The sequence below is a fragment of the Leifsonia sp. EB41 genome (assembly GCF_041262565.1).
GTDB lineage: Bacteria > Actinomycetota > Actinomycetes > Actinomycetales > Microbacteriaceae > Leifsonia.
Map to the genome: position 1 here is coordinate 1 of NZ_JBGCCJ010000001.1, position 57671 is coordinate 57671.

Consider the following 57671-nt stretch of genomic DNA (forward strand, 5'->3'; position numbering starts at 1 on the left):
GCATCGATGCGATCGCGGTGCTCGATGCGTGGAACGCGACCCCGTCGGTGGAGCACCGGGCGGGGGTGGCGTGATGGCGCTCGCACGCACGTTCGCCGTGGCGCTGAGCGGGATGCGGGGCGACATCGTGGAGGTGGAGGCCGATATCTCCGCCGGGCTGCCCGCCTTCGTGCTCATCGGCCTGCCCGATGCCGCGCTCGGCGAGTCCCGCAAGCGCGTCTCCGCGGCGGCCGCCAACGCCGGGTGCACGCTCACGCAGCGCAAGCTGACCGTGAACCTGTCGCCGGCCTCTTTGCGCAAGCAGGGCTCCGGTTTCGATCTCGCGATCGCGGTTGCCGCGCTGGCGGCCTCCGGCGAGGTCCCCGTCGAGTCGGCGGCCGGGGCCGTCCACATCGGCGAGCTCGGCCTCGACGGCCGCCTGCGTCCGGTCCCCGGCGTGCTGCCCGCGGTTCTCGCAGCGCGCGATGCCGGGTTCGCGAGGGTCCTGGTGCCGACGGCGAACGCCGAGGAGGCCCTTCTGGTCGACGGGATCGACGTGGTGCCGGTCGTCGGGTTGCGCAGCGCCGCTATCGCGCACGGCGCGGAGCTGGACCCGGTGGAGGAGGAGCCGGTCGCCCTCGCCGCTGAGCCCGGCCCTGCGGCGGAGGAACCGGACATGGCCGACGTGGCCGGCAACGACGACGCGGTCGACGCGTTCGTCGCCGCGGCAGCCGGCGGTCACAACGTGTCGATGATCGGCCCGCCCGGAGCGGGCAAGACCATGCTGGCGCGCCGCCTGCCGTCCCTGCTGCCCGACCTCACCACCGAGCAGGCCCTGGAGACGACCTCCATCCGCTCCCTGTCCGGCCGCGGCGTGGGCGGCGGCCTGATCCTGCGCCCGCCGTTCGAGGCCCCGCACCACACCGCGTCGTCCGCGGCCCTCGTCGGCGGCGGCAGCGGACGGCTGGTGCCAGGGGCGATCGCGCGGGCGTCGAACGGCGTGCTGTTCCTGGACGAGGCGGCGGAGTTCCAGCCCAACGTTCTCGACGCCCTCCGTCAACCGCTGGAGTCCGGCTCGATCGCCGTCGACCGCGCGGCCGCGAGCGCCACGTTCCCCGCACGCTTCCAGCTCGTCCTCGCCTCGAACCCGTGTCCGTGCGGCCGCTACGGCTCGGCCGACGAGGAGTGCTCGTGCACCCCCGCCGCGCGCCGCCGCTACCTCACGCGACTCTCTGGCCCACTCCTCGACCGCGTCGACATCCGCCTCGCCGTGCGGCGGTTGGGGTTGGGCGCCCTGCGAACCGCGTCGGACGGCAGCGCCCCGTCGCGCACGAGCCGAGAGCTGCGCGTGACGGTGGAGCACGCCCGCGCCGCCGCCCGCGAACGCCTGCACGGCACGGGCTGGACGACGAACTCCCAAGCCGCAGGAACGTGGCTCAGAGCCCCCGAACACCAGCTCGCGGCGTCATCCCGCGCCACCCTCGACCGCTCCCTGGAACGCGGCGCCCTCACGATGCGCGGCTACGACCGTACCCTCCGCGTCGCCTGGACGCTCGCAGACCTCGACGGCGCGGCCAGTCCGACCGCCGAGCACGTGGCACGAGCGCTGTACCTGAGGCGAGGTGCGTTCGCATGAGCAGGATCTGGGTCGACCTCATCCGCGCGGAGTGCGAGAACCCGGAGCGCGGGCGCGAGAGGTGGTGCCGCGAGTGTGCAGTGTGGCGGCTGGCGGCCGGGGTAGCGGAAGCGGGAGGAGAAGGAGACTTGGGGGCGGATGCGGAGGAGGTGCGTCGCCGGGTCGCTGAGCAGGCTGCCGAGGCGGCGGAGGACGTTCGAGACTCGGTGGCGGGCCCGGACGCCGCCGAGACAGTGGAGGACGCCCGATGAGCGTCGGAACATTCCCCGGGCTGACGTCCCGGGAGATCGCGTCCCTCATCGGCAGAGTCTCCGCGGGCATGGAGTATCCGGACGAGCCGTCGATGCTCGCGGCCGCGGCGCGGGCCGCCCTGTCCTCGGCGATCGAGCCGGGCGACACCGACGCCGCGCTCCTGGTGGGCTCGTTCGGCCCACTGCCGACCCTCAACGCCGTGACCGGCGACACCTCGCCGCAGACCGTCCGCGCCGCGCTCCGCGACGTCGGCGCGCCGGCCCTCCCGCCGATCGACCGGCTTCGTGACGCCCTCGACCGGTGGCGCGGACGCCTCCCGCGGGCACCGCTCCACGCTCCGCTGGAACGTGCCGCCCACCTCGGCGCGCGGCTCGTGACGCCGGAGCACCCGGCTTGGCCCACCGCTCTCGACAGTCTGGAACTCGGCGCGCCTCTCACCCTCTGGGTGCGCGGCGACCCCGCTCGGCTGGCCAGCCTCTCGCGCTCCATCGCGCTCGTCGGAGCCCGCGCAGCCAGTGGGTACGGCGAGCACGTCGCACTGGAGAGCGCGGCCGGCCTGAGCGACCGCGGCTTCGCGATCGTCTCCGGAGGCGCGTACGGCGTCGACGCCGCCGCCCACCGCGCGGCACTGTCGAGCGGCCAGGTCACCGTCGCATTCCTCGCCGGAGGCGTGGACCGCCTCTACCCGGCAGGGAACGACGACCTCCTCCAACGCATCGCCGGCACCGGCCTGCTGATGGCCGAGCTCCCACCAGGCTCCACACCGACACGCTGGCGTTTCCTGATGCGCAACCGGCTGATCGCCGCCGCGAGCAATGCGACCGTGGTCGTGGAGGCCGGCGCCCGCTCCGGCTCCCTGAACACGGCCGGCCACGCCGCCCAGCTCGGGCGCCCCCTGGGAGCCGTCCCCGGTCCGATCACCTCGCCGGCGTCCGCGGGCTGCCATCGCCTCATCCGCGAGTACGGCGCTATCTGCGTCACCAGCCCCGACGAGATGGCGGAACTGGCCGAGCCGCTGGGCGCGCTCCTCGGCGCGGGGGAGTCAGACGTAGGGTGACCGATGACCACTCGTACTGTTGCCCGGAATCGGCCGCGTCCGGTGCGTCCGCGGCCGGGTGGCGGCGCCGATGACGGATGCTGGGGGAGTGAACCTCCGTCTCGCCGTCGACGGCTACCTGCGCCACCTGGAGGTGGAGCGCGGGTACTCGGCGCAGACGGTGCGGGCCTACCGCTCCGATCTCGCCCAGTTCAAGCGGTTCGCCGAATCGCGCGGGGTGACCGGCACGGAGGCGCTCACCCTCGATCTGTTCCGGGACTGGCTGTGGGAGGGGGCGCAGCAGCAGCTCGCCCGCGCCACGCTCGCGCGGCGATCGGCTGCGGTGCGCGGCTTCAGCGGTTGGAACGCGCGGATCGGCGGTTCGAGTGCGCAACCGAGCGGCCCTGTGCTCGCGGGCGGGGGTGTGTCCGCGGATGACGCTGAGGCGCTGACCAGGGCCGACGTCCCCGACCCGGCTGCCCGCCTGCGCGCGCCCAAGCCCGACAAGCACCTCCCGCGCGTGATCACCCGGGCGCAGATCGACGGGCTGCTCGACGCGCTCGCGGCCCGGGCGGAGGGCGGGGAGCCCGGCGCGATCCGGGATGTCGCGGTCATCGAGGTGCTGTATGCGGCCGGGATCCGGGTCAGCGAGCTCACCGGGCTCGATGTCGACGACGTCGACCTCGAGCGGCTGACGCTGCGGGTCGTCGGCAAGGGGAACAAGGAGCGGGTCGTCCCGTTCGGTGTGCCTGCGCTGCGCGCGATCCGGCGTTACCTCCAGGTCGCACGGCCGGCGCTCGCCGCCGAGGGGTCAGGCCCGGCGCTGCTGCTCGGGGCACGCGGCGGGCGGCTCGGCACGCGTGCGGTCTACCAGCTCGTGGCGTCGCTGCTCGTCGACCTGCCCGGCGGCGGGCCGGCCGGTCCGCACACCCTGCGCCACACCGCCGCCACGCACCTGCTCGACGGGGGAGCGGACCTGCGGGCGGTCCAGGAGATCCTCGGGCACGCCAGCCTCGGGACCACCCAGATCTACACCCACGTCTCCAGCGAACGGCTCAAGGAGAGCTACCGCCTCGCCCATCCCCGCGCCTGACGCAACGGCCGCGCGGCGCCGCGGGGGAGGCTCCGTCCCTGGCGGAGCGGCAGCAGCACCGACCGCGGCGGCCGGTCGAAGAACAGCAGCGGCGACACGTACTCCCCGTCGACGCGCACGCCGACGTGGAGGCAGGCGCCGGAGCAGTGCGCGCCCGCGCCGACGACGCCGAGCACCATCCCGCGCGTCACCGGGTCGCCCACGGCCAGACCTTCCGCCACGACGGGCTCATAGGACGAGAGCACGCCCGACCCGTGGTCCAGGGTGAGCACCGGCCGGTCCACGACCACCCCGACGAAGTGCACCGTCGCATCCGAGGGGGCGGTCACGATAGCGCCGGGCGGCGCCGCGAGGTCGATCCCGCGGTGCCCGGCGGCGTACGGCGAAGGCGGGGCCTCGTAGGGCCGGACCATCCGGAGCGGTGCGAGCGGCCACGACCAGGGCGGCGAGACGCGCGAGGTCCCCGGGGAGGCCGCAGCGGTCCTGGGCGAGACAACCGCGCTGGCGGCCGGCTCAGCGACCCCACCTACCGGCTCAGCGACACCTGCGCGCCCGACGAAGACCGCGATCGTCACCACCACCGCGACAGCGACCCCCGCCGCTCTCGACACACCCCACATCCTCCAGCACCTCCGCATCCAGCCTCCGCCACCGACCGCCTCCCCACCCGCGGCCCGGCCCGATCCGTGCGCAACTCCCGCCCGCCCCCTCCCTGTGGAGGACTCTTCTGCACACGAACGAGTCGGCGTACCGTGACCAGCGCACGTTCCGCCGTCCTCCTCAGAGGGCGACGACCCGATGGAGGAGGGGGTCTCATGTCCGATCAGCGCAGCACCGGATCCGAGCGGGAGGAGGAGAACGTTCCGCAGCCCACCGCAGCGATGCGGCGGAAGGTCGTCGGGCTCGCCGTCGCCGCCGCGATGGGCGGGTTCCTGTTCGGTTTCGACTCCTCGGTCATCAACGGGGCGGTCGACTCGATCCAGCACAATTTCAAGCTCAACGCGTTCGTCACCGGGTTCATCGTCGCCATCGCCCTGCTCGGCTGTGCGCTCGGCGCCTACCTCGCCGGGCGGCTCGCCGACCGGTGGGGCCGCATCCGGGTGATGCTCATCGGCGCGGTCCTGTTCCTGGCCAGCTCGATCGGCGCCGGCCTCTCGTTCTCCGTCTGGGACCTCGGCTTCTGGCGCATCATCGGCGGTCTCGGCATCGGCATCGCGTCCGTGGTCGCGCCGGCCTACATCGCGGAGATCGCGCCCAAGCAGCGCCGCGGCGGCCTCGCCTCGCTCCAGCAGCTCGCCATCACGATCGGTATCTTCGTGGCGCTGCTGTCCGACGCGCTGCTGGCGGGAGCCGCGGGTGCGGCCGCCAACCAGCTCTGGTTCGGGCTGGAGGCCTGGCGGTGGATGTTCCTCGTCGGCGTCATCCCCTCGGTCATCTACGGCATCCTGGCGCTGCGCCTGCCGGAGTCCCCGCGCTACCTGCTGTCCACCGGACGGCACGACGAGGCGCGGGAGATCTTCGCCACGCTGGTGCCGGAGGAGGACGTCGACCGGCAGGTGCGCGACATCGAGCACGCCATCGAGGAGGACAAGGACGCCGCCAAGGGCACCCTCCGCGGCAACCGCTTCGGCCTGAAGCCCATCGTCTGGATCGGCATCATCCTGTCCGTGTTCCAGCAGTTCGTCGGCATCAACGTGATCTTCTACTACTCGACGACGCTCTGGAAGGCGGTGGGCTTCACCGAGAGCAACTCGCTGCTCATCACCGTCATCACCTCCGTCACGAACGTGGTGGTGACGATCGTGGCGATCCTGCTGGTGGACCGGGTCGGCCGGCGGCCGATCCTGCTCACCGGCTCCGTGGGTATGGCCCTGTCGCTCGCGGTCATGGCGCTCGCGTTCAGCTTCTCCGACAAAGTCAACGGCGCCGTCAGCCTCCCCAACCCGTGGGGGCCGATCGCGCTGGTGGCGGCGAACCTCTTCGTGATCTGCTTCGGCGCCTCCTGGGGCCCGCTGGTCTGGGTGCTGCTGGGCGAGATCTTCCCGCCGCGCATCCGCGGCGCTGCGCTCGGCGTTGCGGCCTCCGCGCAGTGGATCGCGAACTTCCTCGTCACGGTCTCCTTCCCGCCGATGTCGGACTTCTCGCTGCCGTTCACGTACGGGATGTACGCGATCTTCGCCGCCCTGTCGTTCTTCTTCGTCTTCTTCAAGGTGCCGGAGACGAACGGGATGGCGCTGGAGCACGCCGAGACGCTGTTCGCCAACGCGGGACGCAGCCGCGGCCCGCAGGTGCGGTCGTCAGGGGACACCGTCCCGCGCCGGTGACGCGGCCCGGCCGGGGCCGGGATCCTGATAGGATGTCCACTGCACTCCGCATGTCGGAGTGACTACGCGTGTCCGGACGCCCTCGACGAGAACATCTTCGATGGGGGTGTGCGCCTCTCCACCGGTCTCCCGCTCATCCACCACGGTCCTCCGTGCGGAAGCGCGGGTGCGGGGAGGTGCGGGGCACCAGGAGCGGCGGCCGATCGGCTTCCGCTGGACAACCGAGAGTCGTGACCCCGCCGTGAGGCCGGGCGCGCAAGAACAGGAGAACGGCAAATGGCCGTCGTCACCATGCGCCAGCTGCTCGACAGCGGCGTCCACTTCGGACACCAGACCCGCCGCTGGAACCCGAAGATGAAGCGCTTCATCCTCACCGAGCGCTCGGGCAGCTACATCATCGACCTGCAGCAGTCGCTCGCGTACATCGACAAGACGTACGAGTTCGTCCGCGAGACCGTCGCCCACGGCGGCACCATCCTCTTCGTCGGCACCAAGAAGCAGGCGCAGCAGGCCATCGCCGAGCAGGCGACCCGCGTGGGCCAGCCCTACGTCAACCAGCGCTGGCTGGGCGGTCTGCTGACCAACTTCCAGACCGTGTCCAAGCGCCTCGCCCGCATGAAGGAGCTCGAGGAGCTCGACTTCGAGGGCACCACCAGCGGCTTCACCAAGAAGGAGCTGCTGATCAAGAAGCGCGAGCTGGACAAGCTCCACAAGTCGCTCGGCGGCATCCGCAACCTGGCCAAGACCCCGAGCGCCATCTGGGTCGTGGACACCAAGAAGGAGCACCTCGCGATCGACGAGGCGAAGAAGCTGGGCATCCCGGTCATCGCCATCCTCGACACGAACTGCGACCCGGACGAGGTCCAGTACCCGATCCCGGGCAACGACGACGCCATCCGCTCCGTCACGCTCCTCACCCGCATCGTCGCCGACGCCGCGGCCGAGGGCCTCATCCAGCGTCACCAGAAGCCGGAAGAGGGCGCAGAGCCGGCCGAGCCGCTCGCCGAGTGGGAGCAGGAGCTCCTGGCCCAGCCGAGCGACGAGGTCCAGGCCTCCGCCGAGAACGAGAAGGCCGCTGACGCCGACCTCGCCGAGGCCAAGGCGGACTCCGCCGAGGTCGTCGCCGAGGGCGAGGCCGACGCCGAGGCCACGGCGGACTCCGCCGAGGGCGAAGCCGACGCCGAGGCCAAGTAACCCACTCACACCACTTCGAGTCAGAAGGTTCCACTCAGAACATGGCAAACATCAGCATCGCTGACATCAAGGCCCTGCGCGAGCAGCTCGGCACCGGAATGGTCGACACCAAGAAGGCCCTCGAGGAGGCCGGTGGCGACATCGAGAAGGCGACCGAGATCCTCCGCCTCAAGGGCGCCAAGGGCAACGCGAAGCGCGCCGACCGCTCCACCTCCGAGGGCCTCGTGGCCGCGAAGGAGAACGGCCACGGCGCCGCGACGATGATCGAGCTCGCCTGCGAGACCGACTTCGTCGCGAAGGGCGAGAAGTTCATCGCCCTCGCCGACAAGGTGCTCGACGCGGCAGCCGCCGCGGGCGCCACCACCGTCGAGGAGGCGCTTGCCGCCCCCGCCGGGTCGCAGACCGTCGCCGAGCTCATCGGTGACGAGGCCGCGATCCTCGGCGAGAAGGTGGAGCTCCGCCGCATCGCCGTCGTCTCGGGCGAGAACTTCGCGATCTACCTGCACAAGACCTCCAAGGACCTGCCCCCGCAGGTCGGCGTGGTCGTCGGTTACGCCGGCGCCGACGCGGAGACCGCCCGCAGCATCGCGCAGCACATCTCCTTCGCGAACCCGACCTACCTCACGCGTGAGGACGTCCCGGCCGAAGAGGTCGAGAACGAGCGTCGCATCGTCGAGGAGATCTCGCGCAACGAGGGCAAGCCGGAGGCCGCCCTGCCGAAGATCATCGAGGGTCGCCTCGGCGCCTACTTCAAGCAGGTCGCCCTGCTCGAGCAGGACTACGCCCGCGACAACAAGCAGAACATCGCCCAGGTCCTCAAGGACTCGGGTCTGACCGTCTCGGGCTTCGCCCGCTTCAAGGTCGGCGCCTGACCCAGGCATGAAGGAGTCCGGATCGTGAATCACGATCCGGACTCCTTTTCTGTGCCCGGCTCTCCCTGTTCAGGCACAGCGGGCACGCACTAGCGTTAACGAAACACACGGAAGGACTCCCACACACATGACGGCAGCCACTCACAGACGCAGGGTCCTTCTGAAACTCTCCGGCGAGGCCTTCGGAGGCGGTCAGCTCGGGGTGAACCCCGACATCGTCAGCGGCATCGCCCGCGAGATCGCCCAGGCGGCGGAGGACGTGGAGATCGCGATCGTCGTGGGCGGAGGCAACTTCTTCCGCGGTGCCGAGCTGTCGCAGCGCGGCATGGACCGCGGTCGCGCCGACTACATGGGCATGCTCGGCACCGTGATGAACTCGCTGGCCCTGCAGGACTTCCTGGAGCAGGCCGGCGCGGAGACGCGGGTGCAGTCCGCGATCGCCATGACCCAGGTCGCCGAGCCGTACATTCCGCGCCGCGCCGAGCGCCACCTGGAGAAGGGCCGCGTCGTCATCTTCGGCGCCGGCGCCGGCCTGCCGTACTTCTCGACCGACACCGTCGCCGCCCAGCGCGCCCTGGAGATCAGCGCCGACGTCGTGCTGGTCGCCAAGAACGGCGTGGACGGCATGTACGACTCCGACCCTCGCACCAACCCGGACGCGCGCAAGATCGACCAGATCAGCCACCAGGACGCGCTGACCCAGGGCCTCAAGGCCGTGGACTCCACCGCGCTGAGCCTCTGCATGGACAACGGGATGCCGATGCGCATCTTCGGCATCGAGCCGGCCGGCAACGTCACCGCCGCGCTGCTCGGCGCCGAGATCGGCACCCTGCTCGGCTGACCCGGTCCGGCGGGGCGCCCTGCTCTGCACGGGGCGCTCCGCGGGCTGGCCCTAGACTAGACAACGACTCATCGATCTGAAGGAGAAACCGTGATCGCGGATGTGATTACCGACGCCCGCCAGCGCATGGCCAAGACCGTGGACGCGGCGAGGGACGACTTCGGCACGGTGAGCGCGGGGCGCGCGAACCCCGCCCTCTTCCAGAAGGTGCTCGTCGACTACTACGGCTCGCCGACGCCGCTGGCCCAGCTGGCCGGCCTCCAGAACCCGGAGGCCCGGGTCCTGCTGGTGACGCCGTACGACAAGTCCGCCCTCAAGGAGATCGAGAAGGCGATCGTCAACATGCCGAACCTGTCGGCGAACGTCGGCAACGACGGCGAGATCGTGCGCGTCTCGCTCCCCGAGCTGACCGAGGACCGCCGCAAGGAGTTCGTCAAGCTCGTTCGCAGCAAGGGCGAGGACGCCAAGGTCGCCATCCGCAACATCCGCCGCAAGGCGAAGGACGACCTGGACGCGCTCAAGGGCGAGGTCGGCGACGACGAGGTGGCGCGCGGCGAGAAGGAGCTCGAGGCCATCACGCGCACCAACGTCGACGCCGTCGACGACGCCCTCAAGCGCAAGGAAGCCGAGCTCCTCGAGGTCTAGATGAGCGAGGGGAGCAGCCCCGGCGAGCCTCGCACGCCGGCGTCGGGCAGAAGGGGGAAGTCCGCGGCGCGCGCCGAGCTGCGCGCGCAGGTGCAGGCGACCCGGGCCGACTTCGAGCGCCAGGTGCTGGCGCGCAAGGCGCAGCTCGACGCCACGAACGAGCGGATCGCCGCCCGGACGGGGCGCAACCTGATCCTGGCGACCCTGATCGGGCTGGTCGCGGGCGCTCTGCTGGTGGTCAGCCTGATCTTCATCAAGGAGCTCTTCCTCGTCTTCGGGGCCGCGATGATCGGATTCGCCGCATTCGAGCTCACTCAGGCGTTCCGCGGAGCCGGGAGGCGAGTGCCGCGGACCCCGTCGCTGATCGCGTCGCTCGCGATCGTCCCTGCGACCTTCTGGTTCCACGCGGGCGGCCAGCTCGTCGCGCTGGCGTCGGGGATCGTCCTGGTCGTCGTCTGGCGGCTGGTCGAGGAGGCCGTGCTGCCCGCCAAGCGCGCCGGGGGAGTGGCGCTCTCCCGCGACCTCGCCTGGAGCGTGCTCGTCCAGATGTACGTGACCCTGCTCGGCTCCTTCGCCATCCTGCTGCTGGCGGAGAACGGCGGCGAGTGGTGGGTGCTCGGCTTCCTGATCGTGGTCGTCGCCGTCGACACGGGCGCGTACGCGAGCGGGCTGTCCTTCGGCCGGCACCCGATGGCTCCGACCATCAGCCCCAAGAAGACCTGGGAGGGCTTCGCCGGGGCCGCCGTCGCGGCGATCGTCGCCGGCGTGCTGGTCTCGCTGTTCATGATCCATCAGCCGTGGTGGTTCGGGGTGATCTTCGGCGTCGTCGCGCTGCTGACGGCGACCGCGGGCGACCTCTCGGAGTCGCTGATCAAGCGCGATCTGGGCATCAAGGACATGAGCTCCTGGCTGCCCGGGCACGGCGGCTTCCTCGACCGGCTGGACTCGATCCTGCCGTCCGCGGCGGCCACCTACGTGCTGTTCCTCATCTTCTCCTGACAGAATGGGCTGGTGAGCACCTTCCCCCGGAGCCCCAAGTCGAAGCCAGGGTACGACGTCGCGCAGGTCGACGAGTTCCTCGTCAGCGCCCGTCGCGCCTACGACTCCGACCCCTCGACCCCCGGCACGCTGTCTGCCTCCGACATCCGCCACACGGCGTTCTCGATGACCAAAGGCGGCTACTCGACCTCGCACGTGGATGCGGCCCTCGAGCGCCTGGAGGACGCCTTCGCGGCCCGTGAGCGCGACGTCGCACGCGGCGGCGGCCGCGACGCGCTGTGGTTCGAGGACGCCCGCACGGCGGCGCAGGCGATCCTCGACCGGCTGGAGAGGCCGATGGGCCACCGCTTCCAGCGGGTGAGCTTCCTGACGCTCGGCTACAACCGCCAGGACGTCGACCGGTTCGCCGGCCGGCTGGTGAAGTACTTCCAGGACGGCCGCCCGATGGGCGTCGACGAAGTTCGCACGGTCACTTTCCGTGAGCAGCGAGGGGGGTACCGTGAGGCCCAAGTGGACCTCCTCCTGGACAGCGTCACGGACGTGATGCTCGCGGTCCGCTGACCCTGGCCGTTACCTGAGTAGGAGAGCGCCGTGTTGGAAACGTGTGAAATGTCCGTTATGGTTCTGTGATCGTGGGTAGACAAGAAGCAGCTGAGCTCGTTCCGCTGACCCCTGCCAACCCGGTCGGAGTCGCATTCCGTCGTTCGCGACGGCCACACGTCCGTTCGCGGGCCGTGATCTGGGGGTTCGCCTTCACGGCGGCCGTGGGCTTCGCGCTGGTCAACGTGGTGGACCCGTACTCGGGCTCCGCGGCCACGCCGGCGTACGCGGACACCCTCCAGAACATCCAGCAGTCCTCCCGCTACGGCGCGGTCCCCGTTCAGAGCCTGACGGCCCCGAACGCCTCGGAGACGGCCGTCACGCGCGACACGCTGGGCGTCAAGCTCAAGCCGACGCCCACGCCGACTCCGACGCCCACGCCGACGAAGTCGTCGTCCTCGTCGGGCGGATCGAGCGCACCGTCCGCTCCCGTCCCGGATCCGGGCACCGCGAAGGCGATCGCCTACCAGATGGTGCACCAGCGCGGCTGGGGCGACGACCAATACAGCTGCCTGGTGTCCCTGTGGAACAGGGAGTCCGGCTGGCGCGTGAACGCGTCCAACCCAAGCGGTGCCTACGGCATCCCGCAGGCGCTCCCCGGCAGCAAGATGGGCCCGGGATGGCAGACGGACGCCTCCGTGCAGATCTCGTGGGGCCTCGGCTACATCGCCGGGCGCTACACGAACCCGTGCGGCGCCTGGGCGCACTCGCAGTCGTCCGGGTGGTACTGAGCGGAGTCCGTCCCTCACACCGTTGGTGAGGTGGGCGATGGTACTGCGCGTGGGTCGGCGGGCGACAGCCGCGGCTGCATAGACTGGAGCGGTGCCCCGCAGTAATCGTCCCCGCCGTCGTCACGGCGAGCCGTCTGACGAGGAGCAGGACGGCCTGGACCGCCTCCTCGCGGGCTGGCGGCGCACGGAGGTGCGGCGCGGCGCCGAATGGAACGTGCAGCCCGTGTCGGCCGTTCAGGCGCAGAAGAGCTACGTGTGCCCCGGCTGCGGCCGCGAGATCGGTCCCGGCGTCGCGCACCTGGTCGCCTGGCGCGCGGACGGCGTGATGGGCGACGCGGCCGACCTGGCCGCCCGCCGGCACTGGCACACGACGTGCTGGCGGGTCGCGTGAGTAGGGAGACGCCCGAGTGATGGAGACAATCCGATGACTGACAGTGCCGCGCCCCAGGGGCCGATCGAGGTCCGCGGCGGCGTCGAGCTGCCCGCCCGGCGCGAGGATATCGAGCTGCGCACGCGCGACGGACTCACCCTCGTCGGCGAGCTGGCCTCCCCGCTCGACCGCGAGCCGGTGGCGACCCTGGTCACGCTGCACCCGCTGCCGACCGGCGGCGGCTTCATGGACTCCCACATCCTCCGCAAGGCGGCAGGGCGCCTTCCTGCGCTGGCCGACATCGCGGTGCTGCGCTTCAACACGCGCGGCACGGCGTCGCCGCGCGGCCGCAGCCAGGGGGAGTTCGACCACGGTGTGGACGAGCGCTACGACGTCGAGGCGGCGATGGCGTTCGTCGCCGAGCGCGGCCTCCCGCACCCGTGGCTGCTGGGCTGGTCGTTCGGCACGGAGCTCGCGCTGATGTACGGACGGGAGTGCCCGGTGGACGGCATCATCCTGCTGTCCCCGCCACTGCACAGGGCAAAGCCCGAGCACCTGGCGGCCTGGGCGGGGGACCACCGCCCGATCGTCGCGCTGATCCCCGAGCACGACGACTACCTCCAGCCCGCGGAGGCGGCGGAGCGGTTCCGCCCGCTGCCGCAGATCGAGCTGGTCGATGTGGAGGGCGGCAAGCACCTCTGGGTGGGGGAGAACCAGACCCGCCGCGTGCTGGACGAGATCGTGGAACGGATGAACCCCGCTGCCGCACCCCTGCCGACGCAGTGGCCGCCGGCCTGAGCCCAGCGAGACCGGCGCGCTAGAGCTCGTTCTGCCGAGGGATGACGACCTGCTTGATGATGAGCAGGATCGCCGCGGCGAACGGGATGGCGACCAGGGCCCCGAGGATGCCGAGCAGCGTGCCGCCGGCGAGGGCGGCGACCACGACGAGCGCGCCCGGCACCGACACCGCGCGGTTCATGATGCGCGGGCTCAAGATGTATGCCTCGACCTGCATGTAGGCGAGGTAGTAGATCGCGGCGGCAATGGCGGTGGGCGGGCCCGAGAAGAAGCAGACCGCGACGATGATGACCGAGCCGGTGATCGTGCCCACGAGCGGGATCAGCGAGAAGAAGAACGCGATCGACGCGAGCAGGATGGGGAACTTCGCGCCGATGATCGTGAGGAAGATCGCGCTCAGCACGCCGTTGACGAGGGCGAGCGAGACCTGGCCGCCGACGTACTTGCCGACCGAGTCGGTGATCTGGTCGCCCAGGTCGGCGAACCGGGAGCGGCGGGAGGCCGGCACGAGCTGGTAGGTCGCGCGCTTGATGCTCGGCAGCGACGCGGTGAAGTAGATGGTCAGGATCACGACGATGACCACGCCGAACGCGCCCTGCACGATGCCGAACCCGGTCTGCAGCACCTTGGAGGTGATGTCGGGGAGGTTCTTCTGCAGCCACTGGGTGACGGCGTCGATGTTCTGCTGGTTGACGATGGTCGGGAACTGGTGCTGGAGGCTGAGGAACCACTTCTCGGCGCCGCCGTTGTTGGCCCAGTTGATCGCGTTCTGGACGAGCTGTGTGGCCTGACTGACCGCCACGGGGACGATCGCCCAGATCAGGCCGACGAACGCGCCCACGATGACGACGAGCGTGACCACCAGCGCCGCCCAGCGCGGGAACTTCCGCCGCTCCAGGAAGGAGATCAGCGGCTCGATGCCGAGCGCCAGGAACAGCGCGGCGCCGATGTAGGTGATGATCGTGGCGAGACTCACGATCGAGGTCAGGATCAGGAAGCCCAGACCCACGCCGAGCGTGCCGATCAGACCGACTCGAAACGCGTTCTGGATCTTCACTCGGTCCCCCTCCGGGCCGTCCGCCCGGGAGGGACGGAGCTCAATCGTCGGCCGAAACCGTATCTGCCTGCTGGAGCATACCCCTCAGGTTCTCGAAGTACCCGGCGACGGCTTCGCGCTCAATCCTAATCTGGGAGAGGCGGTCTTCCGCGTCGGCGACCAGGCGTTGCGTGCGCTCCTCCGCCTCCTCCACGAGGGCGTCGGCGCGCTCCTGCGCCTGGCGGACGATGTCGGCGGCGACCTTCTCGGCGTCCTTGCGGGCCTTCTTGACCGTCTCGCGGGCCTCGGTGCCGAAGGTCTCGGCCTCCGTGCGCGCCTGCGAGGTGCGCTTGACCGCGTCCGCGAGCTGGACGTTGGCCTCGTCCAGGTACTTCTGCGTCTGGGCGACGGCCTCCTGATGCCGGCCCAGGTACTCCTTCTCGGCCTCGTCGCGGCGGGCGCGGAGCTCGACGTCGAGGTCGATGCGCGCCTGCTCGATCTCCCGGGTGCGCTTGTCCAGCTCGCCGAGGGTGGAGGTGCGGAGGGCGGTCAGCTCGGCGTCGAGGTCGGCGCGGGCGGTCGCGGCCTCCTGGTCGTAGGCGGCCTGGCGCTCGGCGAGCTCGGCGTCGAGCGCGGTGCTCGCCTCAGCGGCGGCGCGCGCGACCTCGGCGCGGGCCTTCGCGGTCTCGGCGTCGAGCGTGACGCGGGCGCGCTCGGTCTCCTCGGCGAGGGTCACCCGGGTCTGGTCGGCCTCGCGCTCCAGTTCGAGGCGCTGCTGCTGGCGGTCGTTCTTCAGCTCCTGGGCCGTGCGGGCGCGCTGGTCGGCGAGGTCGGCCGTGGTGCGCTTCACGTCCGCGGCGAGCGTGCTGCGGGTCTGCTCGGTCTCGTCGGCGAGCCGGGAGCGGGTCTCCTCGACCTCCGCGGCGAGAGCGGACGTGGTCTGCTCGACCTCGGCGGCCAGGGCGGACTTCGTGGTGGTCACCTCGGTCTCGAGGGCCGACTTGGTCTGCTCGACCTCCGCCGCCAGGTTGGAGGTCGTGGTCGTGACCTCGGTCTCCAGGGCCGACTTGGTCTGCTCGACCTCGGCGGCGAGCGCGGATTTGGTCTGCTCGACCTCGGCGGCCAGCGCGGCCTTGGTGGTGACGACCTGGGTCTCGAGCCGGGAGAGGGTCTGCTCCTTCTCCGCGGCGAGCCGGGCGGCGGTCTGGTCGACGTCGGCGGCCAGCTTGGCGCGGGTGGAGGTCACCTCGGCGGTGAGGGCGCTGCGCTCGGTGGCGAGCTCCTCGGCCAGGGCGGTGCGGGCCTCGCCGACCTCTGCGGCCAGCTCGGCGCGCAGGTCGGTGGCCTCGGCCTCGAGTTCGCGGCGCTGGCGCTCGGCGTCGGCGGCCAGCTCCGAGCGGGTGGTCTCGACCTCGTCGGCCAGGGCTGCCTTGGTGGTCTCGACCTCTTCCGCGAGGGCTGCCTTGGTGGTCTCGACCTCTTCCGCGAGGGCTGCCTTGGTGGTCTCGACCTCTTCCGCGAGGGCGGACTTCGTGGTCTCGACCTCCTCGGCCAGCTCGGCGCGTGCGGACTCGACCTCGGCGGCGAGCGCGGCCTGCGTGGTCTCCACCTCGGCGGCGAGCGCGGCCTGCGTGGTCTCCACCTCGGCCGCGAGGTCGGCCTTGGTGGTCTCGACCTCCTTGGCGAGGGCGGACTTGGTGCTCGCGACCTCCTTCTTCAACGCGGAGCGCGTGCTCGTGACCTCCTTGGCGAGCGAGGCCTTGGTGGTCTCGACCTCCTTCGCGAGGGTGGAGCGCGCCGCGTCGATCTCCTTGGCCACGTCGGCACGGGTGGTCTCGACCTCGGCTGCGAGGTCGGCACGGGTGTCCGCGACCTCGGTTGCCAGCTCCGCGGCGGTGCGCTCGCGCAGGGCCGTGACGCGGGCGCGGGTGGTCTCCTCCTCGGCCGTGAGCTCGTTCGCGACGCGCTCGCGGTCGGCGGTGAGCTGCGCTGCGGTCGCCGTGCGGTCGGCTTCGAGGCCGCTGCGGGTCTCGGTGGTCTCGCGCTCCAGGGTCGAGCGGGTCTGGGTGACCTCGTCGGCGAGCTCCTTCCGGGTGCGCTCGACCTCCTCGGCGAGTGCCGAGCGGGTGGTGGTCACATCGGCCTCGAGCGTCGAGCGCGTGGTGGTGACCTCGGTCTCCAGCGCGGCCTTCGTGCTGGTGACCTCGTCGGCGAGCGCGGCTTTCGTGCGCGCCACCTCATCGGCGAGCTCCGTCTTGGTGCGGGCGACCTCCTCCGCGAGGGCGGAGGTGGTGGTCGTGACCTCGTCGGCCAGGCGGGCCTTGGTCTGCTCGACCTCGGCGGCCAAGGAACTCTTGGTCTGCTCGACCTCGGCGGCCAGGGAGGTCGTGGTCTGCTCGACGTCGGCGGCGAGCGCCTGACGCCGGGTGGTGTCCTCGTGGTCGAGGTCGGCTCGCGTCTGCGCGGCCAGCGCGGCGAGGGTCGCGCGCTGCTGCTCGACCTCGTCCGCGAGCTCGGCGCGGGCCTGGGCGACCTCGGCGGCGACGGCGCCGCGCGCCTCGGCCTGCTCGGCCGCCAGGCGGTCTGCGGTCTCGGCGACGCGCTTGTCGAGCTCGAGGCGCGTCTGCGCCGCCTCGCGCTCGAACGCCGCGCGGTCGGCTGCGAGCGCGTTCTCCAGCTCGCCGCGGCGTGCGGCGATGGTGCGGTCGAGCTCGGCGGCCTCCGTGCGTGCGGCCTCCGCCTCGCGCAGGGCGACGGCCTTCAGCTCTGCGGCCTCGCGGTCGGCCTCGGCGCGGAGGGCGGCCGCCTCGCGCTTGCTCGTCGCGCGCAGCTCCGCCGCCTCGGTGGCGACGGCGCCGCGGATGGCCGCGGCCTCCCTGATCGCGTCGTTGAGCAGCGTCTCCTTGTCGGCGCGGGTGCGCGCCAGCAACTCGGTCGACTCGATCTGGGCGTCCTCGAGGGCGGTCGTCGCGCGGGCCTGCGCATCGGCGAGCACGCGCTCGGCCTGCTGAGCGGCGGTCTTCTTGATCTTGTCGATCTCGGCGGTGACGCCGGTGCGCAGCTTCTCTGCGTCGATGTCGGCCTGCGCGATGAGCCGGGTGGACTGCTCCTCGGCGACCCGGAGGGTGTTCTCCAGCTTGGTGCCGAGCCCGGAGTAGGTGGGGCTGCCGACCTCCTCGATCTCCGCGTTCAGCTCGTCGATGCGCAGCTGGAGGCGCTTGAGCTCCTTGGACTGGTCGGCCGACTGGGTGTTGGATTTGATCAGCTCGCGGCGGAGGTCCTGGATGGCCTGGTCGACTTCGTCCTTGTCGTATCCGCGAAAGACCTGGGTGAAGTTGGATTCGTCGGTGGCCACCGTGTTACTCCTGGGGGATCGAGAGAGCGAGCCGCGCGCGCGCCGCATCGATCTTACATTTCGAGGGCCGTACCCGCATGGGGGACTGCGTGACCGTGCAGACAACGGTTAGATGCCTCTCAGGGTGACCCATTATCGTTGTGTGACTGTGCCCGCCCCCCGTCCGGCACTGAGGAGTTCTTTTTGCGTTTCGTACTGGCCATCGTCGCGTTCGTGGTCGCTGCCGTCATGATCGTGGCCGGCATCGCCCAGCGCACGATCTTCGCACCCCCGTCCCAGGTGACCGCAGCGGCGACCGTCCCCGCCGACACCCGCTACGTCGTGATCGACAGCGCTGTGCTGAACGCCCATCCCGGGCAGCAGACGCTGTCCATCTCGGGCTCGAAGAACGCCAAGACCCAGATGGTCGCCTACGGCCGCACCGCCGACGTGAAGGCGTGGCTGGCGGACCAGAAGTACGCGACCATCTCCTACCGCGCGGGCGACAGCGCGGTGACGGTGAAGACCGTGACCCCGAAGGCCGGCTCGACCGGGTCGACCGGCGCCGCGTCCACTGCCACTCCGGCCCCGACGGCCACGCCGACGCCCGCTCCCACTGGGACGACCCCGGCGCAGACCGCCGCCCCCGGCCCCGACCCGGTCGGCTCCGACCTCTGGCTCGACGAGTTCGACGGCCAGGACGCCCAGGTCACCAAGATGAACGTCCCGTCGGGCGTCAGCGTCATCGTCGCCGGCGACGGGACCACCCCTGCCCCGGACAAGATCGTCCTGACATGGCCGGTCGACACCAGCACGCCGTGGGCCTTCCCGCTCATCATCGGCGGTCTCGTGCTCCTGGTGATCGGCATCGCGCTCTACCTGGGGGGGCTCTACACCCACCGTAGGGCGCGCGGACCACGACGCAAGAGCGGACCCAAGATGCCGAAGCTCCCCAAAGCCCCCAAGTACAAGCCGACCGCGTCCATCGAGGCGACCCCGCGCGGGCGCAGGTCGACCCGCCGCACGCGCGTGATGGCCCCGGCCATCCTCGCGGGCGTCCTCGCCCTGGCCGGCACCGGAGCGGGCGCCGCCTTCGCGGACACCTCGACGCCGACGCCGACGCCCACGCCGACCTCGACGACGAGCGCGCCGAACGGCAACGGCAACTCCCCGGCCCCCGCCGTGACGGCGCCGCAGCTCGAGCGCATCATCAAGCGGATCTCGGTCGCGGCGGCCAACGCGGACGCCAAGAACGACCCGAACCTGGCCAAGCTGCGCTTCGCCGGGCCCGCCCTCCAGCTCCGCGACGCCAACTACACGATCCGCCTCAAGAAGGCGGACCAGCCGGCGCTGCCGGCCATCCCGGCCGGACCGCTCGAGCTCTCGCTCCCGCAGGCGACCGACAGCTGGCCGCGCACCGTCACCGCCGTCGTGAAGATGCCGAACGACTCCACGGGCAAGGCGCAGGCCCCGCTGGCGCTCGCCCTCGTGCAGCCGACGCCGCGCGACAACTACATGGTGGAGTACGCCATCGCCCTCGAGCCGAACGTGAAGGTCCCGAACCTGGCGCCGGCGAGCATCGGCGCCGCGGTGGTGCCCCCGGACTCCAAGCTGCTCAAGGTCCAGCCCGACCAGGTGGCCGCCGCGTACGGCGACATCCTGCTGAACGGCGACAAGAGCAAGTGGTACTCCAGCTTCGACCTCACCGACGACAAGCTCGTGGCGCAGGTCGGCGCCTCCTGGAAGCAGCAGGAGCAGGCCAGACTCGCCCAGCAGTTCGGCCAGACCTCCACCCTCACGTTCTCCGGCCGCGTCGGCGCCGGTCCGGTCATCTCGATGGCGACCAACGACTCCGGAGCCATCGTCTGGGTCAACCCGGAGGAAGTGCAGCTGCACCGGGTGACGGAGGCCGGCGCCCAGGTCATCGCGGGCGCCACGACGGCGGCGCTGAGCGGGGTCGCGCAGTCCAACACCGGCATCGAGTCGGTGTACGGCTACCAGCTCGCCTTCTACGTGCCCCCGGCGGGCTCGAACGAGAAGGTGCGCCTGCTCGGCTTCGCGCAGGGCCTGGTCTCCGCGCGCGAGGTGCAGTGACCCGCGTCCCGTAGGGGACCGCGCAGTAGGCTTGATCGCATGAGTCAGCTTCCGCCCAATCCGACCAATCTCCGCGGCGCCGTGGACCTCAGCGGCCTGGTGAACCGGCCGCAGCCCGGCGAGGGCGACGCGGGCGGCGCGGCGCAGGGCGAGCCCGTCGAGCTGCCCAGCCTGTTCTTCCAGGGCACCGACGCGAACTTCAACGACTTCATCGACCTGTCGATGCGCATCCCGGTCGTGGTCGCCCTCACGGCACCGTGGGCCGACCCGGACCGCGCGCTCGCGACGGTGCTCGACCGCGTGACGAACGACCTCGCAGGCCGGATCGTGCTCGTCCAGGTCGACGTGGACGCGAACCCGCAGCTCGTGCAGGCGTTCCAGGCGCAGTCCGCTCCGGCCGTGGCCGGCATCGTCGCCGGCCGGCCGGTGCAGCTCTTCACCGGAGCGCTGCCGGAGGACCAGGTGCGCGACGTGGTCGCCCAGCTCCTGGAGCTGGCGGCGCAGAACGGGGTCACCGGCACCGCCCAGGTCGACGCCGCAGCGGGGGAGACCCCGGACGCCGACGCCGACGAGCCCGCGCCGGAGCCGCCGCTGCCCCCGCTGCACGCCGAGGCGTACGACGCGATCGACCGCGGCGACTATCCCGCCGCCATCACCGCCTACAAGACCGCGATCGCGCAGGACCCGCGCGACCAGATGGCGATCGCCGGGCTCGCGCAGGTGAGCCTGCTGTCGCGCCTTGCCGGCCGCACGCTGGACGAGATCCGCAACGCAGCCGCCACCGCTCCGGACGACAGCGACGCGCAGCTCGCCGTGGCCGACCTCGACCTCTCCGGCGGCCACGTCGACGACGCCTTCGACCGGCTGCTGACCCTGTTCCCGACGCTCGACGCGGAGGGCAAAGAGGCCGTGCGCGCCCGCATCCTGGAGTACTTCGAGATCGTCGGCGTGGAAGACCCCCGCGTCGGCAAGGCCAGGGCTAGGCTGGCGTCGCTGCTCTACTGACGCGAACCCTCTTACCCGGGCCAGGCGCAGGGCGGCTGACACCCCCCTCGCCCGGAAGGCTCGCGCATGTCCCGTGTGCTCGTCGTCGGTGGGACCGGTCTCGCCGGTCGCGCCGTCACTGCTGAGGCCGTCGCGCGCGGCCACCAGGTCGTGGTCGCCTCCCGGCGCACGCCGGACGACGACGCGGCAGCGTACGTCGACGGCGCGGCCTATGTGACGGCCGACCTCGTGACGGGCGACGGACTCGAGGAGGCGGTCGAGGGCGTCGACGTGCTCATCGACGCGAGCAACGCCGGTGGCCGCCGCGCGTCGTACGTGTTCGCTCACGGCTCCCGCAACCTCCTGCACACCGCCGCACGCTTCGGCGTCGGCCGGGCCGTGCTGCTGTCCATCGCGGGCATCGACGGCGCGCGCTACCCGTACTACCGGTCGAAGCTCGTGCAGGAGAGCACCTACCTCGAGTCCCCGCTGGAGGTCAGGGTCGTGCGCACGACCCAGTTCCACGACTTCGTCACGTCGGTGTTCGAGCGCGGCCGCCGGTTCGGGACGCTGACGGCGCCCTCCGGAACGCGGTTCCAGCCCATCTCGGTGGCGGACGTCGCGCGCGTCCTGGTGGACGCGGCAGAGGGCGTGGGCGAGCCTGGGTCGACCCGCACGGTGGGCGGCCCGCGCGTGGAGAGCGCGCGAGCGCTCGCCCGGCAGTGGAAGGACGCCACCGGCACGCGCCGGCCGATCCTGTCGGTGCGCCTCGGCGGCCCGCTCGGCTCGGCGTGGCGCGCGGGGCGTCACCTTGCACCGGAGCACGCGGTCGACGGCGTCGCGTACGCGGCGTGGCTGCGCGAATCCGCCTGAGCCGAATCCTTCTGAGGGTCAGGGGCGGCGCGGCCGCAGGTACAGCGCTCCCAGCGGCGGCAGCGTCAGCACCGCGGAGGCCGGGCGGCCCATCCACGGCTCGTCGTGCGCGGTGACGCCGCCCAAGTTGCCGACGCCGGAGCCGCCGAAGTCCTCGGCGTCCGTGTTGAGGAGTTCCTCCCACTCGCCGGCGAACGGCAGCCCGACCCGGTAGTCGGCGTGCGGCGCTCCGGAGAAGTTCAGCAGCACCGCGATCGGCGAGCCGTCGCGGTCCTTGCGCAGGAACGCGAGGACGTTGCCCGCCGCGTCGGAGCCGTCCAGCCACTCGAAGCCGCCCGGGTCGTTGTCGAGCGCCCAGAGCTGCGGGTTGTCGCGGTAGACGGCGTTGAGCTGGGCGACGAGGTTCCAGAGCCCGCGGTGGCTCGGCTGGTCGAGCATCCACCAGTCCAGGCCGCGCTCCTCGCTCCACTCGGAGTACTGCCCGAACTCCTGGCCCATGAACAGCAGCTGCTTGCCCGGGTGCGCCCACATGAACGAGAGGAACACGCGCACGTTCGCGAGCTGCTGCCAGTGGTCGCCCGGCATCTTGCCGATCAGGGAGCCCTTGCCGTGCACGACCTCGTCGTGGCTGATCGGCAGCAGGAAGTTCTCGCTCCAGGCGTAGACGAAGGAGAACGTGATCTCGCTGTGGTGGTAGCTGCGCCACATCGGGTTCTCCTGGATGTACTGGAGCGCGTCGTGCATCCAGCCCATGTTCCACTTGAGCCCGAAGCCGAGGCCGCCCGAGGAGGTCGGCGCGGTCACGCCGGCGTAGCTCGTGGACTCCTCGGCGATCATCACCGTGCCGGGGTTGCGCTTGTAGGCGGTCGCCGTGACCTCCTGCAGGAAGCCGATCGCCTCCAGGTTCTCGCGGCCGCCGTGGATGTTCGGCTCCCACTCGCCCTCGTTGCGCGAGTAGTCGAGGTAGAGCATCGAGGCCACGGCGTCGACCCGGAGGCCGTCGATGTGGAACTCTTCCAGCCAGAACAGCGCGTTCGCGACCAGGAAGTTGCGCACCTGCGAGTTGCCGTAGTCGAAGATGTAGGTGCCCCAGTCCTTGTGCTCGCCGCGGCGCGGGTCGGAGTGCTCGTAGAGCGCCTGGCCGTCGAACCGGGCGAGCGCCCAGTCGTCCTTGGGGAAGTGGCCGGGCACCCAGTCGAGGATGACGCCGATGCCGGCCTGGTGCAGGCGGTCGATCAGGTACTTGAGGTCGTCCGGCGAGCCGAACCGGCTGGTCGCGGCGTAGTACCCGGTCACCTGGTAGCCCCACGAGCCGCCGAACGGGTGCTCGGCGAGCGGCAGGAACTCGACGTGACTGTAGCCGAGCGCGCCCACGTAGTCGATGAGCTGGTCGGCAGACTCCCGGTAGCCGAGGCCGGGCCGCCAGCTCCCGAAGTGCAGCTCGTAGACGCTCATCGGCCCGGCGTGCGGGTCGGTGGCGGCGCGGCGCGTCATCCACTCGCCGTCCGCCCACTCGTGTCGGCTGACCGTGACCACGGACGCCGTGTTGGGCGGGATCTCCGCGAACTGCGCCATCGGGTCGATCTTGCGGACCCACTCGCCGTTCGAGCCGAGCAGGTCGAACTTGTAGATGGAGCCCTCGCCGAGCCCCGGCACGAACAGCTCCCAGACGCCGGACGCGCCCATGTTGCGCATCGCGTGCAGGGTGCCGTCCCAGCCGTTGAAGTCGCCGACGACGCGGACCGCGCGGGCGTGCGGAGCCCAGACCGTGAACGAGGTGCCGGTGACGCCACCGAGGTCGCGCACGTGCGCACCGAGCGCCGTCCAGAGCTGCTCGTGCCTGCCCTCGCGGATCAGGTGGAGGTCGAGCTCGCCGATCGTCGGCAGGAACCGGTACGGGTCGTCCGTGGTCCAGGTGCTGCCGCCGTCGTAGCGCGCCTCCAGCTCGTAGGCGCCAGGGCCGACGATATCGACGCCCTGCCAGACGCCGTGGCCGAGGTGCGCGAGCTCGATGTGCGCGCCGGTCGGCAGGATGGCGAAGACCGCCTCGGCGAGCGGCCGCAGCGTGCGGATGACCGTGACCGGGTCCTCGACGCCCGGGGCGGCGACCTGGTGCTGACCGAGCACGGAGTGCGGGTCGTGGTAGCTGCCGGTGGCGACGGCCCGCAGCACGTCGTCGTCGATGGCGGGCAGGTCGACGGCGGCTGCGCCCTCGGGGATCGGGGTCATCGTGCGGCCTCCAACGGCTTGACGGTCAGGATGTGGACGGGCTCGGTGAACGCGTCGAGACGCACGTAGGCGTCCGAGCCCCAGGTCCAGCGCTGGCCGGTGACCAGGTCGCGCACCTCGAACTGCGCGCCTGGCTCGATGCCGAACGCCGTGACGTCGAGGTGGATCATCGTCTCGCGCACCGAGTGCGGGTCGACATTGGCGACGACGAGCACGGCGTCGGGCTTCCCGCTGCGGGTGAACTCGCCTGCGAGGAACTTCGAGTAGACGAGGATCGACTCGTCCTCGCTGCGGTGCACCTGCAGGTTGCGGAGCTGGCGCAGCGCCGGGTGCTCGCTGCGCGCGCGGTTGAGCATGGTCAGGTACGGCGCGAGCGAGCGACCGAGCGCGACGGCCCGGGCGTAGTCCCGCGGCCGGTACTCGTACTTCTCGTTGTCGATGTACTCCTCGGCTCCCGGCCGGGCGACGTTCTCGTACAGCTCGAAGCCGGAGTAGACGCCCCAGGTCGGCGCCGCGGTCGCCGCGAGCGCCGCCCGGATCTTGAAGGCGGCCGGTCCGCCGAACTGGAGGTACTCGGTGAGGATGTCCGGGGTGTTCACGAACAGGTTCGGCCGCAGGAAGTCGGCCGTCTCCGTCGCGAGTCCGGTCAGGAACTCCTCCAGCTCCTCCTTCGTGTTGCGCCAGGTGAAGTAGGTGTACGACTGCTGGAACCCGGCCTTCGCGAGCGTGTGCAGCAGAGCGGGGCGGGTGAACGCCTCGGCCAGGAACACCACGTCAGGGTCGGTCTCGTTGACCGTGTGGATCAACCACTCCCAGAAGTGCAGCGGCTTGGTGTGCGGGTTGTCCACGCGGAAGATCCGCACGCCGAGCGACATCCAGTACCGCACGATCCGCAGCACCTCGAAGCGGAGGCCGTCGTAGTCGTTGTCGAAGTTGATCGGGTAGATGTCCTGGTACTTCTTCGGCGGGTTCTCCGCGTACGCGATCGTCCCGTCCGGGAGCGTGGTGAACCACTCCGGGTGCGTCGTGACCCAGGGATGGTCGGGGGAGGCCTGCAGGGCGAGGTCGAGGGCGATCTCCAGCCCGGCCTGCTTCGCCTTGCCGAGGAAGAAGACGAAGTCCTTCTCGGTGCCGAGGTCCGGGTGGATGGCATCGTGGCCGCCGTCCGGACCGCCGATGGCCCAGGGCGAGCCCGGGTCGTTCGGTCCGGCGTCGAGCGAGTTGTTCGGCCCCTTGCGGAAGGTGCGGCCGATCGGGTGGATGGGCGGCAGGTAGACCACGTCGAACCCCATCGCCGCGACCTCGGGGAGCCGCTTGGCTGCGGTGCGGAACGTGCCGGACTGCCAGCTCCCGTCGGCCGCGCGCTTGGCGCCCTCCGACCGGGGGAAGAACTCGTACCAGCTCCCGACTCCCGCGCGGGTGCGCTCCACCAGGATGGCGCGCGTCGGCGAGAGCGACGGCAGGGCGACCACGGGCCGCTCGGTGAGGATGCGGCGGATCCGGTCGTCGACCGCCGCCTGGAAGCGCTCGTCCACGCCGCGCTCGGCGTCGCCGACGACCCGGGCGGCCTCGGACAGGTGGCGGCGCTCCGCGGTGCTGCGGCGCTTGTCGGTCGCGGCCTCCTCCAGCAGGTCGCGGCCGATGGTCAGCATCAGCTCGACGTCGACCCCGGCGGGCACCTTCACTTCGGCGTTGTGCCGCCAGGTCGCGTACTCGTCGGCGTAGGCCTGGACGCGGTAGCGCCAAAGGCCCTCCTCCTCGAGCTGGACCTCCACGCCCCAGCGGTCGGTGCCTGGGGCGAGCGGCCGCATGTGGTGCTCGACCTGGTTGCCCGACGGGTCGAGCAGGATCAGGTCGACGCCGATCCGGTCGTGCCCCTCGCGGAAGGCGGTGGCCCGGAACGGGACGACCTCGCCGCTGAACGCGGAGGCGGCCCAGTGGCCCTCGTCCACCTGGGGCGAGAGTCCGAGGATCGGGAGCCGGGGGAGGAGGGGCTCGTACTCGGGTGCCGTCTGGACGGGTTCCGGCTCGACGGCTGCCGGCGCCTCCGGTGCTGCGGCGGCTGATGATTTGGTCGCTGCGCTCTTTGCCACATGCCGACCGTACACTCATTCGCAGTTTCGTCATGAGCCCTCATTAACACTCCCGTCACGAGGCGCGTCTATGCTCGTGCGAGTGAAGGCCATCCGTAGATTCACCGTCCGCGCAGTCCTCCCCGAGACCCTCTCCGCTCTGGAGGAGATCGCCGGCAACCTCCGCTGGTCCTGGCACGAGCCGACCAAGGAGCTGTTCGCCCGCATCTCACCGGAGATCTGGCAGGAGGTGGAGCACGATCCGATCGCGCTGCTCGGGTCCGTCGAACCGGCCAGGCTGGCCGAGCTCGCCGCCGACCCCGGCTACGTCGACTGGGCGAACCACGTGCGCGACGAGCTGCGCGCCTACATCCACGACCCGCGCTGGTACCAGTCGCTCGACGACTCGGCGCCGGCCTCCATCGCCTACTTCTCGCCCGAGTTCGGCATCGCCTCCACGCTGCCGCAGTACTCCGGCGGCCTCGGCATCCTCGCCGGCGACCACCTCAAGGCCGCGAGCGACCTCGGCGCTCCGCTGGTCGCGGTCGGCCTGTTCTACCGCTCCGGCTACTTCGCGCAGGCGATCACGCCCGACGGCTGGCAGGTCGAGAGCTATCCGGCGCTCGACCCCGACGGGCTCCCGCTGAGCGTCCTGCGCGACCCGGACGGGGCGCCGGTGCAGATCACGCTCGCCCTGCCGGCCGGCGAACTGCGCGCCAGGGTCTGGCAGGCGGCGGTGGGACGGGTGACCCTCCTGTTGCTGGACACCGACATCCCCGAGAACGACGAGAGCCTGCGCTCGGTGACCGACCGGCTCTACGGCGGCGGCGGCGAGCACCGGCTGCTGCAGGAGCTGCTGCTCGGCATCGGCGGCGTGCGCGCCGTCAAGGCGTGGACCGAGCTCACTGGAGCGCCGGAGGCCGAGGTCTTCCACACCAACGAGGGGCACGCCGGCTTCCTCGGTCTGGAGCGGATCTCCGACCTGATCGGCGAGGGGCTGACCTTCGAGACGGCCCTCCAGGTGGTGCGCGCCGGCACGGTCTTCACCACGCACACGCCGGTTCCGGCCGGAATCGACCGGTTCGACCGGCCGCTGGTCGAGCGCTACTTCTCCACGGCGCTGCTCCCGGGCGTAGAGCCGGCCCAGGTGCTCGCGCTCGGCGCGGAGGACTACCCGGGCGGGTCCGACGCCGTGTTCAACATGGCGGTCATGGGCCTGCGCCTCGGCCAGCACGCCAACGGCGTCTCGCGCCTGCACGGCGAGGTCAGCCGGCAGATGTTCGGCGGCCTGTTCCCCGGGTTCGACAGTCCGGAGGTGCCGATCGACTCGGTGACCAACGGCGTGCACGCGCCGACCTGGACCGACCCGATGCTGCGCTCCCTCGCGATGGAGCGGCTCGGCACCGACGACACCACACACGCCGACTGGGCGAACCGCGGCGCGGTGAGCGACCTCGACCTGTGGAGCGTGCGCACCCGGATGCGCGAGCAGCTCGTCAAGGACGCCAGGCACCGCGTCGCCGCGGCCTGGGAGGCGCAGAACCCCGGCGGGATCGCGCCGGTCTGGATCAACGACCTCCTCGACCCGAACGTGCTCACCATCGGCTTCGCCCGGCGCGTGCCGACCTACAAGCGGCTCACCCTCATGCTGCACGACCCGGAGCGGCTGAAGAACATCCTGCTGCACCCGGAGCGTCCGGTGCAGTTCGTGATCGCGGGCAAGTCGCACCCGGCCGACGACGAGGGCAAGCGCCTCATCCAGAAGCTGGTGCAGTTCGCCTCCGAGCCGGAGATCCGCTCGCGGATGGTGTTCCTGCCGGACTACGACATCGGGATGGCGCAGCTGCTCTACCCCGGCACCGACGTCTGGCTGAACAACCCGCTGCGGCCCCTGGAGGCCTGCGGCACCTCGGGCATGAAGGCGGCGCTGAACGGCGGGCTCAACCTGTCCATCCTGGACGGCTGGTGGAACGAGTTCTACGACGGCGAGAACGGCTGGGCGATCCCGTCCGCCGACGCCGCGGGCGACGGCGCCGAGCGCGACGCGCTGGAGGCCGAGGCGATGTACGACCTGATCGAGCACCTGATCGCGCCGCGGTTCTACGACCGCGACGGCGACGGCGTGCCGGAGACCTGGGTCGGCCAGATCCGGCACACGCTCGCGACGCTGTCCTCTCCCTTGAGCGCCGAGCGGATGGTGCGCGAGTACGTGGAGCGGCTCTACATCCCGGCCGCCGCCAACGAGAAGCGGCTGAGCGCCGACGACTACCGCGACGCGCGCGAGCTCGCCGCCTGGAAGGAGCAGGTGCGATCCGCGTGGCCCGGCGTGAACGTTGCCCACGTCGACGCGGGCGGCCTCGACGCCGTGCCGCAGGTGGGCGACCAGCTCCGGGTGCGGGCCCTCGTGCACCTGAACGGCCTCCGCCCGGAGGACGTGGAGGTGCAGCTCGTCTACGGCCGCAGCTACGACGGCGAGGACCTGACCGGCGTGCACTACGAGCGCCTGACCCTCGATCACGCCATCCCGGGCGCCGACCCGTCGGTCGCGCACGAGTTCTCCGGCGGCGTGACCCTCACCTGGGCCGGCTCGTTCGGCTACACCGTCCGCGTCGTCCCCGTCAACGACCTCCTGCTCTCGTCTGCCGAACTCGGCCTCGTCGCGGCCGCCTGACCACCTATCTGACAGGACACGCCGCCTCAGCCCTGGCAGAGGCGGCGTGTCCTGTCAGTTCGTTCGCGCGATGGGCGCGTAGCTGGCGTTCGTGGCGGCGACGAGCGCGTCGGGCGCGAGCTCGAGGTCGAGGCCGCGACGGCCTCCCGAGACGTACACCGTGTCGAAGAGCTGTGCGGTCTCGTCCACGACCGTGACGTGCCGGGTCTTCTGGCCGATGGGGGAGATCCCGCCGACGACGTAGCCGGTCCGCCGCTCGGCGACGGTGGGGTCTGCCATCACCGCGCGCTTCGCTCCGACCGCTGTCGCCAGCGCCTTGAGGTCGAGCATCCCGGTCACCGGCACGACGCCGACCACGAGCCCGAGCTCGGTGTCGGCCAGCAGGGTCTTGAACACCCGGTCCGGCTCCACGCCCAGCGCGTCGGCGGCCTCCAGACCGTACGACGGCGCCGCCGGGTCGTGCTCGTAGGCGTGCACGGCGAACGGGATGGCCGCAGCTCCCAACGCGACCGTGGCCGGCGTGCCGGCCGAGGCCGGGCGCTTCGCCATCAGGCCGCTCCCACCGGCGTCTCGACGCGGGGGCCGTTCGCACGGAAGAGCTGCATCGAGGTGCCGCCCACCAGGCGTTTGCTGCCCGGTGCGAGCTCGACGCCGTCCTCCAGGATCGGCACCTCCGTCGCGCTGTCCCAGAGGAGCTGGTACGACTCCACACCGGGCGCGACCGGGAGCGACACCTCCACGTCGTCCTCCACGCCGTGCACGATGAGGAGCACGCGGTTGAACTCCTCCTTGTCGGGCGTGGAGGCGGCCAGGTACTGCAGAGTGCGGTTCTCCGGGGAGTTCCAGTCCTCGTCGTCCATGAGCGCGCCGGTGGCGTCGAACCAGTCCATGTGGCTGGCGTTCGGGGTGGTCTGGCCGTAGACGGCGAACCGGCTCGGGCGCAGCGCCGGGTTGTCGCGGCGCAGCTCCAGCAGGCGGCGGGTGGTGTCGAGCATCTCGCGCTGCTCCCTGGTGCGCAGCCAGTTCATCCAGGTGAGCTCGCTGTCCTGGCAGTAGGCGTTGTTGTTGCCGCGCTGGCTGCGGCCGAACTCGTCGCCGGCGGTGATCATGGGCACGCCGGCGGAGAGCAGCAGCGTGCCCATCAGGTTGCGCATCGCCTTGTGGCGGTCGAGCAGCACGTGCTCGTCCAGGGTCGGGCCTTCCGCCCCGTGATTGAAGGAGCGGTTGTTGTCGGTGCCGTCGCGGTTGTCCTCGCCATTGCCGAGGTTGTGCTTGACGTTGTACGCGGTGAGGTCGGCCATCGTGAAGCCGTCGTGGGCGGTGACGAAGTTGATGGAGGCCAGCGGGCCGCGCTCGGGCGAGAACGTGTTGGAGGATCCGGCGAGCCGGGTGGCGAAGCCGCCGATGCCGATCGGGGCCTGTCCGTTGCGGCGCGCCTCGGCGATGTCGGCCAGCCAGAAGTTGCGGACGCGGTCGCGGTAGCGGTCGTTCCACTCCGACCAGCCGTCCCTGCCGCAGGTCCCGTCCGCGTTCTCCGGGCCGCCGGGGAAGTTGCCGGTCTGCCAGCCGCCGATCCCGACATCCCACGGCTCGGCGATGAGCTTGACGTCGGCGAGCGCAGGGTCGCTCAGCATGTCGTTGATGAGCGGGTGGTCGCGGCTGTAGGAGGCGTCCTCCCCGCGGCCCAGCGTGACGGCGAGGTCGAACCGGAACCCGTCGATCTGCACCTCCTGCGCCCAGTAGCGCAGCGAGTCCAGCACCAGCCGCTGCGGGACCGGATGCCCGAAGTCCACCGTGTTGCCGCAGCCGGTGACGTCGATGTAGACGCCGTTAGCGTCCTGCCGGTAGTAGGTGGCGTTGTCGATGCCGCGGAAGCTGGTGCGCGGGCCGCCGATGCCCTCCTCGGCGGTGTGGTTGTAGACCACGTCGAGAATCACCTCGATGCCCGCCTCGTGGAGCAGCTTCACCATGCCCTTGAACTCCCGCAGCACGGCCTCCGGACCATCGGCCTGGGCGGCGCGGGTGGCGTAGGGGGCGTGCGGGCTGAAGAAGTTCAGGGTGTTGTAGCCCCAGTAGTTGGTCAGGCCCTCGCGGATGAGACGCTGCTCGGAGGTGAACGCGTGCACAGGGAGCAGCTCGACGGCGGTGACGCCGAGGTGCTTCAGGTAGCCGATGGTGGCCTCGTGGGCGAGGCCTGCGTAGGTGCCGCGCAGCTCCTCCGGCACGTCCGGGTTCTGGTGGCTGATGCCGCGCACGTGCGCCTCGTAGACGACGGTGTGGTCGAGCGGGGTGCCTGGCTTGCGGGAATCGCCCCAGTCGAAGCCGTCGGCGACCACCGTCGAGCGCCACTCCTCCGGGCCGACCCGGGTCAGGCCCTTGGCGTACGGATCCAGCAGCAGCGTCTCCGGGTTGAACATGTTCTGCGGACCGGACGGCCCGGACACGTTGATCGCGTACAGGCTGCCGACCTGGAGGCTGCGGGAGCGGCCCATCCAGACGTTGTTCGCGTCCTTGACCATCGTCACGGTCTTGGTCCGCCAGTCCGGGTCGTCGCGGTGGAACAGCAGCAGCTCCATCGCGTCGGCGTGCTCGGAGTACACCCGCAGCTCACCGCCGTGCGGACCGATGCGTACACCCAGGTTGCGGAGAGGATCGGTGGCCGTCATGCGTTCTAGAGTAGGACCACACCGCGCCGCACCCTGAAGGAGGCTCCGGTGCCCGTCTACCTCGACCACGCAGCCACCACCCCGATGCGTCCGGAGGCGATCGCCGCCTTCACGGACGCGCTGGGGCTCGTCGGCAACCCGTCGAGCATCCACAGCCAGGGTCAGCAGGCCAAGCGGATGCTGGAGGAGGCGCGCGAGGCGGTCGCGTCCACGCTGGGCTGCGACCCGATCGAGGTCGTCTTCACCTCGGGCGGCACGGAGGCGATCAACCTCGCGATCAAGGGGCTGTACTGGGCCCGCAACGCCGGCGCCGCGCGGCCGCGCATCCTGGCGCCGGGCGGGGAGCACCACGCGACGGTCGACGCGGTGGAGTGGCTGGAGCGCGCGGAGGGGGCGCGCGCGCAGTGGCTGCCGCTCGACCAGGAGGGGCGCATCCTGCCGGCCGTCGTCGCGGAGGCGCTGGCCTCCCCGTCGGACGCCGCGCTGCTCACCTTCCTCGCCGTGAACAACGAGGTGGGGACGATCCAGCCGGTCGAAGCGCTCGCCGCACTCGCGCGCGACGCCGGGGTCCCCGTCCATGTCGACGCGGTCGCGGCGTACGGTCACCTCCCGGTCTCGTTCGCCGACCTGGGCGTCGACGCCCTCAGCGTCTCCGCGCACAAGATCGGGGGACCGGTCGGGATCGGCGCGCTCGTCCTCGGCCGGCGCTCGGCGGTGGTCCCGCTCATCCACGGCGGCGGGCAGCAGCGTCAGGTGCGCTCCGGGACCCAGGACGTCGCGGCGGCCGTCGCGTTCGCGGCGGCGGCGCTCGCCGTGGAGGCCGAGCGCGCCGACGAGGCACGCAGGCTCGCCGGGCTGCGCGACCGGTTGATCCGCGGTGTGCGGGAGGCCGTGCCCGCGGCGGTGCTGAGCGGCCCTGAGCCTTCCAGCGGTGACCGGGTGGCCGCCAACGCCCACTTCGTCTTCCCCGGCGCGCAAGGCGACTCGCTGCTGTTCCTGCTGGACCTCGCGGGGCTCTCGGTCTCCACCGGCGCGGCCTGCACCGCAGGCATCCCCGAGCCGTCGCACGTGCTGCTCGCGATGGGGCGCAGCGAGCAGGAGGCCCGCAGCGCGCTGCGCTACACCCTCGGCCGCACCTCCACCGATGCGGACGTGGACGCGCTGCTCGCGGCGCTGCCGTCCGCGTACGCCCATGCCGCACGCGCCGGCCTGGCCGAGCGCACGCCCGGGAGCCGCTCAGCCGCCACGGCGTAGACTCTCCGGGTGCGAGTTCTGGCAGCGATGAGCGGTGGAGTCGATTCCGCCGTGGCCGCTGCACGCGCCGTGGAGGCCGGGCACGACGTGGTCGGGGTGCACCTCGCGCTCAGCCGGATGCCCGGCACGCTCCGCACGGGCAGCCGTGGCTGCTGCACCATCGAGGACTCGATGGACGCCCAGCGCGCCGCGAACATCATCGGGATCCCGTACTACGTCTGGGACTTCTCCGAGCGGTTCAAGCTCGACGTCGTGGACGACTTCATCGCCGAGTACTCGGCCGGCCGCACTCCCAACCCGTGCATGCGCTGCAACGAGCGGATCAAGTTCTCCGCGCTGCTGGAGAAGGCGCTCGACCTCGGCTTCGACGCCGTGTGCACCGGCCACTACGCGAGCATCATGACCGACGCCGACGGCAACCGCGAGCTGCACCGCGCGAGCGCGTGGGCCAAGGACCAGTCGTACGTGCTGGGCGTGCTCACCGCCGACCAGCTCGCGCACGCGATGTTCCCGCTCGGCGCGACGCCCTCCAAGGCGGAGGTGCGCGCGGAGGCTGCGGCCCGCGGCCTGAGCGTCGCCAACAAGCCGGACTCGCACGACATCTGCTTCATCCCCGACGGCGACACGCGCGGCTGGCTGGCCGAGCACGTAGGAGCCGCGGAGGGCGACATCCTCGACCGCGAGGGCAACCGGCTCGGCTCGCACGAGGGTGCGCACGCCTACACGGTCGGCCAGCGCAAGGGCCTCAACATCGGCTACCCGTCCCCGGACGGCCGCCCGCGCTTCGTGCTGGAGGTCCGGCCCAAGGACAACACAGTGGTGGTCGGCCCGAAGGAGGCGCTCGACATCGCCGAGATCGCGGGCTCGCGGTTCACGTGGGCCGGGCAGGCTCCCGTCGCGCCGGAGACGGCCTTCGCGTGCGACGTCCAGATCCGCGCCCACGCCGACCCCGTTCCCGCGGTGGCCCAGGTGCGCGACGGCGAGCTCGTCGTCCGCCCCGACGAGCCCCTCAACGGCGTCGCCCCCGGCCAGACCGCCGTCGTCTACGTCGGCACCCGCGTCCTCGGCCAGACCACGATCGACCGCACCGTCTCCGCCGTCCCGGCCTGACCGTCGGCAACGGAGGAGATCCTCCCGCGCGGCCCGCGTGTCGGCAGGTAACGGAGGAGATCCGGCACGGCTGGCACCGGATGTCCTCCGTTGGCGACGGCGGGCGGGTGTCGGTAACGGAGGAGATCGGGGGCTGTGGGGGCCGGATGTCCTCCGTTGGCTGGCTTTTGCGGTCGGCGCGGGGTGGATGTCCTCCGTTGGCTGCGGCGCCGTCGGTGGGGGTGAATATGCTTGCGGGGTGACTGACGAGCAGGACGCGCACGCGCGCGCGGAGGCCCAGGACCTGACCACCCGCATCCTCGAGCTGCGCGACGCGTACTACGAGCGCGACACCGTGCTCGTCAGCGACGAGGAGTACGACCGCATGCTGCGGCGCCTCGAGGAGCTGGAGCGCCTGCACCCCGAGCTGCAGAGCCAGGACAGCCCCACCCAGACCGTCGGCGGCCGCGCGCAGACGACGCTGTTCGCGCCCGTCGAGCACGCCGAGCGGATGCTGAGCCTCGACAACGTGTTCTCGCTGGAGGAGTTCGAGGGCTGGGCCGCCAAAGTGGAGCGCGACGCCGGCCGCCGGGTCGACTACCTGTGCGAGCTCAAGATCGACGGCCTCGCGATCAACCTCCGCTACGAGAACGGCGTGCTCGTCAGCGCGGCCACCCGCGGCGACGGCGTCGTGGGAGAGGACGTCACCGAGAACATCCGCCTGATCCCGGCCATCCCGCAGCGACTGGCCGGCGACGGCCCCTTCCCGCCGCTGGTGGAGGTGCGCGGCGAAGTGTTCTTCCCCGTCGCTCAGTTCGACGAGCTGAACGCCCACCAGCAGGAGGCCGGCGAGCGCGTCTTCGCGAACGCCCGGAACGCCGCCAGCGGCTCGCTCCGGCAGAAGGCGGAGGGCAAGAACGCCGCCCAGCTCGCCCTCATGCGCGACCGGCTGCGCCGCCTGCACATGCTCGTGCACGGCATCGGCGCGTGGCGGAACCCGCCGGTGGACGCGCAGTCGCAGGTCTACGAGCTGCTCGGCGCGTGGGGTCTGCCGACCTCCAGCCACTACCGCGTCCTCGGCACGGTCGCCGAGGTGGACGAGTTCATCCGCTACTTCGGCGAGCACCGCGGCAGCGTCGAGCACGAGATCGACGGCATCGTCATCAAGGTGGACGAGCTGGCCCTGCACGACGAGCTGGGGGCGACCTCCCGGGCGCCGCGCTGGGCGATCGCCTACAAGTACCCGCCGGAGCAGGTCAACACCAAGCTGCTCGACATCGTCGTCAGCGTCGGCCGCACCGGCCGGGCGACGCCGTTCGCGGTGATGGAGAAGGTGCGCGTCGCCGGGTCCGAGGTGCGGCAGGCGACCCTGCACAACCAGGATGTGGTGAAGGCGAAGGGCGTGCTCATCGGCGACACGGTCGTCCTGCGCAAGGCCGGCGACGTCATCCCCGAGGTCCTCGGCCCGGTGGTCGAGCTGCGCGACGGCACCGAGCGCGCGTTCGTCATGCCGGAGAACTGCCCGGAGTGCGGCACGAGGCTCGCGCCGGCCAAGGAGGGTGACATCGACCTCCGCTGCCCCAACTCCGAGTTCTGCCCGGCGCAGGTGCGCGGCCGGGTGGAGCACATCGGCTCGCGCGGCGGGCTCGACATCGAGGCGCTGGGGGAGGTCGCGGCCGCCGCCCTCACGCAGCCGCGCTTCCCGGAGACGGCGCCGCTGCCGACCGAGGCCGGGCTGTTCGGACTGACCGTGCGGGAGCTGTTCCCGATCGAGGTCGTCGTCCGCGACTCCGAGACGGGGCTGCCGAAACTGACCGACTCCGGGGCTGAGAAGGTGGACACACCGTTCCGCCGTCGTCGCCAGAAGAAGGACGGACCGTTCCACCCCGATTCCGCGGAGTTCGACGGCGACGAGTTGTACGTTCCCTCCAAGAACGCACTGGAGCTGGTCGCCAATCTCGCCGCCGCCCGCACCAAGCCGCTCTGGCGCATCCTCGTGTCGCTCAACATCCGGCACGTCGGCCCGGTCGCCGCCCGCGCGCTGGCCGACCACTTCGGGTCGCTCGACGCCATCCGGGGCGCCTCCCGGGAGGAGCTCGCCGCGGTCGACGGCGTCGGCGGCATCATCGCCGACGCGGTGCTCGCCTGGTTCGAGGTCGACTGGCACCGCGAGATCATCGAGCGCTGGGCCGCCGACGGCGTGCAATTCGCCACGCCGGGTCACGCCGGGCCCGGCGCGCAGTCCGACGCGGGCGGCGTCCTGGCGGGACTGACCGTCGTCGCCACGGGCTCGCTGGAGGGTTTCACCCGCGAGGGGGCGCAGGAGGCGATCATCTCCGCCGGAGGGAAAGCGGCCTCCAGCGTGTCCAAGAAGACCGATTTCGTCGCTGCGGGACCGGGCGCGGGGTCTAAGCTCGCCAAGGCGGAAGAACTGGGGGTGCGCGTCATCGACGCCGCCCAGTTCGCGATCCTTGTCGAGAAGGGCCCCTCCGGGCTCGAAAACTAGTCCGTCACTTTGTGGACAGACCACAAGTTATCCCCCTGAATCGGGGGTAGAACGTCCATCCGTCCACCCCCCGGATGCGGCTAGAGTCGTGGTGTGCGCTCGCCCGGTGCACGCAAGGGCTTAGCTCGCTCGCTCTCGGAGGGACCCGGACGGAGTGCTGGTCGGCTTTGCAGCAGCTTCTATCGTCACCTCGGTCGTCACAGGACTGACCGGGGCCTTCGTCATGCCTGCCGATATCGCGCAGGCGGCGCCGATCTCCGCGGTCGCCCAGCCCGCTCCGGCGGCCGTCGGCGACGCGCCGGCCAGCTCCGGCCCGGCGGGCGCCGGGGTCTCCGGCGCGAGCGCCGCGGCCGTCTTCGGCTCGATCCGCGCAGTCGACCCCGCCGCGCTGCCTGGGTTCCTCGGCGCGCACGCCTCCGAGCTGAACCGGATGCTGACCAACCCGCCGGCGGCGAGCGACGTCAGCCAGCTCTGGAAGCTCCTCGATCCCGCTCGCCAGGCCCAGCTCGTGAAGTTCGCGCCGCACGTGATCGGCAACCTCGAGGGCGTCCCCTACGACATCCGCGGCAAGGCGAACGTGCTCGACCTCGACCGCACCATCGCCTCCGCGAAGTCCGACCTGCGCACCCAGCGCGGCAAGACCGAGCGGGTCGCCCTCAAGCGCCAGCTCACGACGCTCGGCAACGTCGAGACCGCGCTGAAGAAGAAGGACGGCGTCAAGCGGACCCTGGTCTCGCTCGACACGTCGGCGGACGCCAGGGCCGCGATCGTCGTCGGCGACCTCCGCACGGCGCGCTACGTGAGCGTGCTCGTGCCCGGCATGTACATGGCGGTGGGGGAGCAGGTGGAGAGCTGGGCCGCCGTCGCCCAGGACCTCTACTCGCAGGAGACCGGCTTCCTCAAGCGCTTCCTCGGCTCCCGGTCGAACACCGCGGCCCCGGGCGTCGCGGTCGTGGCCTGGATCGGCTACCAGACCCCTGTGCTGACCAACATCGGCGGCATGGACCTCGCCCGGCAGGGCGCCGACAGCCTGGAGCGCACGCTGATCGGCCTCCAGTCGCTGCGCCAGGCGGACCGGCCGTACGTGAGCGTGCTCGCCCACTCGTACGGGTCGACCGCCGCGCTGCTCGCGCTGGAGAAGGGCACCGTCACCGTGGACGCGCTGGCCCTGATGGGGTCGCCGGGGTCCGACGCCCAGTCGGTGCACCAGCTCGGCGTCCGCGACGGCAACGTGTACGTCGGCAAGGCCACGATGGACCCGATCGTCAACAGCGCCTTCTTCGGCAGCGACCCGGGGGCGCCATCCTACGGCGCGAAGAAGATGGGGGTCGACGGCGCGACCGACCCGATCACCCACAAGAGCCTCACCGGATCGAGCGGCCACAACGAGTACTTCAGTGCTGGGACCGAGTGCATGCGCAACCTCGCGCTGATCGGCATCGACCAGGGCGACCTCGTCCTCAGCTAGCGACGCGTCAGGAGGTCGTCCACCGGCCGCCCCTGGGGCGGGCGCGGGCGGCCGGGGTCACCCTAGAATTGACTCAGCCCACTCAGACACCACGACGGAGACGCATGTCCGAAATCAGCGCAGAACAGGTCGCGCACCTGGCGAGCCTCGCCAGGATCGACCTCAGCCCGGAAGAGATCGAGAGCCTCACCAGCGAGCTCGGCCAGATCGTCGAGGCGGTCGCCAAGGTGCAGGAGGTCGCCGGGCCCGACGTCTCCGCGACCAGCCACCCGCTGCCGCTCACCAACGTGTTCCGGTCCGACGAGGTGCGCCCGTCGCTGACCGTCGAGCAGGCGCTCTCCGGCGCCCCGGCGCGCGAGGGCGACCGGTTCAAGGTCGCCACCATCCTGGACGAGGAGTAAGCATGACGGATCTGACCAGGCTCCCCGCCGCGACCCTCGCCGACCTGCTCGCCACGCGCGAGGTCTCCTCGGTGGAGGCCACCCGCGCCCACCTCGACCGCATCGAGTCGGTCGACGCCGACGTGCACGCGTTCCTGCACGTCGCTGGCGAGAACGCCGTCCGCACCGCGGCCGAGATCGACGGCCGCCGGGCCGCGGGCGACCCGCTCGGCCCGCTCGCCGGCGTCCCCGTCGCGATCAAGGACGTGCTCGCCACCCACGACATGCCGTCGACCTCCGGCTCGCGCATCCTCGAGGGCTGGATCCCGCCGTACGACGCCACGGTCGTCCGCAAACTGCGCGAGGCCGACCTGGTGCCGCTCGGCAAGACCAACATGGACGAGTTCGCGATGGGCTCCTCCACCGAGCACTCCGCGTACGGCCCCACCCGCAACCCGTGGGACCTGGAGCGCATCCCCGGCGGCTCCGGCGGTGGCTCTGCCGCGGCCGTCGCCGCCTTCGAGGCGCCGTTCGCGCTCGGCTCCGACACCGGTGGCTCGATCCGTCAGCCCGCCGCTGTCACCGGCTCGGTGGGCGTCAAGCCGACCTACGGCGGCGTCAGCCGCTACGGCGCGATCGCGCTGGCGAGCTCGCTCGACCAGGTCGGCCCGGTCTCCCGCAGTGTGCTGGACGCCGGTCTGTTGCACGACGTGATCGCGGGCCACGACAAGTTCGACTCCACCTCCCTGACCGACACCTGGCCGTCGATGGCCGACGCCGCCCGGGCGGGTCTGCGCGACGGCGCCCTGAAGGGCGCGCGGGTCGGCGTCGTGCGCGAACTCAACGGCGAGGGCTTCCAGGCGGGCGTCAAGCAGCGCTTCGTGGAGGCGCTGGCGATCCTGGAGGGCGCGGGCGCCGAGATCGTGGAGGTCGAGGCCCCGAGCTTCGAGTACGCGGTCGCGGCCTACTACCTGATCCTCCCGGCCGAGGCGTCCAGCAACCTGGCCCGCTTCGACTCGGTGCGCTTCGGCCTGCGGGTGAACCCGGAGGACGGCCCCGTCACCGTCGAGCGCGTGATGGCGGCGACCCGCGACGCCGGCTTCGGCACCGAGGTCAAGCGCCGCATCATCCTCGGCACCTACGCGTTGAGCGCCGGCTACTACGACGCCTACTACGGCTCGGCCCAGAAGGTCCGCACGCTCATCCAGCGCGACTTCTCCGCCGCGTTCGAGAAGGTGGACGTGCTGGTCAGCCCGAGCGCTCCGACCACGGCGTTCAAGTTCGGCGAGAAGCTGGCCGACCCGATGGCGATGTACCTCAACGACATCACCACCATCCCGGCGAACCTCGCGGGCGTGCCCGGCATGGGCCTCCCGATCGGCCTCGCGCCGGAGGACGGCCTCCCGGTCGGCATGCAGCTCATGACGCCTGCACGTGCCGACGCCCGGCTCTACACCATCGGCGCCGCCCTGGAGCAGCTCCTGGAGGAGCAGTGGGGCGGCAGTCTGCTGAGCCAGGCGCCCGATCTGAGCGCCACCGAGATGTTCGCGAGCGAAGAGGGAGCGGTCTGATGGCCAAGGCCCAGTTGATGGACTACGAGAAGGCCCTCGAACTGTTCGAGCCGGTGCTCGGCTTCGAGGTGCACGTCGAGCTGAACACCGCGACCAAGATGTTCTGCGGCTGCGCGAACGAGTTCGGCTCCGGCGCGAACACGAACACCTGCCCGACCTGCCTGGGCCTGCCCGGCGGTCTCCCGCAGGTCAACGAGAAGGCGATCGAGTCGAGCATCCGCCTCGGGCTGGCGCTCGGCTGCGACATCGCCGAGTCGAGCCGGTTCGCGCGGAAGAACTACTTCTACCCCGACCTGGCGAAGGACTTCCAGACCTCCCAGTACGACGAGCCGATCGCGCACGACGGCGAGGTCACGATCGAGCTGGAGGGCGGCCGCGAGCTGACCATCCAGATCGAGCGCGCGCACATGGAGGAGGACGCCGGCAAGCTCACGCACGTCGGCGGCGCCACCGGCCGCATCCAGGGCGCGGACTACTCGCTGGTCGACTTCAACCGCGGCGGCGTCCCGCTGGTCGAGATCGTCACCAAGATGATCGAGGGCGCGGAGGGCGACGCGCCGGAGGTCGGCCGCACCTACGTGCGCGCCATCCGCGACCTGGTGAAGGCGCTCGGCGTCTCGAACGCGCGCATGGAGGAGGGCAACGTCCGCTGCGACGCGAACGTCTCGCTCCGCCGCCGCGGCTCGTCCGAGCTCGGCACCCGCACCGAGACCAAGAACGTGAACTCGCTGCGCTCGATCGAGCGCGCGGTCCGCTACGAGATCCAGCGCCAGGCGGCGATCCTCGACGCCGGCGGCACGATCACCCAGGAGACCCGGCACTGGCACGAGGACACCGGCACCACCTCCGCCGGCCGTCCCAAGTCGGACGCCGACGACTACCGGTACTTCCCCGAGCCCGACCTGGTGCCCGTCGCGCCGAGCCGCGAGTGGGTCGAGGAACTGCGCGGCACCCTCCCGGAGGCGCCGGCCGCGCGCCGCAAGCGCCTTTCCGCCGAGTGGGGCTTCACCGCCCTGGAGTTCCAGGACGTGGACAACGCCGAGCTGCTGGACGAACTGGAGGCGACCATCGCCGCCGGCGCCACCCCGGCAGCCGCACGCAAGTGGTGGACCGGCGAGATCGCCCGCCTCGCGAACGCGCAGGGCGTCCCGGCCGGCACGCTGGTCAGCCCGCAGCACGTCGCCGAGCTCGCCGCCCTGGTCGAGGAGGGCACACTCACCGACCGCCTGGCCCGCCAGGTGCTGGAGGGCGTCGTCGCCGGCGAGGGCGCTCCGCAGGAGGTCGTGGACGCCCGCGGGCTCGCGGTCGTCTCCGACGACGGCGCGCTGATCGCGGCCATCGACGAGGCGCTCGCGGCCCAGCCGGACGTGCTGGAGAAGATCCGCGACGGCAAGGTCCAGGCCGCCGGCGCGGTCATCGGCGCCGTCATGAAGGCGATGAAGGGCCAGGCGGACGCCGCACGCGTGCGCGAGCTGGTGCTGGAGCGCGCCTCGCAGTGACACCCACCGCCCGCGAGGGGCACGTAGTCGTCATTTAAGACCCCGCTCAGTGACAACAACGTGCCCCTCGGCTATCGGTGCGCGCCTGGGATGGCCGTCAGAGCATCCAGGCGGTGCAGTTGCCGTCGTCGTCGCGCTGCGCGCACTGCCACGACGGCTCGCAGTACAGGAGGTTGCCGTCGGCGTCCACGTGGGCGACGTTCGGCGGCGGGCACTGGGCGAGGGCGTCGTCGGTCGGCGTGCCGTCGGCGGGGGCCGGGTCGGTCGTCTGGCCGCCGCTCGCCGGGCCGCCGGTGGCACCGGAGCCGGCGGGAGCCCCGCCGCCGCTCTGCTGTGCCGCCTGGTCGGCTGCCGCCTGGTCTGCCGCCGCCTGATCCGCAGCCGCCTGTTCTGCTGCGGCCTGCGCGGCTGCGGCCTCCGCGGCCGCCTGCTCGGCCAGCGCCTGCTGCTCGGCCGTGAGCCGCGCGCCGAGCCCGTTGCGGTAGTCGCCCTGATCGTGGCGGAGCGAGTCCGCCACCGCCGCCTGCTGTGCGGCCCTGACCGAGGCGGCGTGCGCGTCCGCCTCGGCAGCGCGCGCCGCGGAATACGTCACCGTCACGATGAGCAGGACGAGCGCGACGATGGCCGCCGCGCTCGCGATGAGGCCCTTGGGGTGCCCCCGCCATGCTTTCGTGAACGTATTCATAGAAAGCAGGGTAGACCATTCGGTCCGCTCCGGCCTAGCACCGCGTGCGGGCCGTGCCGCGCGCTACCGTAGGCGCATGGGCGTCTTCACTCTCGGCGGGCTGACCACGGCTCCCGCCTCCTCCCGCACCGACCTGCTGGCCCCGGCCACCCTCGCGACCGTGACGGAGCTCGGCTGGCTCGACGAGGTCGGCGTCGTGGAGATCGACCCGGACGTGTCCGACACCGCCGCGACCCAGGAGCAGTTCGGCCTCAGCGCCGACACGCTCGCCAACTGCGTCGTGGTCGGCGGCAAGCGCGAGGGCGTGGAGCGGATCGCCGCCTGCGTGGTGCTCGCCACCACGCGCGCCGACGTCAACAACACCGTCAAGCGGCTGCTGGACGTCCGCAAGGCGTCCTTCCTCCCGATGGAGCGCGCCGTCGAGCTGACCGGGATGGAGTACGGCGGCATCACGCCGATCGGACTGCCGGCCGAGTGGCCGTTGCTGGTGGACTCCCGCGTCACGGCCGACGGCGTCGTGGTCATCATCGGGTCCGGCGTGCGCCGGTCCAAGATCCTGCTCCCCGGCCGGCTGCTGGGCGAGCTCCCGTCCGCGCAGGTCATCGACGGGCTCGGTCAGGAGTTCGCACCGCGATGACCGGAGCCGGCGTCGACCGCCTCCTCGGCCCGGTGCGCTCGCACCTGATCGAGACGCTGTCCGGGCGCTCCGACCGCGTCCCGAGCTGGGTGCTGCGCCTGGAGGACGGCGAGGACGAGGGCTTCTTCCCCGCGGGCGGCGCCGCCTGGACGGTGCACGGCGGGATGCCGACGCTCGTCGCCGGAGTCCGCGCCCTGCTGCTGCAGGCGCTGCATCCCGGCGCCCTCGCGGGCGTGCGCGAGCACTCCCGCTACCGCGAGGACCCGCTGGGCCGACTGGCCGGCACGATCCAGTGGATCCACACCGTCACCTTCGGCAGCCGCGGCCAGGCCGTCGCCGGCTCGGAGTTGGTGAAGACCCTGCACGAGCGCGTCCACGGCAGCTACGTCGACGGGCACGGCGTCACCCGCCCGTACAGCGCGAACGACCCCGACCTGGCCGAGTTGGTGCACCTGGCCTTCACCGACGCCTTCCTCACCGCGCACGAGCGCTGGGGGTCGCCGATCCCGGGAGGAGCGGACGGGTACGTGAACGAGTGGGCGACCGCGGCTGAGCTGATGGGCGTCGACGATCCCCCGCGCACCGCCGCCGACCTGCGCGCCCGCATCGACGCGGTGACCGACGCGGGGGAGCTGCGCGGCGGGCCGGACGTGGAGGAGATCGTGCGCTTCATCCGGCGTGCCCCGCTGCGCTGGACGCTGCGGCCGTCGTACAGGGTGCTGTTCCGCGCGGCGGTCTCCACGCTGGAGCCGCGGCACCGCGCGCTGCTCGGGCTGCCCGTCGCCGACCGGCTGCCGATCCACAGCGCGACGGCCGTCGTGCTGGGGGGAGCGCAGGTGCTGCTCGGACCGCGGACGCAGGCGGAGCTGGCTGCCAGGAGGCGGCTGGCGCGGCTGGACGCGACGACGGGAGTCTGACCGGGGCCGGCCCGCTCGCGGCTGTCTGCGCACCGAGCAGTCGGTGCTCCGGACTGTCTGTCCTCCGGTTGTCTGTGAGAACGTGCAACCTGCGCGGCCCGCTTCGGAGCTACGCTGTCGTCCGGTGGCCCGCTCATCGCCGAGCGGACCCGAGTCACCGGAGGTGTTGCCATGACATCCACCCGTCCTACCGCGCCCGACGAGGCCGGGAACAAGGGTCTGAAGGGGGGCGCGCTCGGCCTGGTGTCGAGCGTCGTGGTGGGCGTCGCCTCCACCGCCCCCGCGTACAGCCTCGCGGCCAGCCTGGGCTTCATCGTCGTCGGCGGCACGCTCGCCGCCGGCGTGAAGGCGCCGGGCATCGTGCTGCTGGCGTTCATCCCGATGTACCTCATCGCCGTCGCATACCAGGAGCTCAACAAGGCGGAGCCGGACTGCGGGACGACCTTCACCTGGGCGGCGCGCGCCTTCGGCCCGATCACCGGTTGGATGGGCGGCTGGGGCATCGTCATCGCCGACATCATCGTGATGTCGAACCTGGCGCAGATCGCCGGCAGTTACTCCTTCACGTTCATCGGCGGCTTCGGCCTCCCCGGCGTCGCGGCGCTCGCCAACAACGCCGTGGCCGTGACGATAGCCGGGCTGATCTGGATCGCCCTGATGACCTGGATCTGCTATCGCGGCATCGAGGTGTCGGCGCGCGTGCAGTACGTCCTGCTCGGCTTCGAGATCGTCATCCTGATCTTCTTCGCGGCCTTCGCACTGGCGAAGGTCTACACCGGCAACGCGGAGCCGTACTCGCTGATCCCGCAGTGGTCGTGGTTCAACCCGTTTACCCTCGACTTCGGCAAGACCATCGCCCCCGCACTGCTGACCGCCATCTTCATCTACTGGGGCTGGGACACCGCGGTGTCGATCAACGAGGAGACCAAGAACCCGGAGAAGACCCCGGGCCGCGCTGCCGTCATCAGCACCCTGCTCCTGCTGGCCACCTACGCCATCGTCACCGTCGCCACCGTGGCCTTCGCCGGCGTCGGAGACAAGGGCATCGGCCTCGCCAACCCGGCCAACTCGGCCGACGTGTTCTCGGCGATCGGCCCGACGCTGTTCGGCAGCGGTCCGCTCGGCTCCATCCTGCTGACGCTCCTCGGGTTCTCGATCCTGACCTCGGCGTCGGCCTCGACCCAGACCACGATCCTCCCGACGGCGCGCACGACCCTGTCGATGGCGGTCTACAAGGCCATCCCCGAGAAGTTCGCGAAGATCCACCCGAAGTTCCTGACCCCCACCTGGTCGACGGTCGGCATGGGGATCGCCTCGGCGGCGTTCTACCTGCTGTTCACCTTCATCAGCGTCACCCTCCTGACCGCCCTGATCGGCTCGCTCGGCCTGATGATCGCGTTCTACTACGGCCTCACCGGGTTCGCCTGCGTCTGGTACTACCGCCGGACGCTGTTCTCGAGCTTCCGGCACGCGATCATGCGCGGGCTGTTCCCGCTGCTCGGTGGTGTGATGCTCGTCGCCGTGTTCATCTACGGGGTGATCCAGTTCGCGGCGCCCGATTGGCTGCAGGACGCGAACGGGAAGAACGTGACCATCTTCGGCATCGGCGCGGAGGCCGTGGTCGGCATCGGCGGCATCCTGATCGGCGTCGTGCTGATGATCGTCTGGCGGATCATCCGGCCCGACTACTTCAAGGGCCTCACGCTTCCGCGCAAGAGCGACGACATCGTGCTCGCGCCTGAGGTGGTCGGCGCGGACTCGGTGTTCGGCTCGGTGGCGGCGCGGCTGCCGGCCACCGTCATCGCGCCCGACTTCTCCAACCTCCCCGAGGGCCAGACCCCGGTCAATGCGGATACGCTCGAAGAGGTCGACGAGCCGGCGGACCTGCCGCCGGCCGATCCCGACCTCCCGCGGAAGGGGAGTGAGTGAGCGAACGCAGCCGAACCGTCCACTGGGAGGACCCCGCCCCGGGCGTCGCCGTCATGCCGACGGTGAGCGGCCTCGCGTACCTGCAGAAGATGATCGCGGGGGAGCTGCCGCCGCCGCCCATTGCGAAGCTGATGGGGATGGCCCTGACGGAGGCCGAGACCGGGCGGGCGGTGTTCGTCTGCGAGCCCGACGAGTCGCACTACAACCCGATCGGGACGGTGCACGGCGGACTGGTGTGCACCCTGCTGGACTCGGCGATCGGCTGCGCGGTGCAGTCGACGCTGGCGCAGGGCCAGGGCTACACGTCGATCGAGATCAAGGTGAACTACCTCCGGCCGGTGTTCGCCGGCAGTGGCCCGCTCACCTGCAGCGCGACGGTGACCAAGCCGGGCAACCGGGTGGCGTTCGCGGACGGCGTGGTGACGGACGGCAGCGGGAAGACGGTCGCCACGGCGACGGGGTCCCTGCTGGTGTTCCCGATCGGCTGACGCCCGACCACTTCAGGACGCCGCCGCCTCCTGCTGCGCCACGAGTTGGTCGCGTACCTTCCTGCGGATGACCTTGCCGACGATGCTGCGCGGCAGCTCCTCCACCTGCACGACGTGCTTCGGCACCTTGTACGCGGTCAGGCAGTCCCGGCCGTAGGCACGGATGGCCTCCTCGTCGAACGACGCCCCCGGCTCCATGACGACCGCGGCCACCACGTCCTCGCCGCCGCGGCGGTGGGGGAGGCCGACCACGGCGACGTCCGCGACGCCCTCGAAGCTGCGCAGCGCGTCCTCCACCTCGGTCGGGGAGACGTTGAAGCCGCCGGTGACGATGAGCTCCTTGATCCGGTCCACGATGCGCACGAAGCCGTCCTCGTCCATCGTGACGACGTCGCCGGTGCGGAACCAGCCGTCCGCGGTGAGCGCCTTGGCAGACTCGTCGGCGTTGCGCCAGTAGCCGGAGAAGACCTGCGGTCCGCGGGCGAGCAGCTCGCCCTCCTCGCCGAACGCGCGGTCGACGGCCGGGTCCTCCGGGTCGGCGACGCGGAGCTCCGTGCCGGGCAGCGGGAGGCCGACGGTTCCGGCCCTGCGGGTCGCGCCCACCGGGTTCGCCATCAGCACGGGCGAGCACTCGGAGAGGCCGTAGCCTTCCACCAGATAGCCGCCGGTCTTCGACTCCCACAGGTCCACGATGGTCTGCGGGAGGCTCATCGCACCGGAGATCGCGATGTCGATGCCCGAGAGCGACACCTTCCGCTTCTCGGCGGCCTGCACCAGCCGCTCGTAGATCGGCGGCACGGCGGGCAGGAACGTCGCGGGCCGCTTCTTCACGACATCCAGCACGAGGTCGGGGTCGAACTTCGGGAAGAGCACGAGCCGCGACCCCATGCTCATGGCGAAGGTCAGGCAGAGCGTGAGCCCGTAGGCGTGGAACAGCGGGAGGACCGCGTACACCACCGAGGTGCCGCGCTCGATCGTCGGCACCCACGCGCGCGCCTGCGCCGCGTTGACCGCGAGGTTGAGGTGGCTGAGCATGACGCCCTTGGGCCGCCCGGTGGTGCCGCTGGTGTACTGGATGAGCGCCAGGTCGTCGCGCTCCGGCCGCGGCACGGAGGCCTTCAACCGCCGGGACGACACCAGCGACTCCCACGTGACGGCGCCGGAGACCTTCGCGGTGAGCTGCTCGCGCGCCTTCCGGGCGGCGGGCACCGGGAGGAGGAGGGCGAAGCGCTTGCTCGCGGGCATCCCGCGGGTGATGTCGACCGAGATCACGGTCGCCACGCCGAGGTCGGCAGGGAGATCCTGCACGGTCGGCACGACCTTGTCCCAGACGATCGCCACGGTCGCGCCGTGGTCCTCGAACTGGTGCCGGAGTTCGCGCGGCGTGTAAAGCGGGTTGTGCTCCACGACGACCGCGCCGAGCCGCAGCGCCGCGTAGAACGCGACCACGTGCTGGGGGCAGTTCGGCAGCACCAGCGCGACCCGGTCGCCCTTGCGGACGCCGCGCTTGCGCAGGCCCTCCGCGGCGCGGGCGATCTGGTCGCCGAGCTCGGCGTAGGTCGTCGTCGCGCCGAAGAACTCCAGGGCGACGTGCTTTCCGTACGTCGCGACCGAGTCGTCGATCAGGTGGGCGAGGGAGCCCGCCGGCAGCTCGATGTCGGCGGGGACACCCGGCGCGTAGGCGGAGACCCAGGGACGATCGCTGTAACCACTCACAGACACGAGCCTAGGGGGCCGCCGTCAGCGTGCGCACGGCCTCCTCGATCGGGACGTCTCCGGAGACGACCTCCCAGGTGCGGCCGATCGTGGCGGGGTCGGCCAGGCAGACGGCGATCAGCCGGGCGACGTCCTCGCGTGCGATAGTGCCGCGCGGGACGCTCTCGCCAAGCTGAACCTCGCTCGTGCCCTCGTCGAAGGTCAGTCCGCCCGGGCGCAGGATGGTCCAGTCCAGTCCGGAGGCGCGCAGGTCGGCGTCGGCGTCGCGCTTGGCCTCCACGTAGGCGCGCCACTGCGGGTCGGCGTCCTCCGCCACCGGGCCGTCGACGCCCCAGGCGCTCACCTGCACGAACCGGCGGACGCCGGCGGAGGCGGCGGCCTCTGCGGACTTCACCGAGCCGGCGTAGTCGACCGTGCGCTTGCGGGCGACGCCGGAGCCCGCTCCGGCGCCCGCCGTGAAAACGACCGCGTCGCAGCCCACGAACGCCATCGCGATCGCGCCGGAGTCGGCCTGCTCGATGTCGATGACGTGGCCCTCGCCGCCGAGACGGTAGACGTCGTCGGCGTGCTCGTCGCTGCGGACCAGGCCGACGAACTCGTCCCCCCGGTCGTAGAGCACCCGCATGAGCTGCTGGGCGACTTTTCCGTGGGCTCCGACGATCGCGATTCGACTCATGCCTCCATCTTGCTCCTGTTCCGGTCCGCTCCGCTCACGGCGAACGTGCGCGCGGCCCGGCGGGCGGATGCGTTACGGTCGTCCACATGACCGGTCTGCTGGAGTTCGTGGCGCGTTTCTTCGCGCCGGGCTCCGGCCTGTCGGTGCTCTGGCACTCCGCGGCCTGGCCAGGAGGGCTCTCCGGGCTCGTCGCCCTCGCCGGGCTGGCCGGAGCGATCGGGATCGTCGCGGTCGCCGCGACGGCGGTCGTGCGCTCGGTCGCCGCGCTGGCGGCCTCCCTGCGCGTCCGCGCCGTGTGGTCGAACCCCCTGCAGCCCGCCGCCGGCTGGCTCCTGAAGAGCCAGGCCGACCCGGACGCCGACGGACGCCCGCGCCCGAGAGCCCCTGGCATCCTCCTGCCGGTCGCGTAGCCGGGCGCTTCCCGCCCCTGCGCGGCCAGACGACGTCTTCGTTTCGTTCTGACAGCAGGGATACCACCCATGGACTTCTTCTCGTGGCCGCCGATCGCGGCCATCCTCGACGCGGCCTACGGCTTCGTCACCGCCCTCTCCGCCGCTGTGGAACCCGTCGCGGGCGCTGCGGCCGGCATCGTCGCGATCGTCGTCCTGACAGTGATCGTGCGCGCCCTCCTCCTCCCCGTCGGCGTCAGCCAGGTGCGCGCCGAGTACACCCGGCGCCGCCTCGCCCCGGCCCTCGCCGAGCTCCAGCGCAAGCACGGCACGGACAGGGAGGTGCTCGCCCGCAAGACGATGGAGCTCTACCAGGCCGAGCGCACTTCCCCGTTCGCCGGGATGCTGCCGCTGCTCGCGCAGCTCCCCGTCATCTCGCTGGTCTACGCGCTGTTCACACACGCCACCATCGCCGGCCACGCCAATGCCCTGCTCGACGCGCACGTGCTCGGCGCTCCGCTCGGCACCAGCTTCGTCGGCCTCGCCGGAGCCGGCCCGGTCTGGCCCGCGTTCCTGGTCTACGCGGGTGTGCTCGTGCTCATCGCCGCCGTGACCACGGTGTCGCGGCGCGTGCTCGCCTTGCCGCAACCCGATGGCACGCCGGCGCCGACCGGCGTCGTGCGGGCGCTGTCGTTCCTGCCGTACGTGACAGTGGTCTTCGCGGCGTTCGTGCCGCTCGCCGCCGCCGTGTACATTCTGACCACGACGGCCTGGACCGTCGTCGAGCGGGCCACCCTGCGCCGCCTGCTCGACCCGGAGCGGGGGAGGACCGAGCCATCGACATCGCACTGAGATGGGATGCTGCACTGAGATGGGATGCTTGAACCATGTGGAAGCGTGATCGATCCCGCCCGCCCCGCGACCCCCGCGCGGCGACGCCGGCCTTGGGCGTCGGCGTGCAGGTCTACGTCGTCGAGCAGGAGCCGCCGACGCCCGACGACTGGCCGGGGGAGCCCACCGGGGTGATCATCGCCAACGGGGATCGCAGCCTCCGCCACGTCTCCCTGCCGAACGACGGTTTCACGCACTGGGTCGTCGCGTTCAGCGAGCCGCAGCTCCGCCATGACGGCAGCGGTCCGTACGAGACCGCGACCATCCCGGCCGTCCTGCTGGTCGCCGCCGAGCCCGCGGAGGCCTGAGCCGTGCTCGGGGTCGGCCTGATCCGCGGCATCAACGTCGGCGGCAACGCGCGCGTCGCCAAGGCCGACCTGGCGGCCGCGTTCGAGGCGGCCGGCTTCGAGGATGTTGTGACGCTGCTGCAGAGCGGCAACGTCGTCTTCCGCGGGACGGGCGCACCCACCGCCGCGCAGGCCGGTGCGGTCACCGCGGCGCTGGCGGAGTCGTCCGGGGTGACCGCGGGGGTCGTCCTGCTCCCGGAGGAGCGCTTCCGCCGGATCGCGGCGGACAACCCGCTGGTTGATATCGCGGACGACGACTCCCGGCTCGTCGTGACCTTCCTCGACCACGACGTGCCCGCCGGCGTGAGCGCGCCGGACGACGCTGACCTCGCCCCGGAGATCGTGCGGCTGGGCGAGCGCGCCATCTACCAATGGAGCCCGCTCGGCGTCTCCAAATCGGTCGTGCCCGCCGCGTTCTGGCGCAGCCTCGGGCCGGTGGCGACGGGACGCAACCAGCGCACCGTCCTGCGCCTGATCGCCGAGCTCGACCGGCGCGGCTGAACGCAGAAACCGACGCACTGCTGGAGGTCACCGGCTGCTCTTACAATGACGGCATGTTCGTCGAGGGCACCCTTCGATGGCAGGTCACCGAGGACTGTCCCTGGGACCTGCTGATCGCGCTCGCCCTGCGCGACCTCGTGGGCCTCGACAACAGCAGGGAGCCCGCCCTCCCGCGGGTGTCGCCTGCGGTCGTGCCCGCGATGCACGGGTCGGCGGAGCGGGGCGCGGGAGCAACGACCCTCGCGGCGAAGGACGTGCTGGAGACCCAGTGGTACGCCCTCTTCGAGCGGGCAGCCGACCGGGAGCACCGCCCGATCACCCCGCTGCTGCAGCCTCCGCACTTCGCCGCGCTCGATCGCGCGATCGAGCTGCAGGACATCGTGCTCGCCCAGCACGAGACGGCCGCACGCTGGGCGCGCGAGCGTCGCGCCGAGTACGCCCGCGCGAGCATCGAGCACCACGCCACCCGCGCCGCCGACATCGTGGACGTGGTCCACGAGCGGGAGCACGACCTCCGACGCCAGGCCGGCTACTTCCGGCTGGACATCGACGTGCTCCCGCTCGCCGAGCGCGGCGCGTGGATCGTCGGCCCGCACACGGTCGTCGTCAGCACCTCGCTGCGCGACGACTCGGAGGCGTTCCGCGACTGGTTCCGGCCGCTCGTCGCCGCGCTCGTGTGAGCACCGCGCTCGCGAGCTAGGCCACCCGCTGCGGCGGGGAGGTCGTCTCCGCCGGATCGGTCACCGCGACGTCCCCGACCGCCTCATCGATGCGGGCGAGCACGTCGCCGCTGAGCCGGACGCCCGCGGCCTTCACGTTGGAGGCCACCTGCTCCGGCCGGGAGGCGCCGACGATCGCGCCGGACACGTTCGGGTTCTGCAGCACCCACGCGATCGCGAGCTGCGCCATCGTCGCGCCGAGCTCGTCCGCGATCGGCTTCAGCCGCTGCACGGAGGACAGCACGTCGTCGCGCAGGAAGCCCTTGATCGCGTTCGCGCCGCCCTTGTCGTCCGCGGCGCGGCTGCCCTCGGGGAGCGGCGCGCCCGGAAGGTACTTGCCGGTCAGCACGCCCTGGGCGACGGGGGACCAGACGATCTGCGAGACGCCGAGCTCGGCGGAGGTCGGGACGACCTGCTTCTCGATGACGCGCCAGAGCATGGAGTACTGCGGCTGGTTCGAGATGAGCTGGAAGCCGAGCTCCTTCGCCAGCGCGTGCCCGGCGCGGAGCTGGTCGGCCGTCCACTCGCTCACGCCGATGTAGAGCGCCTTGCCCTGCCGCACGATGTCGGCGAAGGCCTGCATCGTCTCCTCGAGGGGCGTCTCGTAGTCGAAGCGGTGCGCCTGGTAGAGGTCCACGTAGTCGGTGCCGAGCCGGGTGAGCGAGCCGTCGATGGACTCCAGGATGTGCTTGCGCGAGAGTCCGGTGTCGTTGTGGCCCTTCGGGCCGGTCGGCCAGTAGACCTTCGTGAAGATCTCCAGCGACTGCCGGCGCTGGCCCTTCAGGGCGTCGCCGAGCACCTGCTCTGCGGCGGTGTTCGCGTACGCGTCCGCGGTGTCGAACGTGCTGATGCCGGCGTCGAGGGCCGCGTGGACGCACTGCGTCGCCGTCTCGTTCTCGACCTGGGAGGCGTGGGTGAGCCAGTTGCCGTAGATGATCTCCGAGATCTTGAGACCGGAGTTGCCGAGGTATCTGAATTCCATGCCTCCACGCTAGCGCCGCGTCCGGGCGGCGGCGGGCCGGATGTCGTGGCCGGATGGGAGGATTGACCCGTGGGCAAGGTTCTCGGTGGGTAGGGCAGACGGCAGCGACCGGCGGGTGACGACCGCCGACGTCGACGACGCCGACGCCACGATCCTGCACGTCGACATGGACGCCTTCTTCGCCTCCGTCGAACTGCTCGACCGCCCGGACGCCCGCGGCAAGCCCGCGATCGTCGGCCACGCCGGCGGCCGCGGCGTCGTCACGAGCGCGACGTACGAAGCGCGCCGGTTCGGCGTGCGCAGCGCCATGCCGGTCTCCCAGGCGCTGCGGCTGTGCCCGACCGCGATCATCCTGCCGCCGCACTACGAGAAGTACACCGAGTACTCCGGCAAGGTGATGGACATCTTCCACGAGGTGACGCCGCTGGTCGAGCCGCTCAGCATCGACGAGGCGTTCCTCGACGTCGCCGGAGCGCGGCGCCTGCTGGGATCGCCGCGGCGCATCGCCGAGCTCATCCGCTCGCGCGTCAGGGAGGAGACCGGCCTCACGTGCTCGGTCGGTGTCGCCGGCACGAAATTCATGGCCAAACTCGCCTCCGGCCACGCCAAGCCGGACGGAATGCTCGTCATCCCGCCGGCCGACACGGTGGCCTACCTCCGCCCGCTCCCGGTCGGCGCGCTCTGGGGCGTCGGCGCGAGCACCCAGTCCTCCCTGGAGCGGATGGGGATGCGGACGGTCGCCGACCTGGCCGACGCGCCGCTGACAGTCCTGCAGCGCGCCGTCGGCGATGCGACCGCGCACCGGCTGCATGAGCTCGCCAACGGCCGCGACCCCCGGCGGATCGTCACGGCCTCCCGCGAGAAGAGCATCGGCCACGAGAACACCTTCTCGGTCGACGTGGAGGACGCCGACACTCTGCGCCGCGAGCTGCTGCGGCTCTCCGGGCGGGTCGGCGAGCGCCTGCGCAAGCACGGGATGGTCGGCAGGACCATCGCGCTCAAAGTGCGTTTCTCCGACTTCCGCACCATCACCCGCTCGCGCACCCTCGCCGAGCCGACCAACGTCGGGCGGCGGCTGTTCGAGGAGGCCTGGGACGTCTTCGAGACGCTCGATCTCCGTCTGAAAGACACTCCGATCCGGCTGGTCGGCGTGCGCGCAGAGCAGCTCGCCGACGCCGGCGGCGACGCGCTCGCGCTCTGGGACCCGGACGAGGAGTGGCGGGAGGCCGAGCGCACGCTCGACGCGGTCAGCGCGCGCTTCGGTCGCGGCGCCATCGGGCCGGCCTCCCTGGTGCGGAGGTCGCGCGACGCCGAGCAGGCCGAGCGCGACGGCCGCAACCCGCGCTGGCTGAGCGACTAGCGCCGACGCACACGTGCCCCGGGCAGAACCGCCCTGGTCACGCCGGGAGCCGCCGGGTACGGTGAAGCCATGACGAACCTCTCCCTCAAGCTCGCCGAGACGATGAGCTCCTCCGGAATCAAGTCGGTCTACGGCGAGCCGATCGTCGTCGACGGCACCACGATCGTCCCCGTCGCCGCCGTGCAGTTCGGCTTCGGCGCGGGTGAAGGTCCGGGCGACGACTCGGCGCCGGGAGGTGCGGGCGGCGGCGGCGCCGCTGTCCCGTTCGGCGCGTACATCAGCGACGAGACCGGCGTGCGGTTCCGCCCGAACCTGATCACACTGCTCGCGGTCGCCATCCCGTTCGTGTGGGTGGCCGGCCACGCCTGGGCACGGGTCATCCGCGCGCTCAAGCGGTAGCGCGCACGCGCACAGCCGTCTCACGGTCTACACTGGGCTCCTGAACACGGGAGTCCGGTGAGCCGGGCTGAGAGGAAGCTTCTCCAAGTTTCGACCGTCGAACCTGATCTGGGTCATGCCAGCGCAGGGAGGCATCTCACAATCCCGTGCCCTCATTTCTGAACAGAAGGGGCACGAACAGTGCACGCAACTATTTCGTCCGTCTCCGCGCCGTCCAGGCGCATCCTCCGCTGGCGGGTCGTCGACATCGTCGTCGCCAGCGTCGTCGCCGTCGCGGCCGGCGTCGTCTTCTGGGTCTGGGGTCAGGCCTACAACCCGATCTCGGGACCGGTGACCGCCGTGCTCCCCGGCTTCCAGGGCATCCTGAACGGCCCGTGGCTGTTCGCCGGCGTGCTCGTCGCGCTCATCGTCCGCAAGCCCGGCGCCGCCCTGTACGGCGAGGTCGTCGCAGCCGTCGTCTCCATGCTGATCGGCACGCAGTGGGGCTTCGCCACGCTGCTGTCCGGCGTGGTGCAGGGCCTCGGCGCGGAGATCGTCTTCGCGCTGTTCCTCTACGCCCGCTGGAACCTGGTGACCGCGCTGATCGCGGGCGCGGGCACCGGCCTCGCCGAGTCGGTCCTCGACCTGATCTACTCCTACCCCGGCGCCAAGCCGGAGTTCGTGATCGTCTACACGATCACGACGACCATCTCCGGCATCGTCGTCGCCGGTCTCGGCTCGTGGCTGCTGGTCAAGGCGATCGCTCGCACCGGAGCGCTCAACCGGTTCGCCGCGGGCCGCGAGGTCACGGGGCGGGTCTAGGCGACGGCCGGGAGGCTGTCATGCCTGAGCTGAGTCCTGCCGGTTCTCCGCCGGCCCCGGTCGCCGTGCACGTCGGCGACTGGGGCTGGCGGCACGCCGGCCGCCAGGCCTGGGCGGTCCGCGGGCTGAGCCTGTCGATCGAGCCGGGGGAGCGGGTGCTGCTGCTCGGCGCGTCCGGCGCGGGCAAGTCGACCCTGCTCGCCGGGCTCGCCGGCGTGCTGGGCGGCGACGACGACGGTGAGGCGGAGGGCGACCTCCGCGTCGGCGGCCGGCATCCCGCGGAGGCGCGCGGAGCCTCCGGCCTGCTGCTGCAGGATCCGGACGCGCAGGTGATCCTGGCCCGGGTCGGCGACGATGTGGCGTTCGCGTGCGAGAACCTGGGCGTCCCGCGCGACGAGCTGTGGGCGCGCGTGCGCTGGTCGCTGGACGCGGTCGGACTCGACCTCCCGCTGGACCGCTCGACCGCGCAGCTCTCCGGCGGCCAGAAGCAGCGGCTCGCGCTGGCGGGCCTGCTGGCGATGCGTCCCGGCCTGCTCCTGCTGGACGAGCCGACCGCGAACCTCGACCCTGACGGCGCGCGGGAGGTCAGGGACGCCGTCTCCGCCGTGCTGGAGCGGACCGGCGCGACGGTGATCGTCGTGGAGCACCGGGTCGCCGTCTGGCGGGAGCTGGTGGACCGGGTGATCGTGCTGGACGCCGCGGGCGGCGTCCTGGCCGACGGAGCGCCGGAGACGGTGCTCGCCGACACGGCAGGACGGCTCAGGGAGGCCGGTGTCTGGCTGCCCGATGAGCCCGTGCCCGCCGCACGACAGGTCTCCCAGGGCGCGCCGCTGCTGGAGGCCGGGTCGCTCGCCGTCGGGCGGTCGCCGCTGTTCGCCGGCCGTCGCTCCCGCACGCGCTCCGAGCGCGGCGGCGACCTCCTGGCGCACGCGCTCCCCTTCCGGACGGACGTCACGATCGCCGAAGGCTCCGCCCTGGCGCTCACCGGCCCGAGCGGGATCGGGAAGTCGACGCTGGCGCTCACGCTCGGCGGCCTGATGCCGGCCCTGGGCGGAACCCTCACCGCCGCACCCGCCCTGGCGTCCGGAGCGTCCTCCGCTCCCGTCGCCTGGCGCTCGCGCGAGCTGCTGACGCGCATCGGGACCGTCTTCCAGAACCCCGAGCACCAGTTCATCGCCTCCACCGTGCGCGACGAGCTCGCCGCCGGGCCGCGCGCGCTCGGGCTCGCGCAGGGCGAGATCGCCGCTCGCGTCGATCAGCTCCTGGAGGCCCTCGGGCTCGCCGCGCTCGCTGATGCGAACCCGTTCACGCTGTCCGGCGGCCAGAAGCGCCGTCTCTCGGTCGCGACAGCGCTTGCGACGCGCCCGCGCCTCCTCGTCCTGGACGAGCCGACGTACGGCCAGGACGCGAACACCTGGCGCCGGCTCGTCGAGCTCATCGCCGGGCTGCGTGAGGGTGGCCACGCCGTCGTCGCCGCCACCCACGATGCCGAGTTCGCCGCCGCCATCGGCGCCGACGCGCTGCGGCTGGACGCCAGGCGGGAGGCGGTCGCGTGACCATCGCCGAACCCGTCCGCAACGGCCCGCTCGCGACCCTCAACCCGGTGTCCAAACTGGGCGCCGCGCTGATCGTCACCGCCGTGCTGCTGGTCTCCATCGACCCGGTTTCGGCGGGCGTGGCGCTCGGGCTGGAGCTCGTCCTGCTCTGCTTCGCCGCGATCCCCGTGCGCGTGCTGCTCGTCCGGACCTCCCCGATCCTGATCGCGGCGCCGCTTGCGGGACTCACCACCGTGCTCTACGGCCGGACCTCCGGCACCGTGTATCTGCACTGGTGGGCGATCGAGGTCAGCGACGGCTCCCTCCAGCTCGGCCTCGCGACCTTCCTGCGCGTGCTCGCGATCGGGCTGCCCGCCGTGCTGCTGTTCGTGACCATCGACCCGACCGACCTCGCGGACGGCCTCGCCCAGCTGCTCAAGCTGCCCGCGCGCTTCGTGCTCGGCGGGCTCGCCGGCCTCCGGCTGGTCGGGCTCTTCGTGGACGACTGGCGCGCGCTCACTCTCGCGCGGCGGGCGCGCGGGGTGGCGGAGACCGGGGCGCTGCGGCGTTTCCTCGGCCAGTCGTTCTCGCTGTTCGTGCTCTCCATCCGTCGCGGGTCCAAGCTCGCGACGGCGATGGAGGCCCGCGGCTTCGGAGCGCCCGTCGCGCGCACCTGGGCGCGCCCCTCGGTGTTCCGCGGGCGGGACTGGGTGACGCTGGCGGTCGCCCTCCTGGTCGCGGGCACGGCAGCGGCCGTGGCGATCGCAGTGGGGAGCTGGAATGTCCTGGGATCCTGACGAGCGGCCGGAGCTGTGCGAGCTGCTCAGCGCGGTCGCGGACGCGCTGGAGGCGACCGGGGGAGAGACGGCTCCCGTCGTCCTGATCGACGGCCCGAGCGGTGCGGGGAAGAGCTCCCTCGCCGACCTGCTCGTGCGGCACTGGCCCGGCGCCGAAGCGCCGCGCCTGGTCAGGATGGACGACCTCTACCCGGGCTGGGACGGCCTCCTCGCCGCGAGCGGCGCGCTGGCCGGCGACCTGCTGGAGCCGCTCGCCCTCACCGGCCACGGGCGCTGGCGCCGGTGGGACTGGGCGGGTGAGGGGCCGGCCGAATGGCACGACGTCGCCGGCACGGCGCCCGTCATCGTGGAGGGCTGCGGCACCCTCGCCGCCGCCAGCGTCCGCTGGACGCACCTCGCGATCTGGCTGGACGCCGACGACGCCCTCCGCAAGGCACGCGCGCTCGACCGCGACGGCGCGACGTTCGCGTCGCACTGGGATCAGTGGCAGTCCGAGTTCGAGGAGTACCTGGCCCGTGAGGACCCGCGGAGGCGTGCCGACGTCGTGCTGGACATCACCGACTGGCCGATCCGCTCTGCACCCCGGCATCCCTCCGGGTCTACGGTGGTGCCATGAGCGAGACATCCCACCCGGACACCGAGTACATCGTCGAATACGCGGACGGCCCCCTCGTCGGGACGGCCGAGCGGCGCTACCTGGTCGGCGGCAAGGTGGACGAGCGGATCGGGGCAGTGGCAGCGGTCGAGGGCCTGGAGTCGCTGTTCTGGTACGTCGCGGGCGACGAGCGCAGCGTCAACGGCGAGCG

The 57671-nt window shown here is 71.7% G+C and carries 52 protein-coding genes and 1 riboswitch (1 of these 53 running past the window's edge); of the genes, 41 read left to right on the forward strand and 11 right to left on the reverse strand.

Annotated elements, in window-relative coordinates:
- The first annotated feature begins 73 nt into the window (after positions 1-73).
- From ABH923_RS00005 to ABH923_RS00020, 4 genes are all read left to right on the forward strand, one after another.
- Entirely contained in the window at positions 74-1615 is a 1542-nt protein-coding gene (locus ABH923_RS00005; RefSeq protein WP_370052888.1) for a YifB family Mg chelatase-like AAA ATPase, read from the forward strand.
- A complete protein-coding gene (locus ABH923_RS00010) occupies positions 1612-1866 on the forward strand; it encodes a hypothetical protein (protein ID WP_370052890.1) in 255 nt (84 codons plus the stop codon). The genes ABH923_RS00005 and ABH923_RS00010 overlap by 4 nt, the downstream gene beginning before the upstream one ends.
- Positions 1863-2924: a DNA-processing protein DprA gene (gene dprA, locus ABH923_RS00015; protein WP_370052891.1), complete on the forward strand. Its 1062-nt coding sequence runs from the start codon at positions 1863-1865 to the stop codon at positions 2922-2924. The genes ABH923_RS00010 and dprA overlap by 4 nt, the downstream gene beginning before the upstream one ends.
- Before the next feature lie 88 nt (positions 2925-3012).
- Positions 3013-3996: a tyrosine recombinase XerC gene (locus ABH923_RS00020; protein ID WP_370052892.1), complete on the forward strand. Its 984-nt coding sequence runs from the start codon at positions 3013-3015 to the stop codon at positions 3994-3996.
- Here ABH923_RS00020 and ABH923_RS00025 read toward each other — a convergent pair.
- Positions 3969-4607 carry a M23 family metallopeptidase gene (locus ABH923_RS00025; RefSeq protein WP_370052894.1) on the reverse strand — a complete coding sequence of 213 codons (639 nt, stop codon included), beginning with the start codon at positions 4605-4607 and terminating at the stop codon, positions 3969-3971. The genes ABH923_RS00020 and ABH923_RS00025 overlap by 28 nt on opposite strands.
- Positions 4608-4811: 204 nt before the next feature.
- Here ABH923_RS00025 and ABH923_RS00030 point away from each other — a divergent pair, with 204 nt between their 5' ends.
- From ABH923_RS00030 to ABH923_RS00075, 10 genes are all read left to right on the forward strand, one after another.
- On the forward strand, positions 4812-6320 hold the full coding sequence (locus ABH923_RS00030; protein ID WP_370052895.1) for a sugar porter family MFS transporter: 1509 nt from the start codon (positions 4812-4814) through the stop codon (positions 6318-6320).
- Between the two features lie 276 nt (positions 6321-6596).
- Entirely contained in the window at positions 6597-7514 is a 918-nt protein-coding gene (gene rpsB, locus ABH923_RS00035) for a 30S ribosomal protein S2 (protein WP_370052897.1), read from the forward strand.
- Between the two features lie 41 nt (positions 7515-7555).
- Positions 7556-8386, forward strand: a complete 831-nt coding sequence (tsf, locus tag ABH923_RS00040) for a translation elongation factor Ts (RefSeq protein WP_370052899.1) — start codon at positions 7556-7558, stop codon at positions 8384-8386.
- A 127-nt stretch (positions 8387-8513) separates the two neighbouring features.
- Complete coding sequence (gene pyrH, locus ABH923_RS00045; RefSeq protein WP_370052901.1) at positions 8514-9227, forward strand: UMP kinase; 714 nt, start codon at positions 8514-8516, stop codon at positions 9225-9227.
- Between the two features lie 90 nt (positions 9228-9317).
- Complete coding sequence (frr, locus tag ABH923_RS00050; RefSeq protein WP_370052902.1) at positions 9318-9872, forward strand: ribosome recycling factor; 555 nt, start codon at positions 9318-9320, stop codon at positions 9870-9872.
- The gene (locus ABH923_RS00055) at positions 9873-10871 is read left to right on the forward strand and encodes a phosphatidate cytidylyltransferase (RefSeq protein ID WP_370052904.1); all 999 of its coding nucleotides are present in this window, start codon (positions 9873-9875) and stop codon (positions 10869-10871) included.
- Between the two features lie 12 nt (positions 10872-10883).
- Positions 10884-11432 (forward strand): DivIVA domain-containing protein, encoded by a 549-nt coding sequence (locus ABH923_RS00060; protein ID WP_370052906.1) that lies wholly within the window; start codon positions 10884-10886, stop codon positions 11430-11432.
- Positions 11433-11605: 173 nt separating this feature from the next.
- The gene (locus tag ABH923_RS00065; protein ID WP_370052908.1) at positions 11606-12202 is read left to right on the forward strand and encodes a lytic transglycosylase domain-containing protein; all 597 of its coding nucleotides are present in this window, start codon (positions 11606-11608) and stop codon (positions 12200-12202) included.
- Between the two features lie 91 nt (positions 12203-12293).
- Complete coding sequence (locus ABH923_RS00070) at positions 12294-12593, forward strand: hypothetical protein (RefSeq protein ID WP_370052910.1); 300 nt, start codon at positions 12294-12296, stop codon at positions 12591-12593.
- A gap of 33 nt (positions 12594-12626) precedes the next feature.
- The gene (locus tag ABH923_RS00075) at positions 12627-13370 is read left to right on the forward strand and encodes an alpha/beta hydrolase (RefSeq protein ID WP_370052912.1); all 744 of its coding nucleotides are present in this window, start codon (positions 12627-12629) and stop codon (positions 13368-13370) included.
- A 19-nt stretch (positions 13371-13389) separates the two neighbouring features.
- Here the strand turns inward: ABH923_RS00075 and ABH923_RS00080 are convergent, their stop codons facing one another.
- Both ABH923_RS00080 and ABH923_RS00085 read right to left on the reverse strand, forming a co-directional pair.
- Positions 13390-14427 (reverse strand): AI-2E family transporter, encoded by a 1038-nt coding sequence (locus ABH923_RS00080; RefSeq protein WP_370052914.1) that lies wholly within the window; start codon positions 14425-14427, stop codon positions 13390-13392.
- Between the two features lie 40 nt (positions 14428-14467).
- Positions 14468-17761, reverse strand: coding sequence for a DivIVA domain-containing protein (locus ABH923_RS00085; RefSeq protein ID WP_370052916.1), 3294 nt, complete (start codon positions 17759-17761; stop codon positions 14468-14470).
- A gap of 183 nt (positions 17762-17944) precedes the next feature.
- On the opposite strand from ABH923_RS00085, the gene ABH923_RS00090 reads away from it, so the two are divergent.
- From ABH923_RS00090 to ABH923_RS00100, 3 genes are all read left to right on the forward strand, one after another.
- Positions 17945-19834: a hypothetical protein gene (locus tag ABH923_RS00090; protein WP_370052918.1), complete on the forward strand. Its 1890-nt coding sequence runs from the start codon at positions 17945-17947 to the stop codon at positions 19832-19834.
- Between the two features lie 39 nt (positions 19835-19873).
- Complete coding sequence (locus ABH923_RS00095; RefSeq protein ID WP_370052920.1) at positions 19874-20839, forward strand: tetratricopeptide repeat protein; 966 nt, start codon at positions 19874-19876, stop codon at positions 20837-20839.
- Between the two features lie 66 nt (positions 20840-20905).
- Positions 20906-21691, forward strand: coding sequence for an SDR family oxidoreductase (locus ABH923_RS00100; protein ID WP_370052922.1), 786 nt, complete (start codon positions 20906-20908; stop codon positions 21689-21691).
- 18 nt (positions 21692-21709) lie between these two features.
- Here the strand turns inward: ABH923_RS00100 and glgB are convergent, their stop codons facing one another.
- Together glgB and ABH923_RS00110 are read right to left on the reverse strand one after the other, a co-directional pair.
- Positions 21710-23920, reverse strand: coding sequence for a 1,4-alpha-glucan branching protein GlgB (gene glgB, locus ABH923_RS00105; RefSeq protein WP_370052923.1), 2211 nt, complete (start codon positions 23918-23920; stop codon positions 21710-21712).
- The gene (locus ABH923_RS00110) at positions 23917-26013 is read right to left on the reverse strand and encodes an alpha-1,4-glucan--maltose-1-phosphate maltosyltransferase (RefSeq protein ID WP_370052925.1); all 2097 of its coding nucleotides are present in this window, start codon (positions 26011-26013) and stop codon (positions 23917-23919) included. The genes glgB and ABH923_RS00110 overlap by 4 nt, the downstream gene beginning before the upstream one ends.
- An 82-nt stretch (positions 26014-26095) precedes the next feature.
- On the opposite strand from ABH923_RS00110, the gene glgP reads away from it, so the two are divergent.
- Positions 26096-28663, forward strand: coding sequence for an alpha-glucan family phosphorylase (gene glgP / locus ABH923_RS00115; RefSeq protein WP_370057245.1), 2568 nt, complete (start codon positions 26096-26098; stop codon positions 28661-28663).
- A 54-nt stretch (positions 28664-28717) separates the two neighbouring features.
- Here glgP and ybaK read toward each other — a convergent pair whose 3' ends face one another.
- Entirely contained in the window at positions 28718-29212 is a 495-nt protein-coding gene (gene ybaK, locus ABH923_RS00120; RefSeq protein WP_370052927.1) for a Cys-tRNA(Pro) deacylase, read from the reverse strand.
- The gene (glgX, locus tag ABH923_RS00125) at positions 29212-31329 is read right to left on the reverse strand and encodes a glycogen debranching protein GlgX (protein ID WP_370052928.1); all 2118 of its coding nucleotides are present in this window, start codon (positions 31327-31329) and stop codon (positions 29212-29214) included. The genes ybaK and glgX overlap by 1 nt, the downstream gene beginning before the upstream one ends.
- A 48-nt stretch (positions 31330-31377) precedes the next feature.
- Here glgX and ABH923_RS00130 point away from each other — a divergent pair, with 48 nt between their 5' ends.
- From ABH923_RS00130 to gatB, 7 genes are all read left to right on the forward strand, one after another.
- Positions 31378-32583, forward strand: coding sequence for a cysteine desulfurase family protein (locus ABH923_RS00130; RefSeq protein ID WP_370052930.1), 1206 nt, complete (start codon positions 31378-31380; stop codon positions 32581-32583).
- Positions 32584-32592: 9 nt separating this feature from the next.
- The gene (mnmA, locus tag ABH923_RS00135) at positions 32593-33693 is read left to right on the forward strand and encodes a tRNA 2-thiouridine(34) synthase MnmA (protein ID WP_370052932.1); all 1101 of its coding nucleotides are present in this window, start codon (positions 32593-32595) and stop codon (positions 33691-33693) included.
- 187 nt (positions 33694-33880) lie between these two features.
- Positions 33881-36178, forward strand: a complete 2298-nt coding sequence (gene ligA, locus ABH923_RS00140) for an NAD-dependent DNA ligase LigA (RefSeq protein WP_370052934.1) — start codon at positions 33881-33883, stop codon at positions 36176-36178.
- Positions 36179-36401: 223 nt separating this feature from the next.
- Positions 36402-37646: an alpha/beta hydrolase gene (locus ABH923_RS00145; protein ID WP_370052935.1), complete on the forward strand. Its 1245-nt coding sequence runs from the start codon at positions 36402-36404 to the stop codon at positions 37644-37646.
- A 104-nt stretch (positions 37647-37750) separates the two neighbouring features.
- The gene (gene gatC / locus ABH923_RS00150; RefSeq protein ID WP_370052937.1) at positions 37751-38047 is read left to right on the forward strand and encodes an Asp-tRNA(Asn)/Glu-tRNA(Gln) amidotransferase subunit GatC; all 297 of its coding nucleotides are present in this window, start codon (positions 37751-37753) and stop codon (positions 38045-38047) included.
- A gap of 2 nt (positions 38048-38049) precedes the next feature.
- Positions 38050-39597, forward strand: coding sequence for an Asp-tRNA(Asn)/Glu-tRNA(Gln) amidotransferase subunit GatA (gene gatA / locus ABH923_RS00155; RefSeq protein WP_370052939.1), 1548 nt, complete (start codon positions 38050-38052; stop codon positions 39595-39597).
- Entirely contained in the window at positions 39597-41096 is a 1500-nt protein-coding gene (gene gatB, locus ABH923_RS00160) for an Asp-tRNA(Asn)/Glu-tRNA(Gln) amidotransferase subunit GatB (protein ID WP_370052941.1), read from the forward strand. Before gatA ends, gatB begins: the two co-directional genes overlap by 1 nt.
- Positions 41097-41193: 97 nt before the next feature.
- Here the strand turns inward: gatB and ABH923_RS00165 are convergent, their stop codons facing one another.
- Positions 41194-41781 (reverse strand): hypothetical protein, encoded by a 588-nt coding sequence (locus ABH923_RS00165; protein WP_370052943.1) that lies wholly within the window; start codon positions 41779-41781, stop codon positions 41194-41196.
- Positions 41782-41857: 76 nt separating this feature from the next.
- On the opposite strand from ABH923_RS00165, the gene ABH923_RS00170 reads away from it, so the two are divergent.
- From ABH923_RS00170 to ABH923_RS00185, 4 genes are all read left to right on the forward strand, one after another.
- Positions 41858-42418, forward strand: a complete 561-nt coding sequence (locus ABH923_RS00170) for a YbaK/EbsC family protein (protein ID WP_370052944.1) — start codon at positions 41858-41860, stop codon at positions 42416-42418.
- Positions 42415-43335 (forward strand): oxygenase MpaB family protein, encoded by a 921-nt coding sequence (locus ABH923_RS00175; protein ID WP_370052945.1) that lies wholly within the window; start codon positions 42415-42417, stop codon positions 43333-43335. Before ABH923_RS00170 ends, ABH923_RS00175 begins: the two co-directional genes overlap by 4 nt.
- Positions 43336-43506: 171 nt before the next feature.
- Positions 43507-45264: an APC family permease gene (locus ABH923_RS00180; RefSeq protein ID WP_370052947.1), complete on the forward strand. Its 1758-nt coding sequence runs from the start codon at positions 43507-43509 to the stop codon at positions 45262-45264.
- Positions 45265-45317: 53 nt separating this feature from the next.
- Positions 45318-45752 (forward strand): PaaI family thioesterase, encoded by a 435-nt coding sequence (locus ABH923_RS00185; protein WP_370057246.1) that lies wholly within the window; start codon positions 45318-45320, stop codon positions 45750-45752.
- Positions 45753-45764: 12 nt separating this feature from the next.
- On the opposite strand, the gene ABH923_RS00190 is transcribed toward ABH923_RS00185, so the two are convergent.
- Both ABH923_RS00190 and ABH923_RS00195 read right to left on the reverse strand, forming a co-directional pair.
- Entirely contained in the window at positions 45765-47468 is a 1704-nt protein-coding gene (locus ABH923_RS00190; RefSeq protein ID WP_370052949.1) for a long-chain-fatty-acid--CoA ligase, read from the reverse strand.
- Between the two features lie 10 nt (positions 47469-47478).
- On the reverse strand, positions 47479-48144 hold the full coding sequence (locus ABH923_RS00195) for an SDR family oxidoreductase (RefSeq protein ID WP_370052950.1): 666 nt from the start codon (positions 48142-48144) through the stop codon (positions 47479-47481).
- A gap of 86 nt (positions 48145-48230) precedes the next feature.
- On the opposite strand from ABH923_RS00195, the gene ABH923_RS00200 reads away from it, so the two are divergent.
- From ABH923_RS00200 to ABH923_RS00220, 5 genes are all read left to right on the forward strand, one after another.
- Entirely contained in the window at positions 48231-48554 is a 324-nt protein-coding gene (locus tag ABH923_RS00200; RefSeq protein WP_370052952.1) for a DUF6412 domain-containing protein, read from the forward strand.
- 69 nt (positions 48555-48623) lie between these two features.
- Positions 48624-49385 carry a YidC/Oxa1 family membrane protein insertase gene (locus tag ABH923_RS00205; RefSeq protein WP_370052953.1) on the forward strand — a complete coding sequence of 254 codons (762 nt, stop codon included), beginning with the start codon at positions 48624-48626 and terminating at the stop codon, positions 49383-49385.
- A 35-nt stretch (positions 49386-49420) separates the two neighbouring features.
- The gene (locus ABH923_RS00210) at positions 49421-49732 is read left to right on the forward strand and encodes a hypothetical protein (RefSeq protein WP_370052955.1); all 312 of its coding nucleotides are present in this window, start codon (positions 49421-49423) and stop codon (positions 49730-49732) included.
- A gap of 3 nt (positions 49733-49735) precedes the next feature.
- On the forward strand, positions 49736-50272 hold the full coding sequence (locus ABH923_RS00215) for a DUF1697 domain-containing protein (protein WP_370052957.1): 537 nt from the start codon (positions 49736-49738) through the stop codon (positions 50270-50272).
- Between the two features lie 53 nt (positions 50273-50325).
- Complete coding sequence (locus tag ABH923_RS00220; RefSeq protein ID WP_370052958.1) at positions 50326-50952, forward strand: hypothetical protein; 627 nt, start codon at positions 50326-50328, stop codon at positions 50950-50952.
- Positions 50953-50968: 16 nt separating this feature from the next.
- Here ABH923_RS00220 and ABH923_RS00225 read toward each other — a convergent pair whose 3' ends face one another.
- Positions 50969-51973 carry an aldo/keto reductase family protein gene (locus tag ABH923_RS00225; protein WP_370052960.1) on the reverse strand — a complete coding sequence of 335 codons (1005 nt, stop codon included), beginning with the start codon at positions 51971-51973 and terminating at the stop codon, positions 50969-50971.
- A gap of 85 nt (positions 51974-52058) precedes the next feature.
- Between ABH923_RS00225 and ABH923_RS00230 the strand changes: the two genes are divergently transcribed.
- The 7 genes from ABH923_RS00230 to ABH923_RS00260 all read left to right on the forward strand — a co-directional run.
- Positions 52059-53333 carry a DNA polymerase IV gene (locus tag ABH923_RS00230; RefSeq protein ID WP_370052962.1) on the forward strand — a complete coding sequence of 425 codons (1275 nt, stop codon included), beginning with the start codon at positions 52059-52061 and terminating at the stop codon, positions 53331-53333.
- Between the two features lie 69 nt (positions 53334-53402).
- Positions 53403-53732 (forward strand): GerW family sporulation protein, encoded by a 330-nt coding sequence (locus ABH923_RS00235; RefSeq protein ID WP_370052963.1) that lies wholly within the window; start codon positions 53403-53405, stop codon positions 53730-53732.
- Positions 53733-53777: 45 nt separating this feature from the next.
- A riboswitch (TPP riboswitch) is annotated at positions 53778-53879 on the forward strand.
- A 33-nt stretch (positions 53880-53912) separates the two neighbouring features.
- On the forward strand, positions 53913-54533 hold the full coding sequence (locus tag ABH923_RS00240; RefSeq protein WP_370052965.1) for an ECF transporter S component: 621 nt from the start codon (positions 53913-53915) through the stop codon (positions 54531-54533).
- A 20-nt stretch (positions 54534-54553) separates the two neighbouring features.
- Complete coding sequence (locus tag ABH923_RS00245; RefSeq protein WP_370052967.1) at positions 54554-56089, forward strand: ABC transporter ATP-binding protein; 1536 nt, start codon at positions 54554-54556, stop codon at positions 56087-56089.
- Positions 56086-56865, forward strand: coding sequence for an energy-coupling factor transporter transmembrane protein EcfT (locus tag ABH923_RS00250; RefSeq protein ID WP_370052968.1), 780 nt, complete (start codon positions 56086-56088; stop codon positions 56863-56865). The genes ABH923_RS00245 and ABH923_RS00250 overlap by 4 nt, the downstream gene beginning before the upstream one ends.
- On the forward strand, positions 56849-57481 hold the full coding sequence (locus tag ABH923_RS00255; protein WP_370052969.1) for an ATP-binding protein: 633 nt from the start codon (positions 56849-56851) through the stop codon (positions 57479-57481). Before ABH923_RS00250 ends, ABH923_RS00255 begins: the two co-directional genes overlap by 17 nt.
- On the forward strand, positions 57478-57671 hold the 5' portion of the coding sequence (locus tag ABH923_RS00260) for a hypothetical protein (RefSeq protein WP_370052971.1). It continues 73 nt past the right edge of the window; 194 of the gene's 267 nt are visible here — the first part of the coding sequence; its start codon is at positions 57478-57480; its stop codon lies beyond the right edge, outside the window. Before ABH923_RS00255 ends, ABH923_RS00260 begins: the two co-directional genes overlap by 4 nt.

Coding starts and splice junctions, on each gene's coding strand:
- ABH923_RS00005 (WP_370052888.1), top strand. CDS start 74: ATGGCGCTCGCACGCACGTTCGCCGTGGCGCTGAGCGGGATGCGGGGC.
- ABH923_RS00010 (WP_370052890.1), top strand. CDS start 1,612: ATGAGCAGGATCTGGGTCGACCTCATCCGCGCGGAGTGCGAGAACCCG.
- dprA (WP_370052891.1), top strand. CDS start 1,863: ATGAGCGTCGGAACATTCCCCGGGCTGACGTCCCGGGAGATCGCGTCC.
- ABH923_RS00030 (WP_370052895.1), top strand. CDS start 4,812: ATGTCCGATCAGCGCAGCACCGGATCCGAGCGGGAGGAGGAGAACGTT.
- rpsB (WP_370052897.1), top strand. CDS start 6,597: ATGGCCGTCGTCACCATGCGCCAGCTGCTCGACAGCGGCGTCCACTTC.
- tsf (WP_370052899.1), top strand. CDS start 7,556: ATGGCAAACATCAGCATCGCTGACATCAAGGCCCTGCGCGAGCAGCTC.
- pyrH (WP_370052901.1), top strand. CDS start 8,514: ATGACGGCAGCCACTCACAGACGCAGGGTCCTTCTGAAACTCTCCGGC.
- ABH923_RS00055 (WP_370052904.1), top strand. CDS start 9,873: ATGAGCGAGGGGAGCAGCCCCGGCGAGCCTCGCACGCCGGCGTCGGGC.
- ABH923_RS00075 (WP_370052912.1), top strand. CDS start 12,627: ATGACTGACAGTGCCGCGCCCCAGGGGCCGATCGAGGTCCGCGGCGGC.
- ABH923_RS00095 (WP_370052920.1), top strand. CDS start 19,874: ATGAGTCAGCTTCCGCCCAATCCGACCAATCTCCGCGGCGCCGTGGAC.
- ABH923_RS00100 (WP_370052922.1), top strand. CDS start 20,906: ATGTCCCGTGTGCTCGTCGTCGGTGGGACCGGTCTCGCCGGTCGCGCC.
- glgB (WP_370052923.1), bottom strand. CDS start 23,920: ATGACCCCGATCCCCGAGGGCGCAGCCGCCGTCGACCTGCCCGCCATC.
- ybaK (WP_370052927.1), bottom strand. CDS start 29,212: ATGGCGAAGCGCCCGGCCTCGGCCGGCACGCCGGCCACGGTCGCGTTG.
- glgX (WP_370052928.1), bottom strand. CDS start 31,329: ATGACGGCCACCGATCCTCTCCGCAACCTGGGTGTACGCATCGGTCCG.
- ligA (WP_370052934.1), top strand. CDS start 33,881: ATGTCCTCCGTTGGCTGCGGCGCCGTCGGTGGGGGTGAATATGCTTGC.
- ABH923_RS00145 (WP_370052935.1), top strand. CDS start 36,402: ATGCCTGCCGATATCGCGCAGGCGGCGCCGATCTCCGCGGTCGCCCAG.
- gatC (WP_370052937.1), top strand. CDS start 37,751: ATGTCCGAAATCAGCGCAGAACAGGTCGCGCACCTGGCGAGCCTCGCC.
- gatA (WP_370052939.1), top strand. CDS start 38,050: ATGACGGATCTGACCAGGCTCCCCGCCGCGACCCTCGCCGACCTGCTC.
- gatB (WP_370052941.1), top strand. CDS start 39,597: ATGGCCAAGGCCCAGTTGATGGACTACGAGAAGGCCCTCGAACTGTTC.
- ABH923_RS00165 (WP_370052943.1), bottom strand. CDS start 41,781: ATGAATACGTTCACGAAAGCATGGCGGGGGCACCCCAAGGGCCTCATC.
- ABH923_RS00170 (WP_370052944.1), top strand. CDS start 41,858: ATGGGCGTCTTCACTCTCGGCGGGCTGACCACGGCTCCCGCCTCCTCC.
- ABH923_RS00175 (WP_370052945.1), top strand. CDS start 42,415: ATGACCGGAGCCGGCGTCGACCGCCTCCTCGGCCCGGTGCGCTCGCAC.
- ABH923_RS00180 (WP_370052947.1), top strand. CDS start 43,507: ATGACATCCACCCGTCCTACCGCGCCCGACGAGGCCGGGAACAAGGGT.
- ABH923_RS00185 (WP_370057246.1), top strand. CDS start 45,318: ATGCCGACGGTGAGCGGCCTCGCGTACCTGCAGAAGATGATCGCGGGG.
- ABH923_RS00195 (WP_370052950.1), bottom strand. CDS start 48,144: ATGAGTCGAATCGCGATCGTCGGAGCCCACGGAAAAGTCGCCCAGCAG.
- ABH923_RS00200 (WP_370052952.1), top strand. CDS start 48,231: ATGACCGGTCTGCTGGAGTTCGTGGCGCGTTTCTTCGCGCCGGGCTCC.
- ABH923_RS00205 (WP_370052953.1), top strand. CDS start 48,624: ATGGACTTCTTCTCGTGGCCGCCGATCGCGGCCATCCTCGACGCGGCC.
- ABH923_RS00210 (WP_370052955.1), top strand. CDS start 49,421: ATGTGGAAGCGTGATCGATCCCGCCCGCCCCGCGACCCCCGCGCGGCG.
- ABH923_RS00220 (WP_370052958.1), top strand. CDS start 50,326: ATGTTCGTCGAGGGCACCCTTCGATGGCAGGTCACCGAGGACTGTCCC.
- ABH923_RS00225 (WP_370052960.1), bottom strand. CDS start 51,973: ATGGAATTCAGATACCTCGGCAACTCCGGTCTCAAGATCTCGGAGATC.
- ABH923_RS00235 (WP_370052963.1), top strand. CDS start 53,403: ATGACGAACCTCTCCCTCAAGCTCGCCGAGACGATGAGCTCCTCCGGA.
- ABH923_RS00245 (WP_370052967.1), top strand. CDS start 54,554: ATGCCTGAGCTGAGTCCTGCCGGTTCTCCGCCGGCCCCGGTCGCCGTG.
- ABH923_RS00255 (WP_370052969.1), top strand. CDS start 56,849: ATGTCCTGGGATCCTGACGAGCGGCCGGAGCTGTGCGAGCTGCTCAGC.